This window comes from Nonomuraea rosea (assembly GCF_039539705.1).
Taxonomy (GTDB): Bacteria; Actinomycetota; Actinomycetes; order Streptosporangiales; family Streptosporangiaceae; genus Nonomuraea; species Nonomuraea rosea.
The window spans coordinates 1-57,170 of the sequence record NZ_BAABDQ010000041.1 but is presented as its reverse complement, the minus strand read 5'-3'; the positions used below and the strand labels follow the sequence as shown (position 1 = coordinate 57,170).

At 69.9% G+C, this 57,170-nt stretch carries 49 protein-coding genes and 2 pseudogenes (1 of these 51 running past the window's edge); 30 read left to right on the top strand and 21 right to left on the bottom strand.

All coding sequences use genetic code 11. The features are described from left to right. The 6 genes from ABEA43_RS53585 to ABEA43_RS53560 form a co-directional block, all read left to right on the top strand. Positions 1–1,191, top strand: the 3' portion of a protein-coding gene (locus ABEA43_RS53585; protein WP_345574514.1) for an extracellular catalytic domain type 1 short-chain-length polyhydroxyalkanoate depolymerase. It extends 123 nt beyond the left edge of the window; 1,191 of the gene's 1,314 nt are visible here — the last part of the coding sequence; the start codon falls outside the window, past its left edge; its stop codon occupies positions 1,189–1,191. Between the two features lie 101 nt (positions 1,192–1,292). Then, complete coding sequence (locus ABEA43_RS53580; protein ID WP_345574512.1) at positions 1,293–2,687, top strand: glycoside hydrolase family 43 protein; 1,395 nt, start codon at positions 1,293–1,295, stop codon at positions 2,685–2,687. Between the two features lie 95 nt (positions 2,688–2,782). Continuing rightward, positions 2,783–3,955 (top strand): CE1 family esterase, encoded by a 1,173-nt coding sequence (locus ABEA43_RS53575; RefSeq protein WP_345574510.1) that lies wholly within the window; start codon positions 2,783–2,785, stop codon positions 3,953–3,955. A gap of 104 nt (positions 3,956–4,059) precedes the next feature. Then, positions 4,060–5,637, top strand: coding sequence for a glycoside hydrolase family 27 protein (locus ABEA43_RS53570; protein WP_345574508.1), 1,578 nt, complete (start codon positions 4,060–4,062; stop codon positions 5,635–5,637). A 345-nt stretch (positions 5,638–5,982) separates the two neighbouring features. Further along, positions 5,983–6,879: an alpha/beta hydrolase gene (locus ABEA43_RS53565; RefSeq protein WP_345574506.1), complete on the top strand. Its 897-nt coding sequence runs from the start codon at positions 5,983–5,985 to the stop codon at positions 6,877–6,879. Between the two features lie 147 nt (positions 6,880–7,026). Next, the gene (locus tag ABEA43_RS53560; protein WP_345574504.1) at positions 7,027–8,331 is read left to right on the top strand and encodes an MFS transporter; all 1,305 of its coding nucleotides are present in this window, start codon (positions 7,027–7,029) and stop codon (positions 8,329–8,331) included. Positions 8,332–8,366: 35 nt separating this feature from the next. On the opposite strand, the pseudogene ABEA43_RS53555 reads toward ABEA43_RS53560, so the two are convergent. Both ABEA43_RS53555 and ABEA43_RS53550 read right to left on the bottom strand, forming a co-directional pair. Continuing rightward, positions 8,367–8,538 (bottom strand): annotated as a pseudogene (locus tag ABEA43_RS53555) (transposase); the annotation flags it as partial. 127 nt (positions 8,539–8,665) lie between these two features. Further along, positions 8,666–9,115 carry a hypothetical protein gene (locus ABEA43_RS53550; RefSeq protein ID WP_345574502.1) on the bottom strand — a complete coding sequence of 150 codons (450 nt, stop codon included), beginning with the start codon at positions 9,113–9,115 and terminating at the stop codon, positions 8,666–8,668. Between the two features lie 338 nt (positions 9,116–9,453). Here ABEA43_RS53550 and ABEA43_RS68410 point away from each other — a divergent pair. Beyond that, positions 9,454–9,651: pseudogene (locus tag ABEA43_RS68410) on the top strand (helix-turn-helix domain-containing protein); the annotation flags it as partial. Positions 9,652–9,840: 189 nt separating this feature from the next. Further along, a complete protein-coding gene (locus ABEA43_RS53545) occupies positions 9,841–11,124 on the top strand; it encodes a hypothetical protein (protein ID WP_345574500.1) in 1,284 nt (427 codons plus the stop codon). 270 nt (positions 11,125–11,394) lie between these two features. Here the strand turns inward: ABEA43_RS53545 and ABEA43_RS53540 are convergent, their stop codons facing one another. Continuing rightward, complete coding sequence (locus tag ABEA43_RS53540; protein ID WP_345574498.1) at positions 11,395–12,825, bottom strand: MFS transporter; 1,431 nt, start codon at positions 12,823–12,825, stop codon at positions 11,395–11,397. Between the two features lie 77 nt (positions 12,826–12,902). On the opposite strand from ABEA43_RS53540, the gene ABEA43_RS53535 reads away from it, so the two are divergent. From ABEA43_RS53535 to ABEA43_RS53525, 3 genes are all read left to right on the top strand, one after another. Further along, positions 12,903–13,472: a TetR/AcrR family transcriptional regulator gene (locus ABEA43_RS53535; RefSeq protein WP_345574496.1), complete on the top strand. Its 570-nt coding sequence runs from the start codon at positions 12,903–12,905 to the stop codon at positions 13,470–13,472. A gap of 293 nt (positions 13,473–13,765) precedes the next feature. Beyond that, a complete protein-coding gene (locus ABEA43_RS53530) occupies positions 13,766–14,305 on the top strand; it encodes an ArsR/SmtB family transcription factor (RefSeq protein WP_345574494.1) in 540 nt (179 codons plus the stop codon). Positions 14,306–14,319: 14 nt separating this feature from the next. Then, positions 14,320–15,588 (top strand): MFS transporter, encoded by a 1,269-nt coding sequence (locus ABEA43_RS53525; RefSeq protein WP_345574492.1) that lies wholly within the window; start codon positions 14,320–14,322, stop codon positions 15,586–15,588. 250 nt (positions 15,589–15,838) lie between these two features. Here ABEA43_RS53525 and ABEA43_RS53520 read toward each other — a convergent pair whose 3' ends face one another. The 4 genes from ABEA43_RS53520 to ABEA43_RS53505 all read right to left on the bottom strand — a co-directional run bounded on the left by ABEA43_RS53520 (position 15,839) and on the right by ABEA43_RS53505 (position 19,034). Continuing rightward, a complete protein-coding gene (locus tag ABEA43_RS53520) occupies positions 15,839–16,345 on the bottom strand; it encodes a hypothetical protein (protein WP_345574490.1) in 507 nt (168 codons plus the stop codon). An 82-nt stretch (positions 16,346–16,427) separates the two neighbouring features. Continuing rightward, positions 16,428–17,354: a hypothetical protein gene (locus ABEA43_RS53515; protein WP_345574488.1), complete on the bottom strand. Its 927-nt coding sequence runs from the start codon at positions 17,352–17,354 to the stop codon at positions 16,428–16,430. Positions 17,355–17,676: 322 nt separating this feature from the next. Continuing rightward, positions 17,677–18,171: a PepSY domain-containing protein gene (locus tag ABEA43_RS53510; protein WP_345574486.1), complete on the bottom strand. Its 495-nt coding sequence runs from the start codon at positions 18,169–18,171 to the stop codon at positions 17,677–17,679. Positions 18,172–18,377: 206 nt separating this feature from the next. Continuing rightward, a complete protein-coding gene (locus tag ABEA43_RS53505; RefSeq protein WP_345574484.1) occupies positions 18,378–19,034 on the bottom strand; it encodes a hypothetical protein in 657 nt (218 codons plus the stop codon). A gap of 344 nt (positions 19,035–19,378) precedes the next feature. Between ABEA43_RS53505 and ABEA43_RS53500 the strand changes: the two genes are divergently transcribed. Genes ABEA43_RS53500 through ABEA43_RS53480 form a run of 5 tightly spaced genes read left to right on the top strand, consistent with a single transcriptional unit; the run spans position 19,379 to position 27,915 of the window. Then, the gene (locus ABEA43_RS53500) at positions 19,379–20,881 is read left to right on the top strand and encodes a chymotrypsin family serine protease (protein ID WP_345574482.1); all 1,503 of its coding nucleotides are present in this window, start codon (positions 19,379–19,381) and stop codon (positions 20,879–20,881) included. Then, complete coding sequence (locus ABEA43_RS53495; protein WP_345574480.1) at positions 20,874–21,884, top strand: polyprenyl synthetase family protein; 1,011 nt, start codon at positions 20,874–20,876, stop codon at positions 21,882–21,884. Before ABEA43_RS53500 ends, ABEA43_RS53495 begins: the two co-directional genes overlap by 8 nt. Before the next feature lie 38 nt (positions 21,885–21,922). Then, on the top strand, positions 21,923–22,489 hold the full coding sequence (locus ABEA43_RS53490; protein ID WP_345574478.1) for a hypothetical protein: 567 nt from the start codon (positions 21,923–21,925) through the stop codon (positions 22,487–22,489). A gap of 3 nt (positions 22,490–22,492) precedes the next feature. Continuing rightward, positions 22,493–24,751, top strand: a complete 2,259-nt coding sequence (locus ABEA43_RS53485; RefSeq protein WP_345574476.1) for a geranylgeranyl reductase family protein — start codon at positions 22,493–22,495, stop codon at positions 24,749–24,751. Then, the gene (locus ABEA43_RS53480; protein WP_345574474.1) at positions 24,748–27,915 is read left to right on the top strand and encodes a fibronectin type III domain-containing protein; all 3,168 of its coding nucleotides are present in this window, start codon (positions 24,748–24,750) and stop codon (positions 27,913–27,915) included. Before ABEA43_RS53485 ends, ABEA43_RS53480 begins: the two co-directional genes overlap by 4 nt. A 97-nt stretch (positions 27,916–28,012) precedes the next feature. Here ABEA43_RS53480 and ABEA43_RS53475 read toward each other — a convergent pair whose 3' ends face one another. Continuing rightward, positions 28,013–28,705, bottom strand: coding sequence for a TetR/AcrR family transcriptional regulator (locus ABEA43_RS53475; RefSeq protein ID WP_345574472.1), 693 nt, complete (start codon positions 28,703–28,705; stop codon positions 28,013–28,015). An 87-nt stretch (positions 28,706–28,792) separates the two neighbouring features. Between ABEA43_RS53475 and ABEA43_RS53470 the strand changes: the two genes are divergently transcribed. Genes ABEA43_RS53470 through ABEA43_RS53460 form a run of 3 tightly spaced genes read left to right on the top strand, consistent with a single transcriptional unit; the run spans position 28,793 to position 31,628 of the window. Next, a complete protein-coding gene (locus tag ABEA43_RS53470; protein WP_345574470.1) occupies positions 28,793–30,166 on the top strand; it encodes an MFS transporter in 1,374 nt (457 codons plus the stop codon). Further along, positions 30,163–30,495 (top strand): nuclear transport factor 2 family protein, encoded by a 333-nt coding sequence (locus tag ABEA43_RS53465; RefSeq protein ID WP_345574468.1) that lies wholly within the window; start codon positions 30,163–30,165, stop codon positions 30,493–30,495. The genes ABEA43_RS53470 and ABEA43_RS53465 overlap by 4 nt, the downstream gene beginning before the upstream one ends. Beyond that, complete coding sequence (locus ABEA43_RS53460) at positions 30,492–31,628, top strand: GDSL-type esterase/lipase family protein (protein WP_345574466.1); 1,137 nt, start codon at positions 30,492–30,494, stop codon at positions 31,626–31,628. Before ABEA43_RS53465 ends, ABEA43_RS53460 begins: the two co-directional genes overlap by 4 nt. A gap of 69 nt (positions 31,629–31,697) precedes the next feature. Here ABEA43_RS53460 and ABEA43_RS53455 read toward each other — a convergent pair whose 3' ends face one another. Next, positions 31,698–32,072: a winged helix-turn-helix transcriptional regulator gene (locus ABEA43_RS53455; RefSeq protein ID WP_345574464.1), complete on the bottom strand. Its 375-nt coding sequence runs from the start codon at positions 32,070–32,072 to the stop codon at positions 31,698–31,700. A gap of 138 nt (positions 32,073–32,210) precedes the next feature. Here ABEA43_RS53455 and ABEA43_RS53450 point away from each other — a divergent pair, with 138 nt between their 5' ends. Next, positions 32,211–33,044, top strand: a complete 834-nt coding sequence (locus ABEA43_RS53450; RefSeq protein WP_345574462.1) for an enoyl-CoA hydratase/isomerase family protein — start codon at positions 32,211–32,213, stop codon at positions 33,042–33,044. A gap of 308 nt (positions 33,045–33,352) precedes the next feature. Here ABEA43_RS53450 and ABEA43_RS53445 read toward each other — a convergent pair whose 3' ends face one another. Continuing rightward, complete coding sequence (locus ABEA43_RS53445) at positions 33,353–35,305, bottom strand: hypothetical protein (protein ID WP_345574460.1); 1,953 nt, start codon at positions 35,303–35,305, stop codon at positions 33,353–33,355. A gap of 45 nt (positions 35,306–35,350) precedes the next feature. Further along, a complete protein-coding gene (locus tag ABEA43_RS53440; protein ID WP_345574458.1) occupies positions 35,351–36,802 on the bottom strand; it encodes an MFS transporter in 1,452 nt (483 codons plus the stop codon). Between the two features lie 181 nt (positions 36,803–36,983). On the opposite strand from ABEA43_RS53440, the gene ABEA43_RS53435 reads away from it, so the two are divergent. The 3 genes from ABEA43_RS53435 (at position 36,984) to ABEA43_RS53425 (ending at position 41,940) form a co-directional block, all read left to right on the top strand. After that, on the top strand, positions 36,984–37,625 hold the full coding sequence (locus tag ABEA43_RS53435; RefSeq protein WP_345574456.1) for a TetR/AcrR family transcriptional regulator: 642 nt from the start codon (positions 36,984–36,986) through the stop codon (positions 37,623–37,625). A gap of 177 nt (positions 37,626–37,802) precedes the next feature. Further along, a complete protein-coding gene (locus ABEA43_RS53430; protein ID WP_345574454.1) occupies positions 37,803–38,012 on the top strand; it encodes a hypothetical protein in 210 nt (69 codons plus the stop codon). Between the two features lie 364 nt (positions 38,013–38,376). After that, the gene (locus ABEA43_RS53425; protein WP_345574452.1) at positions 38,377–41,940 is read left to right on the top strand and encodes a protein kinase domain-containing protein; all 3,564 of its coding nucleotides are present in this window, start codon (positions 38,377–38,379) and stop codon (positions 41,938–41,940) included. A 109-nt stretch (positions 41,941–42,049) separates the two neighbouring features. On the opposite strand, the gene ABEA43_RS53420 is transcribed toward ABEA43_RS53425, so the two are convergent. From ABEA43_RS53420 to ABEA43_RS53410, 3 genes are all read right to left on the bottom strand, one after another. Continuing rightward, positions 42,050–43,234 carry a DUF2786 domain-containing protein gene (locus ABEA43_RS53420; RefSeq protein WP_345574450.1) on the bottom strand — a complete coding sequence of 395 codons (1,185 nt, stop codon included), beginning with the start codon at positions 43,232–43,234 and terminating at the stop codon, positions 42,050–42,052. 99 nt (positions 43,235–43,333) lie between these two features. Next, positions 43,334–44,050, bottom strand: a complete 717-nt coding sequence (locus tag ABEA43_RS53415) for a DUF4429 domain-containing protein (RefSeq protein WP_345574448.1) — start codon at positions 44,048–44,050, stop codon at positions 43,334–43,336. Between the two features lie 254 nt (positions 44,051–44,304). Then, positions 44,305–44,538, bottom strand: coding sequence for a hypothetical protein (locus ABEA43_RS53410; RefSeq protein WP_345574446.1), 234 nt, complete (start codon positions 44,536–44,538; stop codon positions 44,305–44,307). Between ABEA43_RS53410 and ABEA43_RS53405 the strand changes: the two genes are divergently transcribed. Next, positions 44,515–44,934, top strand: coding sequence for a DoxX family protein (locus ABEA43_RS53405; protein ID WP_345574445.1), 420 nt, complete (start codon positions 44,515–44,517; stop codon positions 44,932–44,934). The two genes, ABEA43_RS53410 and ABEA43_RS53405, sit on opposite strands and share 24 nt — an antisense overlap. 23 nt (positions 44,935–44,957) lie before the next feature. Here the strand turns inward: ABEA43_RS53405 and ABEA43_RS53400 are convergent, their stop codons facing one another. Then, positions 44,958–45,278, bottom strand: coding sequence for a hypothetical protein (locus ABEA43_RS53400; RefSeq protein WP_345574443.1), 321 nt, complete (start codon positions 45,276–45,278; stop codon positions 44,958–44,960). Between the two features lie 75 nt (positions 45,279–45,353). Next, positions 45,354–46,367: a glycosyltransferase family 4 protein gene (locus tag ABEA43_RS53395; protein WP_345574441.1), complete on the bottom strand. Its 1,014-nt coding sequence runs from the start codon at positions 46,365–46,367 to the stop codon at positions 45,354–45,356. A gap of 431 nt (positions 46,368–46,798) precedes the next feature. Between ABEA43_RS53395 and ABEA43_RS53390 the strand changes: the two genes are divergently transcribed. Both ABEA43_RS53390 and ABEA43_RS53385 read left to right on the top strand, forming a co-directional pair. Next, a complete protein-coding gene (locus ABEA43_RS53390; RefSeq protein ID WP_345574439.1) occupies positions 46,799–47,512 on the top strand; it encodes a GAF and ANTAR domain-containing protein in 714 nt (237 codons plus the stop codon). A 75-nt stretch (positions 47,513–47,587) separates the two neighbouring features. Then, complete coding sequence (locus ABEA43_RS53385) at positions 47,588–48,373, top strand: GAF and ANTAR domain-containing protein (protein WP_345574437.1); 786 nt, start codon at positions 47,588–47,590, stop codon at positions 48,371–48,373. A 446-nt stretch (positions 48,374–48,819) separates the two neighbouring features. Here the strand turns inward: ABEA43_RS53385 and ABEA43_RS53380 are convergent, their stop codons facing one another. From ABEA43_RS53380 to ABEA43_RS53370, 3 genes are all read right to left on the bottom strand, one after another. Continuing rightward, positions 48,820–49,569, bottom strand: coding sequence for an NAD(P)-dependent oxidoreductase (locus ABEA43_RS53380; RefSeq protein WP_345574435.1), 750 nt, complete (start codon positions 49,567–49,569; stop codon positions 48,820–48,822). 97 nt (positions 49,570–49,666) lie between these two features. Next, the gene (locus ABEA43_RS53375; protein ID WP_345574433.1) at positions 49,667–50,386 is read right to left on the bottom strand and encodes a DUF4386 domain-containing protein; all 720 of its coding nucleotides are present in this window, start codon (positions 50,384–50,386) and stop codon (positions 49,667–49,669) included. Between the two features lie 122 nt (positions 50,387–50,508). Next, positions 50,509–51,252 carry a DUF4386 domain-containing protein gene (locus ABEA43_RS53370; RefSeq protein ID WP_345574431.1) on the bottom strand — a complete coding sequence of 248 codons (744 nt, stop codon included), beginning with the start codon at positions 51,250–51,252 and terminating at the stop codon, positions 50,509–50,511. 633 nt (positions 51,253–51,885) lie between these two features. On the opposite strand from ABEA43_RS53370, the gene ABEA43_RS53365 reads away from it, so the two are divergent. From ABEA43_RS53365 to ABEA43_RS53350, 4 genes are all read left to right on the top strand, one after another. Then, the gene (locus ABEA43_RS53365) at positions 51,886–52,443 is read left to right on the top strand and encodes a hypothetical protein (protein WP_345574429.1); all 558 of its coding nucleotides are present in this window, start codon (positions 51,886–51,888) and stop codon (positions 52,441–52,443) included. A gap of 142 nt (positions 52,444–52,585) precedes the next feature. Then, positions 52,586–53,800, top strand: coding sequence for a threonine ammonia-lyase (gene ilvA / locus ABEA43_RS53360; RefSeq protein WP_345574427.1), 1,215 nt, complete (start codon positions 52,586–52,588; stop codon positions 53,798–53,800). A 228-nt stretch (positions 53,801–54,028) separates the two neighbouring features. Continuing rightward, entirely contained in the window at positions 54,029–54,835 is an 807-nt protein-coding gene (locus tag ABEA43_RS53355) for an ANTAR domain-containing protein (RefSeq protein WP_345574425.1), read from the top strand. Continuing rightward, positions 54,832–55,584: a GAF and ANTAR domain-containing protein gene (locus ABEA43_RS53350; RefSeq protein ID WP_345574423.1), complete on the top strand. Its 753-nt coding sequence runs from the start codon at positions 54,832–54,834 to the stop codon at positions 55,582–55,584. Before ABEA43_RS53355 ends, ABEA43_RS53350 begins: the two co-directional genes overlap by 4 nt. Before the next feature lie 120 nt (positions 55,585–55,704). On the opposite strand, the gene ABEA43_RS53345 is transcribed toward ABEA43_RS53350, so the two are convergent. Next, complete coding sequence (locus ABEA43_RS53345) at positions 55,705–56,025, bottom strand: STAS domain-containing protein (RefSeq protein WP_345574421.1); 321 nt, start codon at positions 56,023–56,025, stop codon at positions 55,705–55,707. 579 nt (positions 56,026–56,604) lie between these two features. Next, a complete protein-coding gene (locus ABEA43_RS53340) occupies positions 56,605–56,883 on the bottom strand; it encodes a helix-turn-helix domain-containing protein (RefSeq protein ID WP_345574653.1) in 279 nt (92 codons plus the stop codon). Positions 56,884–57,170 lie beyond the last annotated feature (287 nt).

Here is a 57,170-nt window from a genome sequence, read left to right as displayed (position 1 = left end):
CTGACCGAAGTGACCAGCTTCGGCGCCAACCCCGGCGGCCTGCGGATGTACCTCTACGTCCCCGACAGAGTGGCGTCCCAGCCGGGCGTCCTGGTGGCGATGCACGGCTGCAACGGCTGGGCACCGGGCTTCCACCAGGGGACCGAGTTCGCCTCGCTGGCCGACCGGTACGGCTTCATCGTCATCTACCCGCAGGCGAACAAGAGCGCCAACGGCTTGTCGAACTGCTTCGACGTGTGGTCGAACGAGGCCCTGCGCCACGGGGGCGGCAGCGACCCGGTGTCGATCGTCTCCATGACGAACTACGTGCTGCAACGCTACAACGGTGACCCGCAGCGGGTGTTCGCCACCGGCTTCTCCTCCGGTGCGATGGAGACCAACAACCTGCTCGCCACGTACCCGGACGTGTTCAAGGCCGGCGCGCCGTTCTCGGGGGTTCCTTACGGTTGCCTCGGGCCCGCCGGATGCGGGGACAAGACACCGCAGCAGTGGGGTGACCTGGTCAGGAACGCCTACCCCGGCTACACCGGCCCCCGCCCGCGCGTGACGGCCTGGCACGGCACCGCCGACTCCGTCCTGCCGTACACGATGTTGCAGGAAGAGGTCGACCAGTGGACCAACGCGCACGGACTGAGCCAGACCCCCGCCTCCACTGACAGCCCGCAATCCGGCTGGACCCGGCGGGTCTTCGGCTCCGGGCAGGTCGAGGCGTACACCATCACCGGCGCCGGTCACGACCTGCCGCACACCGGGATGGCCGCGTACGCCATCCGCTTCTTCGGCCTGGACGACGGATCGTCCACTCCACCCCCCGCCGGGCAGATCAAGGGAGCCGGCTCCGGGCGTTGCCTGGACGTGCCCGGCGCCGCCACCGCCGACGGCACCGCGGTGCAGTTGTGGGACTGCAACGGGCGCGCCAACCAGCAGTGGGCCGCCGCCTCGGCCGGCGAGCTGCGGGTGTACGGCAGCAAATGCCTCGACGCGGCCGGCACCGGCAACGGCGCCGGCGTCCAGATCTACGCCTGCCACGGCGGCGCCAACCAGACATGGCGCCTGAACGCGGACGGCACCATCACCGGGGTGCAGTCCGGGCGGTGCCTGGACGCCGTGGGCCAGGGCACCGCCAACGGCACCCGGCTCCAGCTCTACACCTGCCACGGCGGCGCCAACCAACGCTGGACCCGTACCTGACCCCCGCTGCGGCCTCTCGTCCTCGACTTCAGAAGGTGACCATGAACGTCACACCTCCCCTTCGGCCCGGCGTCATTGCGAGGCGCGGTGTGCTTCTGATCATGGCGCTGCTCTGCGCCGTGACGGTGAGCCCGGGTACGGCGAGGGCGGACAATCCGATCGTCCAGACGATCTACACCGCCGACCCCGCCCCGCTGGTGCACAACGGCCGGGTGTACCTCTACACGGGACACGACGAGGACGGCTCGACGTACTTCACCATGAAGGAGTGGCGCGTCTGGTCGTCCGCGGACCTGGTGAACTGGACCGACCACGGCTCGCCGATGAGCGTGGCCACCTTCAGCTGGGCGAGCGCGGACGCCTGGGCGGGCCAGACCGTCTACAGGAACGGCAAGTTCTACTGGTACGTACCGGTGAAGGACCGGGCGAGCGGCCAGATGGCCATCGGCGTCGGGGTCTCGAACAGCCCCACCGGTCCGTTCACCGACGCCATCGGGCGCCCTCTGGTCAGGAACGGCGAGATCGACCCCACGGTCTTCATCGACGACAACGGGCAGGCCTACCTGTACTGGGGCAACCCCAACCTGTGGTACGTGCGGCTCAACGCCGACATGATCTCATACTCGGGCAGCCCCACCCAGATCCCGCTCACCACCGCCGGGTTCGGCACCCGCACCGGCAACACGAGCCGTCCGACCCTGTACGAAGAGGGGCCCTGGGTCTACAAACGCAACGGCCTCTACTACAACGTCTTCGCGGCGAAATGCTGCTCGGAGTTCGTCGGCTATTCGACGGCCCCCGGCCCCACCGGCCCGTGGACCTACCGCGGAACGGTCATGCCCACACAGGGCAGCAGCTTCACCAACCACCCCGGCGTCATCGACTTCAACGGCGGTTCCTACTTCTTCTACCACAACGGCGCCCTGGCGGGCGGTGGCGGCTTCACCCGCTCCGTGGCCGTGGAGAAGTTCACCTACAACGCCGACGGAACCATTCCCGCGATCACCATGACCACGACCGGGGCACCGCAGGTGGGCACGTTGAACCCGTACGTCCGCCAGGAGGCCGAGACGATCGCCTGGGAGTCCGGTGTGGAGACCGAGCCCTCCAGCGAGGGCGGCATGAACGTCGGGTGGATCGAGAACGGGGACCACACCAAGGTCAAGGGCGTCGCCTTCGGCTCCGGCGCGACATCCTTCACCGCGCGGGCAGCCTCCGCGACCAGCGGTGGCCGGATCGAGCTCCACCTGGACGGCGTCAACGGCGCGCTGGTCGGGGCATGCACCGTCCCGGGCACCGGCGGCTGGCAGGCGTGGACGACGGTCACCTGCCCGGTGAACGGCGCGACGGGTACCCATGATCTGTACCTCAAGTACACCGGCGGCACCGGCTTCCTGTTCAACGTGAACTGGTGGCAGTTCAACGGCGGCACCGGCACGACGAGCTACCTCCAGCTCACCGACGGCTTCTCCATCGACGACGCCTCATTCCAGTGATCCCGAATCGGAGTCATGTGATGTCAAGGCACAGCACGATTTTCGGAGCGATCGCGATCGCGGCACTTCTCGTTCTGGCAACCGGCCATGCGGCGATGAGCAGCGACGTCGCCAGGTCCACGGCGTCCGCGAGCGCCCTTGCGACGACCGCCGGATGCGGCAAGACCCCGACACTGAGGAGCGGCACGCAGTCGATCCAGACCAGCGGCCAGAACCGCTCCTTCATCCTCCGGCTCCCCGACAACTACCAGAACAGCACTCCGTACCGGCTGATCTTCGGCTTCCACTGGCGGGGCGGCACCGCCACCGACGTCGACTCCGGCGGAACCAGCGGATATCCCTGGTCCTTCTACGGCCTCAGGCAGCTGTCGAACAACGGCGCGATCTTCATCGCGCCCCAGGGCTTCAACAACGGCTGGGCGAACACCAACGGCGAGGACGTCACCTTCGTCGACGACCTGATCCGGCTCGTCGAGGCGGATCTCTGCGTCGACACCTCGCAACGCTTCGCCACCGGTTTCAGCTACGGCGGCGGCATGAGCTTCTCGCTCGCCTGCTCGCGGGCGACGGTCTTCCGTGCGGTCGCGGTCTTCTCCGGCGCGCAGCTCAGCGGGTGCGGCGGCGGGACTCAGCCCATCGCGTACATGGGGCTGCACGGCATCGGGGACACGGTGCTCAACATCTCGCAGGGACGGTCGCTGCGGGACAGATTCGTCCGCAACAACGGCTGCACCGCGCAGAACCCGCCTGAGCCGGGTCAAGGCAGCCGGAGCCACATCGTCACCACCTATACGGGGTGCCAGGCCGGTTATCCGGTCGTCTGGGCCGCGTTCGACAACGGCCACATGCCCGGTCCGGTGGACGGTACGTACGCCGAGAGCGGCATCACCACCTGGACCAAGGCAGAGGTATGGAAATTCTTCTCCCAGTTCGCAAGCTCCCCGACGCCCAGCCCCACCCCGACGCCGGGAACCGGTGAGTGCACGGCCACGATGCAGACCGTGAACTCCTGGTCCGGCGGCTTCCAGTCCACCGTCACCGTCCGCGCCGGCAGCAGCGCCGTCAACGGCTGGACGGCCGGCTGGACCTGGCCGGGCGGACAGACGATCAGCAGCCTGTGGAGCGGAGTCCGTTCCGGCTCCGGAGCCGGCGTGACCGTCCGCAACGAGACCTACAACGGCGCGATCGCGGCGGGCGGAACCACCACGTTCGGCTTCACCGCCAACGGCACCGCGGCCACACCCACCCTTTCCTGCGGCGCCTCCTGACCGGTCTCCTTGAAGGAGACCCCGTCGGTACGCGCCCGGATCTCTGCGGCCTTCACCTCCACCTTCACTGGGGGCCCAGCGGTCATCGCATGAGGAGGAGTCAGATGCGTCACATCATTCGACGGGCTCTGGCGGTGTTACTGGCCGCCGGTTCCCTGGTCGTGGTCGGCGGTGCGTCGTCGCCGGCCATCGCGCTGGACAACGGGCTCGCCCGTACACCGCAGATGGGGTGGAACGACTGGAACACCTTCTTCTGCAACATCAACGAGAGCCTCATCCGGCAGACCGCGGACGTCATGGTCTCCAGCGGCATGGCGGCGGCGGGCTACAAGTACGTCAACATCGACGACTGCTGGTCCACCAAGAGCCGCAACGCCAGCGGCGATCTGGTGCCGGACCCGCAGAAGTTCCCCAGCGGCATGAAGGCCCTGGCGGACTACATTCATGCCAAAGGGCTGAAGCTCGGCATCTACTCCTCGGCGGGCACCACGACGTGCGCGGGGTACCCGGCCAGCCTGGGCTACGAACAGCGCGACGCCGCCCTGTGGGCGTCCTGGGGGATCGACTACCTGAAGTACGACAACTGCGGCGATCATCAGGGCAGGAACGGGCAGCAGCGCTACACCGCCATGCGTGACGCGCTGGCCGCCACCGGGCGCCCGATCGCGTACAGCCTGTGCAACTGGGGCCAGGAAAGTGTGTGGACGTGGGGGATGCCGGTGGGCAACTCCTGGCGCACCACGGGCGACATCGCGGCGAACTGGAGCTCCATCACGGGCATCCTGGATCAGCAGGTCGGGCTTGAGGCGTACTCGGGGCCGGGCGGCTGGAACGACCCCGACATGCTGGAGGTGGGCGTCGGCTCGCTGACGGCGACCGAGGGGCGGGTGCACTTCAGCCTGTGGTCGCTGCTGAACGCGCCGCTCATCGCGGGCAACGACCTCCGCTCGATGAGCGCGGAGACCCTGTCCATCCTGACGAACACCGAAGTCATCGCGGTCAACCAGGACTGGGGCGGGAGGCAGGGCCACAAGATCAGCGACAACGGGAACCTGGAGGTCTGGCGCAAGCCGATGGCGAACGGCTCGGTCGCGGTCGTCCTGCTCAACCGCGGCACCTCGACCTCGACGCTCTCCACCACCGCCTCGGCCCTGGGGCTGGGCTCGGCGTCCTCCTACTCGGTCCGCGACCTGTGGGCGCACACGACGTCCACCTCGTCCGGGACGATCAGCGCGTCGGTCCCCGGGCACGGGGCGGCGATGTACATCGTGACCGGAGGAGGCATCGTCCCGACTCCCTCGGGGACGATCAAGGGGGCCGGCTCGGGCCGGTGCCTGGACGCCACCGGCGCCTCCCAGGCCAACGGTACGCAAGCGCAGATCTGGGACTGCAACGGCCAGGCCAACCAGCAGTGGACGCCCACCGCGAACGGTGAGCTACGCATTTACGGGACCAAGTGCCTCGACGTCTACGACCGCGGCGGCGCGGACGGCACCAATGTGATCATCTGGGACTGCAACGGGCAGTCCAACCAGCAGTGGCGCTTCAACGCCGACGGCACCATCACCGCCGTCGGCGCCGGCAAGTGCCTGGATGTGCCGAACAACGCCACCGCCAACGGCACCAAGCTCACCATCTGGTCCTGCAACGGCGGCGCCAATCAGCGTTGGGCCCGTACTTGAAAGATCCCTGTCCGTAACGCTCACCGCGATATGAGGATCGGCTCGCACTCCCGCCTGGTGATCACGGGTTTGATGGTTCTCGTCAATCGCGCCGCCGCCGGCCGTCTAGGACATCGATCCTCCCCATCGATCAGAAATAACTGAAAGTTCACTATTGACTGAACTTAGGTTGTAGCGCACAGTACAAGCTCAAGAGCGACCCTGGACCTCTCCCGGACCACCATGATCGCTCGGCCGGTTCGGAAGCCAAGACATGTCGAACGACGATGGGGAGGTCGGCGGGTGCGCGATCGCGATGGCCTGGACCGTCGCCGATCTCACCGCACCCTTCAGGGAGGATTGAACATGACCGCCGACCACAGCCCGCCGCCGCCGGCACGCAGCGAGGGGAGCGCGATCCGAGATGGGCGCCGGCTGTCCTGGACGCGCGCAGGCACCGGGTCCCCGACGGTGCTCTTCGAGGCGGGCATCGGCGCCAGTAGCAGCGGGTGGGAGTTGATTTTCGACCGGGTGGCCGCGTTCGCCACGGTCATCGCCTACGACCGAGTCGGCTACGGCGGCAGCGGTGAAGGCGAAGCCTCGCCCGGAGCGGCCCTGCTCGACCTTGAAGAGGTCCTCGGGAACGCCGGCGCCGGCGATCCGCTGGTGCTCGTCGGGCATAGCTGGGGCGGGGTGCTCAGCCGGCTCTACGCTGCCGCGCACGCCGAGCGGGTCGCCGCCGTCGTGCTCGTCGACGCGACCCACGAGGGCATAACCCTCTTCACCCATCCCGCCATGGCGCTGCTCAACCGGGTCGCGTTCGCCGCGCAGGTCCGCAGGGCGAAACGCGGCCGGCTGCGGCGCTCTCTCGAAGCGGGCAAGGGACGACTCGGTACGATGCTCGCCGGGCTGCCCGCATCCATGCGAAACCGGCTCCTCGACGAGCTGAGCAGCCCCGGCACGTGGGAGCAGGCCGGCAGGGAGATGCGTACCGTCGCGCCCGCGTTGCGGTCACTGTCGCCCGAGATGCCCGCGGTCCCCGTCGTGGCCGTGGTCGGCACGGGTGGCGGCAAGGCCGAGCGCAGGGAACGGGCGATGATCCGCTCCGCGTACGACGCGTGGCTTCCCACGCTGGACGACGGGCGCCTGATCGAGGCCCCGAACAGCGGGCACGCTGTTCCGCAGCAGGATCCAGATCTTTTGGTGGAGATCCTGCGGGGGCTGGTCGAAGAGATGGCCGCCCGCCGCGTCCCGTCCGACTGAATTCTCAGAAAAAAATGAATATTCAGTCTTGACTGAACGTTTATGCTGCCCCATTGTTGCCTGTGCGAGAGGTGGGCTCTGCGGAAGTCGTCCAAACCTCCACCCTCCGGACCTTTCGATCTGCCTTCCCCCCTTCAGGAGAGATACATGGCCGACCCACAGGTCTCCGTGCCGGCCGGTGGTCCCACGGCTCTCACCCGGCGAACCATCATCGCGGTCGCCATCGGCAATTTCGTCGAATGGTTTGATTTCGCCCTCTACGCGATTTTCGCGAAGAGCCTCGCCGTCGTGTTCTTCGCCTCCGACGACCAGATGACCAGCCTTCTGACGACATTCGCTGTCTTCGGGGTCGCCATCGTCGCACGTCCCGCAGGCGCGCTACTGTTCGGGCATCTCGGAGATCGCATCGGGCGGCGTCGGACGCTGTCGGCCGTCATCTTGCTGATGTCGGCATCGACCGCAGCCATCGGGCTGATCCCCAGCCCTGCCGCCATCGGTGTGGCCGCACCGGTTCTGCTGGTGCTCCTCCGCGTGGTTCAGGGCTTCGCAGCGGGTGGAGAGTACGGTGGCGCAGCGTCCTTCATGGTGGAGTCCGCACCGCTGCCGCGGCGCGGACTGTACGCAAGCCTGGCCGTCTCGACCCAGTTCCTCGCCGCAGCGGTCGGGCTGCTGATCGGGACGCTGATCGCGCAGTCGCTCCGGCCGGATCAGCTCGCGTCCTGGGGCTGGCGGCTCCCGTTCCTGCTGGCGCTTCCCCTTGGTGTCATTGGGCTCTACCTGCGCAAGAAGCTGCGGGATCCGGCCCTGTTCAGCACCGCGAGCGGCGGCGGGGACGGTGTGCACTCGGCACCGCTCGCCGTCCTCATGCGCACCCACGGCCGGGCCCTGCTGAAGGTGGTCGGCCTGGTGGTCTACGGCACCAGCGGCGCGTACCTGCTCCTCTATCTGCCGACCTATTCCCAGACCATCCTCGGGGTGGTGCCTACGCAAGCATTCGTCGCCGCGCTGGTGGCGCTGATGACCGGCACCATTGCCGCGCTCATCAGCGCCGCGGCCTCCGACCGGTTCGGCCGCCGGCCGTGCCTGATCGCGGTCTCACTCGCGGCTGCGGTCCTGATTTATCCGGCCTTCCTGCTTCTCCAAGGCGGCGCCGTGTCCTACATGGCGGCTCATCTGCTGATCGGGCTCCTCGTGGGCGCGTACGCCGGTCCGATGTCGGCCGCAATCGCGGAGATGTTCCCCACCGCCCTGCGGTACAGCGGGCTGTCGGTCGGCTACAGCGTCGCCACTTCCGTCTTCGGCGGGATGACCCCCTTGCTGCTGACCACACTGCTCGGTGCCACCGGTGACCGGCTCGCGCCGACATGGTTCTTCATCGGGGCGGCGCTGGTGAGCCTGGTCTCGGCGTTCACCGTGGCCGAAACCGCCGGCAAGCCGCTGCAGGACACTTAGTCCCCGTGTACGAACTGATCGTCAGGTCGATTCGGGTTACGGCACACCACCCGCACGCCGGGATGGGCGCGCAGCCACGCCTGCAAGGTGCCGGCCTGACGGTCGGCGAGCACGTCGATCCGCTCCCGCGGCACCGCGTCGATGATCACCGTGGCGTAGCGGTGCCGTCTGCGGAGAAACGAAGTCGTCCACCCCGATCCCCGCCGGCGTCGGACGGACCGGCAGTGACAGGCGCACGCCCACCGGCTGAGCGTCGGCCGTGTGCGGCTGTGGGTCTCCGTCTGCGAAGGGCCCCACAGCCGCGATCGGGGTTGTCAGCCCCGCCGGAATCTTGTCAGGGGCAAGAGGACGACGACTGGGCCAGGATGTGCGCGTCCGAGAAGTCCTCGACCTTGACCCAGGCCGCCGACTTACCCCGCCGGTCGTACCTGGTGGTGTTGTCAGGCTGGCCGGGCAGGGTGAACTTCACCTTGTAACACCAGCCGGCGTCGATCCGAAGCGTGTCCCAGTCCTCGCTCCACGGAGTGTGCCCGCCTCCCGCCGACAGCCAGTAGGTCTTCTGATTCCCGCAGGTCGGCTCGGTCGTCGTCAGAGTGCCCGTGGTGCCGCTGCTCAGGCACCAGTTGAACACGGCCGTCGCCCCGGTGCCGCTGTCGTTCACGGATGACGAGCAGCCCGTAGAGCCGCAGGACTCGTCCAGCACTTCCGCGCCGGCGGCGCCTCCCATCCACAGCGTGCCGGCGACGGCCAGGCCGGTGGCGGCCGCTATCGGTCCCTTCCGCATGTTCATGACACTCCCTCTCTTCGCCCCGTTTCCGGTCGGGCTCGGGCGAGCCCGTCACTGCCCGGTCGGCGCGGTATCAGAAACGGTCTGTGGCAGGTCTGATCCGTTTTAAGGGTGACTTCCTTTCCGGGGAGGCCACGTGCCGGATCATTATGAGCGCGTAACTCGCGTATCGCTTTTCGCATTGTTCACGTGATGGCGCCTTCCGTGTCCGGGCTCAGCGTGGGCGACCGGCGTCCCCGCCCGCAACGGGTGGTAGGCGATCTGGGACGACTGGTACGCTGAGCCCTGTCTGACGTGCGGGGACGCAACGGACCTGGGACGGAGGCCGTGAGGCGATGTCGACACCCGCCGAAGAGCTGGGTTCGCTCCTGACGATATTGAAAAAACGCAGCGGGCACAGTTACCAGTGGATCGGCTGGAACATTAATGCAAGTAAATCAACCGTTCACCGATACTGCACCGGCCGTTCAATACCGCAGGAATTTGGAACCGTGGAGCGCATCGCGCGATTATGCGGTGCGCGCCCGGCCGAGATCTCGCGGCTTTGCCGGTTGTGGGATGCGGCGATCGTGGCGGGGGCCGGTGGGGAACAGCCGGCCGCCGCGCCCACGGATGGCGGCCCGGCCGAGAGCCCGGCGCAGGGCTCGGTAGAGGGGGCGGTCGAGCAGGTTCCGGCCGGACCGTGGAGGCCCGCGAGGGTCCGGAGGTCTCTCGCCGTCCTGGTGACCGCCTGCCTGACGATGCTGCTGCTGATCATGGTCGTGCCGGGGGAGGGCAGACGGGCCCCGGCACCCGTACGGGAGGCGGGCCCGGAGATCAGCGCCGGCACCTGGACGCTCCCGGCGAAACCCGTGCCGGCCGCCCTGTTCGGGATCACGATCAACAGCTCGACCGGCTCCATGCCGGCGTTCCGCGTCGGTGCGGCCCGCCTGTGGGACAGCGGCACCCGCTGGGCGGGCATCCAGCCCAGCCGCGGCGAATTCGACTGGTCGGTGCTTGACCGGCTGATCGACGGGGCGCGCCGGGCCCGGTTGCCCGTGCTGTTCGTCCTGGGCGGCACTCCGCGCTGGGCCAGCCCGGCCGGCCCGGCCGGCCCGTACCCCGACGGATCGCGTACGTCCCCGCCGGACGACCTCCGCGACTGGGACGCTTACGTGACCGCGCTGGCCAGGCGGTATCGCGGCCGGATCGAAGCCTATGAGCTCTGGGCCCTGGCCAACGACCTCCGGTACTACAGCGGGAGCATGGCCACCATGGCGGAGATGACGCGCCGGGCCGCCCGCGTCATCCGGTCCGCTGATCCGGCGGCGTTGCTGGTGTGCCCCGGCATGGGGCGGCTGTGGGAGGAGGAAGGGCGCGAACTGCTGTGGCGCTTCGCCGCGCTGGGGGGCTACGACGCGTGCGACGTCGCCGGAATCAAACTGCACCAGCGCACGGCGGCCGACCCGCCGGAGTCCATGCTGGAGCTCGCCGCCACCACCGACAAGACGTTCCATCAGGCCGGTATCCAGCCCCGGCTCTGGAGCACCGGCACCACGTACGACATCACCCTGCAGGCGCCCCTGGACGAGAGCCGGGCTCGTGACTATGCGGTCCGCTTCTACCTCACCGGGCTCTACGCGCGCTACCTCAACGTCGAGCGCATGTACTTCTATAACTGGGGTGGCACCACCATCCCCCTCCAGCTCCAGTTGGTGGGGCGGCCGCCGACCCCGGCCGCGCTGGCGGTCGAGCAACTGCAACGCTGGCTCGCCCATGCCCGCGGCTACTCCTGTGGCCAGGGAATGGCCATCGACCTGCCGGCGAACGTCTGGCAATGCCTGTTCACCGTTGTGGAGCCGGACCGGCGCTACGAAGCGGCCATCCTGTGGACGCACGCCGGCACGGCGACCGTCACAGTGAACGCGCGTACCCTGCACAGGCTCGACGGGACGGAGAGCACCGTCGGCCCCCGTGACGGCCTCCGCGTCGGGGAGGAGCCGGTGTTCGTGGAACTCGCCGGGTAGAGGGGCGCGGGACGGTTGAGAGCCCGCCTTCGAACTCCCCGTCGGTGCCCTCCCGGCGCATCGTGGCGATCGGTACGGCATGGTCGACGGGTGCCACGGTGACGGCGAAGGGGCCGGAATCGCCCAGAAGGTAAGGGTCGGCCGAGATCATTGAGCCGGCCGTAGCCCCACCACCCGACTTGACCTCATAACCGGCGGCTTGCTCACCGCTGCGGGTGTTCTTCGGCGCCGAAGGGCTGCGGATGACCCAGCAGGCCTGCGCCGAGCGGCTCAAGACGTGAGCCGGCTGGGAGGAGCTGTCAGCGGCTCGCTGGCTGCCTGACCAGCTGGCTGTTCGGCCCGGATGCCGTTCGGTGTCCGGGCTGCGGTCAGCCACAGGCCGGTGAATACGGCGCAGGCCAGCGTCACGGCACCCGCCGTGAGGAAGGCGCTGTTGAGGCCGGATGCGAAGGAGGCGCCGCCGGTCTCCCGCGTGTGGACGATCGCGCCGAGCACCGCCACGCCGAGCACCGCGCCGATCTGCCGGGTGGTGCTGCTGACGCCCGAGGCCAGGCCGCCCTCCTGCGGGCTGACTGCCTGGATGGCGGCCCCGGTCAGCGGCGACATGGTCAGAGCGAACCCGATGCCGGCGAGCGCCAGCCGCCACCACACGTTTGCGTAGCCGGTATCGGCGTGGACGAAGCCCAGTGCCAGCAGGCCCAGCCCGGCCAGTGCCAGGCCGATGCCGGCGACGACGCGGAAGCCGTACCGGGCCGCGAGCCGGCCCGCGTACGGGCTGACGATCACCATGGCCAGCGAGACGGGCAGGGTCTGCAGCCCGGCGAGCAGGATCGAGGTGCCCTGGACGTAGACGAAGAACTGGGAGAAGAAGAACGACGAGCCCATCAGCGCGAACCCGACCACGACCATCGCCGTGTTGGACACCGTGAACAGCCGCTGCCGGAACAGCCGGAGCGGCAGCATCGGCGTCGGCACCCGAGCCTCGACGACGACGAACGCGGCCAGCAGCGCCAGTCCGGCGGCGAAGCCGGCCAGGATCACCGGCGAGGTCCAGCCGCGGGAGCCGCCCTCGATCAGGCCGTAGGTCACCGCGCCCACGCCCGCGGCGGACAGGACCGTGCCGGGGACGTCGATCGGCGGCGCGTCCGGGTTGCGGGACTCGCCCAGCACGCGCAGCCCGGCCAGCAGCAGGACCGCCCCGATGGGCACGTTGACCAGGAAGATGGCGGGCCAGCCGAAGGACTCCACCAGGATCCCGCCGGCCAGCGGTCCGGCGGCCAGGCCGATGCCGCTGAACCCGGCCCACAACCCGATCGCTTTGACGCGTTCCTTCGGGGCGGGATAGGCGGCGGCGAGCAGCGCCAGTGAGGCGGGGCTCAGTGCCGCGGCCCCGACGCCCTGCAGCACCCGCCCGGCGATCAGCCAGCCGATCGAGGGCGCGAGCGAACACACCACCGACGCGGCCGTGAACACCACCACCCCGGCCAGGAACACCCGCCTGCGGCCGAACCGGTCGGCGAACACGCCGCCCGACAGCAGCAGCATGGCCACCAGCAGCACGTAGGCGTCGACGATCCACTGCAGGCCGGTCAGCCCGGTGTGAAGCCGTTGCTGCATGTCGGGCAGGGCGGCGCCGACGATCGTGTTGTCGAGCAGCACCATGAACTGACCTGCGCAGGTCAGGGTGAGCAACGCTTTCACGCACATCCTCCTAAAGCAGTTAATGACTGCGTTAGGAGAGACTCTAACGCAAGTCTCGACTGCGTTAAGGTGGGGGTATGAATGAGCAGGGGAAGGCTAAGCGGCCCGGCGGGCGCAGCGCCCGAGTGCGCGCGGCAGTGCACCAGGCCGTTACCGACCTGGTCAGCGAGCGCGGCTACGGGAACTTCACCGTCGGCGAGATCGCGGCCCGCGCGGGCGTGGCCGACACAAGCCTCTACCGCCGCTGGGGCAACCTCCAAGCCCTGCTCAGCGATGTGCTGCTGACCCGGCTCAACGCGCAGGCGCCGATGCCTGACACCGGCAGCCTGGCCGGCGACCTGCGGACCTACGCCGCCATCGTGGCCCGCGAGGTCACCGGACCCGACGGCCTGGCGCTGGTGCGGCTGACCATCGCGCTGTCGGGCGAGGGTCAGCAGGGCCTTCAGGCGCGCGACGAGCTCCTGGCCGACCGCACCAGGCAGCTGCAGGCCATGCTCGACCGTGCCCGCGACCGCGGCGTGGACCCGCCCGACGCCCTGGAGGTGCTGGACCATCTCCTGGCGCCGATCTACATGCGCGTCCTGTTCGGCGCGGGCCCGCTCACCCCTGACTACCTCGACGGGCTGGTCGACCGGTTGCTCGCCTGATCGAGTCCGTAGCGCTGTGGCAAGGAACAGAGGCCGCTCGCGACGCAACTGGGCCGTCCTTGTACGCACCAGGTTCGTGGTGAACGCTGCCTGGTGCGACCGCCCGCCCACCTGTTCCCCGGCCTTCTCCAGCTCTCGCGCCTCACGAGACGCGAAACGTCCGCCTCGCCGGCCAATGTCCGAGGGCTTTCACGGGTCGGTCGAGCTGGTGCGCGAACTGCCCTCGAACAGCCGCCATATTGCTGGGCCCAAACCCCTTGCGCAATGGTCAAGAATCGTTGACCATTGCCTGCATGTCTACCGATGATCTCCCCGAGACGTTTCACGTCACCACTGACGAGCAACTACGCGCCGTCTCCAATCTCACGCGTCACCGGATCATGGCCATGCTCCGCTTCGAACCGGCGACGATCACGCAGATCGCCCAGCGGATGGGCCTTGCGAAGGGGAGTTCCAGCTATCACGTGCGGCTGCTGGAGCGGGCCGGCCTGGTGAAGGTGGTGCGGACGCGGAAAGTGAGGGGGGTCATCGAGCGGTACTACGCGATGGCCGCGCGGTCGATCGAGCTGCCGGATCCAGGGCCGGGGCAGCCGGACGTGCTGCTCCGGAATGCGGTGGCGGATCTGGAGGCGTCGCCGGTGGATGGCGAGCGGCACGTACGCATGGCCCATCTGCGACTCACCGATGAGCAGTTCACGGAGCTGGGGGCACGCCTGCAAGCACTGGCGGATGAGTACCGGACGCTGTCTGATCCATCGCTTCCCGACGTGTCGCTGGTCTTCGCGCTGTTCCGGCCGGCTCCGCGCCGGCAGGTCGAGGGGGACGCCAAGTGACCCCAAAGGATGCGGTGAAGCTGCCGGCTGGGTTCGGGAGACTGTGGACCGCGCAGACGGTGTCCTCGCTCGGTGACGGCGTGACGCATGCCGCGCTGCCGCTGCTGGCATTGACGTTGACGCGGGATCCGATGGCGCTGGCCATCGTCACGGCTGCCGGGACGCTGCCCTGGCTGCTGTTCGGCGTGCTCGGCGGTGCGCTGGTGGACCGCTGGGACCGCCGCCGCACGATGTGGGTCACGGACGCCGCGCGTGCGGCGCTGCTCGCCATACCCGCTGCGGCGGCGGCGCTCGACGTGCTGAGCATCCCGCTGCTGGCGGCCCTCGCGTTCCTGCTCGCCCTCGGCGGGCTGTTCTTCGACACGGCCGCCACGGCGTACCTGCCGGATCTGCTCGGCCGCGACCCCGCCCAGCTGGAACGCGCGAACGCTCGCCTGCGCGGCACCCAGACCGCGGCGTCCGGCTTCGCCGGGCCACCTGTGGGCAGTGCGCTGCTCGCGCTCGGACGTTCGGTTCCGCTGCTCGCCGACGCGGTGTCGTTCGCGCTGTCCGCACTGCTCGTCCGGTCGCTGCCCGCCGTGCCGCGCCCGGTCGCAAGCGCCCGCGAGTCGCTGCTCCGGCAGGCGCGGGCCGGGGCCTCCTACGTCTTCAAGGACCGGCTGCTGCTCGGGCTCGCGCTCCGTCCGGCGGTCGGGAACGTCGCCTTCCTCGCCGTGGAGACCGTCCTGGCCCTGTTCGCCCACGAACGTCTCGGCATCGGCGCCTTCGGCTTCGGCCTGCTCCTCACCGCCGAGGCCACCGGCGGCCTGCTCGGCGCGGGCGTCGCCTCCTTCCTCGGCCGGCGCCTGGGCACCGGCACCGCGCTGACCTGTACCGCCACCATCGAGGGCCTCGCCATCCTGGGGCTCGCCTCCGCCCCGAACCCGTACGTGGCCGGGCTCGCGCTCGCCCTCTGCGGGGCGGGCATGGGCGCCACGATGGTGCTCGGCCCCTCCCTCCGGCAGGCCATCGTCCCGGCCCACCTGATGGGCCGCGTCGCCTCCACCTCCCGCATGCTCGCCATGTGCGCCGCCCCCTTCGGCGCCTTCCTCGGCGGCTGGCTGGCCACCACCTACGACCTGCGCACCCCGCTCTACGCCGCCGCCGGCCTCCTGCTCACCATGACGGCCGTCACCGCGACCATGACCAGCAACCGCCGCGTCGAGACCGCCCTGCGCAACGCTCGCTCGCAAGCCGACCAGGACCCCGCCGAAGAGATCCCGGTGCACACCGCATCCAAGTGACGGTCATGGCTTACAGGTCACAACGAGCGCAGTGCCCTCGTCAGGGTGTCTCCGGCGTTGCGGATCCGCGTCATGCCGGTGTCCTGCGCGGGGGCGTCGTGAGCAGCCATTGGATCCGGCCGGCGGTTCACCGCAAGACGTCGGCTGAGACGGGCCGGGGCCTCGCGGCGGGCGGTCCTGGCGCGCGAGACATCACGCCAGGACCGGGTCCGCGCCGGGGCCGGGCCAGTCAGCGATTCGTGGTCCGGACTCAGCCGATCATGCTGGCGTCGGTGCAGGCACTCCGCGCCACCCACCGGTGCGAGGAGATCTGCCTTGCCATGTTCACGCCCAGCGAGCCGTTGGGCTTGACGAAGCTGTAGGGACGCAGGTCGGGCACCCAGTCGCCCACATCCAGGCAGCGGTAACCCTGGGCGGAGGTGTAGGCGGTGTAGTCGTAGACCGCGACGATGTGCAGACCCACGTCAATGCCGTCGTTGAGGATGGACAGGGCCTTGTCCGTGTCGCCGCCGCTGAACCCTCCTCCGCTCTGCCCCCAGTCGGAGTCGTTGCCCTCGTCCCCGCCGAGATAGCCGCCGCAGTCAACGCTGGCGAACGCGTAGAACTTGCCGTCGGCGTGAGCGCCCTTGTACTGGTTGCAGGGCGAGATCCGCGCCTGTGCGGCGCCGCTCTCGGCCCAGGTCGCGCCGGCCGTGGGAACGACGGTCATGAAGGCGGTCAGACCCATGATCGCCGTGGTGATGCGGAGCTTTCCCATCGTGAGTGCTCTCCTTCTGTACGCCCGTGTGAGGCGTGCTTGATCCGCGGCCTGATGCCGCGGACGTCTGATGGCGGGAAGATCAGGCCCCGGATTCGCTGATCTTCCTCGCGCGTTCGAGCGCGCCGCGAACGACGCGTCCGTGGGCGTCGAGCTCGGCGGCGAAGCGTTCGTGGACCTTGGCCCGGTACCGGGCCTGCAGGGCGCGGACGGTGTCGGCCAGGGAGGAGGTGCGCGCGCAGGTGGCCTCGGCGACGGCCAGCTCCACCTCGAGAGCGTGCGCCCGGTCAGGGGCCAGGTCCGCGGTGAGCCCGGGCAGAGCGGCCCGGATCTCCGAGGGGGAGACGTAGGTGTGCCTGTGCCGGCGCATGCACGCCGACCACGCCGTCAGCGCTGTGGAGAAGCGCGGGTCTCCGGTGAGCTCTCGCATGTAGAGAGGCACCAGGTTGGTGGCCGTCTTCTCCAGCCGGAACCACCTCTGACGGTCGCCGTAGAGCCGCTCCTTGCCGTACGCCTGACAGCCGCCGAGCGCGTTGTGGATCGTCCCCCCGTCGGGCAGCGTGGCCGTGAGCACCTTGTTGTCCCCGCCGCCGCCCAGTGCGACGGAGTAGCGGGTGCGGTCGGCGGGCGGCAGGCTGTCGCGGTACGCCTTGTTGAGGTCGTTCCTCTTCGATTCCTCCATCTGCCGCTGGTCGAGCAGGCCGTACCCGTGCTCGCGCGCCCAAGCCGGATCGTCCAGGACGAAACCGGCGCCGCGCCGGTCCTGCGCGGCCGGCGGCTCGGGCACCCAATACCGGAAGCCCTGACGCTTCATGCAGGCCTGGACGAGAAGAAGCTCGGCCCGCTTCAGTAAGGCCTCGTCGGCGTCGGTGAGCGTGGCCGGCCCCGGTCCGGCGTCGTCCGGCGTGACGGCGCACGCCGCGAGGAGGCCGCACGCCAGCGCCGCCCCCACGATCCCCGCGACGCGGCGCTGTGAACGGACCCCTGGCGGGCCGGTGACAGGCGCCATGTTCTCTTCCCCCGTTGCCGATGCGACGTTCAAGTCCGGCGTCATCGCAGGTCAGCGATGGCCGGCTCTCAGCTTCGACGGCTCGGCGGTTGTCCGGCAGCCCCCTTTCGCCACTCCAGACAAACTTCTCGGGGCTCGGGCACTGATGCCGTAGACCCGGTGTCACACTTCCGCCGCGCGGCGGGTCATCGTTCCGCCGGAAACGCGGCGCTCGACCGGCCGGAAACGGTCGAGCAGGTCATCGGCATGGCCGACTGACAGTGCCCTCATCGTCGGCCTTCTGTCATCCGGCGACGGAAGCGTGACGCGTGGAAAACGGCGCTCAGCCGTTCTTGGTCACCGTGCCGGTCTTGGCGTCGACCTTGAGACCTTGCCAGGCGCCGTCCGGAGCGACGACATCGGCATCCCAGACGAGCAGGTTGCCGTTGTACCGGTCCAGGCTCAGGTGCGTGATCTTGCCCTGGGGCACCGAGGAGGACACCTTCTCCACCGCGTCCTTGAAGGTGACCTCGGCGTCCTTGACGATGCCCATGACCCTGGACTTCTCCTCTTCGCCGGTGTCCTTGCTCCTGGGGCTTGAGATCACCTTTCCTGACGTGTCCACTTCCACCAGCCGCTCCGTACCGTCGGATCCGGCCAGTTGGACCTCCCAGAGCCGGCCGCCGTTCTCCGACTGAACCGAGAGGATCGTGGAGCCCTCGACGGCGTTCATGGCCGCGGCGCCCGCCTTCTCGAGGCTCGCCGCATCGCCGGGAGCGCCGCTGGGGTCACCCGGTGCCCCCGACGGTGACGTGAGGCCGGCGACGACGCCCTCCACGGGCGCCGCCTGTGGGTCAGAGCTGCCGCAGGCCGCGGCCACGAACAAGGCCGAGCCGAGGAAAATGGCGTCAACGATGGTCTTTGTCCGTCTTGCACCATTCATACAGATGACGCTGCCCGGGACTCGACAAAGGCACGCCCGAAAGTCGGGCAACAGCGGCCCGCCCCCGGCCATCGTGAGCGGCTAGTTACCGAACTGCCTGGTCACGGGCTGGTGATGACGCCGCGCGGCGCGAGGTCGAACCGGCCCTCGACGATGACGTTGTGCCCCACCTTGAGACCGTCCGCGATGCAGCGGGCGTTGACCGTCGCGATGCGCACGTGGTCGGTGTCCTCGACGAGGATCGCCCCGCTGCTGTTGTCGTAGGTGGCGTCGGCCTGCCCGGTGGCGGTCAGGACGCAGCCGTCGCTGCTCTCCACGCCGACGCTGATCCCGGACACCCGGCCCGCGACCTTGCCGGTGGCCGCGTCGAAGGCCGTGGCGTTGAACTTCAGCGGCAGGACGTCGGCGGTGACGTCCAGGGTGGCGCCGAAGGGCGCTGCGCAGGTGGCGCCCACGGGGGCGAAGGTGATGCCGGTGATGGCGATGACCCCCTCGCCCGGCAGGCCTGTGCCGCGGCGGGCGCTGACCTTGGCCTCGACGGTGTTGCAGGACATGAACCACCCGGCCTGGACGACCTGGGCGGAGATCTGGCCGGTGCCGGTCGCGATGCCGCTCATGGGGACGGTCCAGGTGGGCGCCTGGGCCTTGGCGTCGAATCCGGCCGCGGCCGAGCTCAGCGTCAAGGTCATGAGGGCGCCGGCGGCGACGGCCGCGAAAGCGGTTCTAGGGGGCGTGAAGCGCTGGATCACCTTGGACATGCGGGGCTCCCGGGAGCCGTTCGGATGGAGGCTGGACTGCCCCTGCGAGATGATCATGCAACGGTCGGACGCGTCAATGGTTGCTTGGATAATGGCCGATTCTGGACAGTTTGCTTCACTTGTGCGCACCTTTGCTCACCACGAGTGACATGAAAAGTGCTCACCTTTAATCGGGCCATCGGGGTCTCTCAGTCGGGCGACGTCGTTGTGGTGCCCCGGTAAGGGTGGGACCGAAAAGGATGCGGAGCATCCGAAATATCGATTCGGTCCTTTACTGCCCCCTTGACTAACCGACCGTCACTGCCGAATCTGGGACGCAAGATCACCGCAGCACAGGGAGCCCGATGGCCGGACCCGAGGAGTGGCGAAGGGCGCGGCCCCTGGTCCGCCAGGCACGCGACCAGCTCTGGGAGCGTTACCGCGAGGACCCCAACGTCGTCGGCATCGGCTTCGGCCCTCCGACCCGCGGTGGCGAGGTGCAGGACACGCCCTCATGCATCGTTCACGTCATCCGGAAAACCCCCGAGAACGAGCTGGCGCCCAGCCGCGTCGTCCCGAGGAGCATCGAGGTCGAGGGCGCGAGCGTCGAGACCGACGTGGTCGAGTCCGGATACTTCTACGCCTTCGCCTTCACCGACCGGGAACGCCCGGCGATGGGCGGCATCAGCGTCGGCCATCCCAAAATCACCGCCGGGACCCTCGGCTGCCTTGTCAAGGACCTGCGCGACGGTGACAAGGTGGCCATCCTGTCCAACAACCACGTGCTGGCGGCGGAGAACGACGCGCTGGCCGGAGACCCGATCTACCAGCCCGGCCCGTACGACATGCCGATCTCGCCGGGCAACAGGATCGCCACCCTCACCCGGTGGGAGAACATCGTCTTCAACGGGACGTACAACCGCATCGACGCGGCGATCGCGCGCCTGGACGACAACTGCGTCGTCTACGACGACATCAAGGGCGACATGACCAGGCCCACGGTCGCGCAGCCCGCGGTCGGCCTGCTCTTCGCCGGAAGCACTTCCCACACCATCCTCAACCCGATCAACGACGTGACCACCCGGCTCGGCATCGAGATGATCCACGGCCCGGCCGCCCGATCCGTGCTGACGGCCGACGACGTCCGCCCACCTGGCGCGCCGGTCCACAAGACGGGCCGGACGACCGAGTACACCACAGGGCGCATCACGGCCATCGACGAGATCGTCTCGATCAGGTACGGCGCCGGCGTGGCCGTCTTCGACGGGCAGATCATCACCACGCCCATGTCCCAGGGAGGCGACTCCGGATCGGTTGTGTGCCGAGGCGGCACGGGCGGTACGTTCCTCTCCTTCGTCTGCCCCTTCCTGGCGACCGCGGAGGACCTGACCGGCGTGCCGTTCACCCAGGAATGGATGTCGATCTCGTACGCCCGCGACAAGTTCCTCGCCACCACCCTGGTCGGCCGCTGGCTGATCGAGACCCTCTACCTCAACGAGCGCACCGCCATGGTCCGCTCCTCCGAGGTCAAGCCGCAGGTCCCCGACAGCGACCGGGCCTTCGCCCAGGCCCTGTACTCCCAGCACGGCGGCGACATGAAGCTCGTCCTGATGAACCCCGACCGCGACGACATCAGGGTCAGCGAGCAGTTCCTCCACGACGCCGAGGAATCCCTGGCCAGAGCGCGCAAGTTCATGCTGCCCGACGAGGCCACCGCGGCCGAGAAGACGCTCGCACTGGTGCGGGAGCGCGGCATCGTCGGCATGACCGGCCGGCAGCTGATCAACCTGCTGGACGATCCCAACCTGCTGGCGCAGCTCAAGCAGATCGCCGCCGCCACGGGGTCGGTGCTGGACCCCGATGGCTAGCAGGGGACCTCGCGCGTTAGGGAACATCGAGATCGGCCGCTGGCTCACCCACGAACCGGCCGCCGGCCTGCTGGCCGACCTGGACACCGTGCTGACCGAGGCGGTGCGGTCGGACGACCCGGACCTGGCCCGCGCCGCCGCCCACCTGGTGGGCCGCGGCGGCAAGCGGGTCCGCCCGGCCCTGCTCTTCCTGGCCGCCGCCTGCGGGCCCGGTGCAGCCAGGAAGGACCTGCTGCGTGTGGCCGCCGCCGTCGAGCTGCTGCACGTCGCCTCGCTCTACCACGACGACGTCATGGACCGTGCCGAAACCCGGCGCGGCTCGCCCACGGTCAACGCCCTGCGCGGCGACGCCGAGGCGGTGACCGCAGGGACGTTCGCGTTCGCGCGGGCCATCCGGATGCTCGCGGAGGTGGACGAAGTGGTCACCGCCTGGGCGAGCCAGTCGATGCTCGCCCTGGCGCTGGGTCAGATGCAGGAGGCGGAGAACACCTACAACCTCGACCACCGCCTCGACTCCTACGCCCAGATCGCGGGGCGCAAGACCGCCGCGCTGTTCGAGCTCTCCTGCCGCGCCGGAGCCCACCTCGCGGGCGCGCCGCCGCCGGCCGTGGACGCGCTTGGCCACTACGGCAGAGCGCTCGGCCTGGCCTTCCAGGCCATCGACGATACTCTCGACGTCGTCGCGCCGCGGTCGGCCCTCGGCAAGCAGCCGGGCACCGACCTGCGCGAAGGCGTGTACGGCCTGCCTGTCCTGATCGCCCTGCACCAGAGCGGCCCGGACACCGACCGGCTGCGGGAGCTGCTGCGCCGCGACGATCTGACCGCGGCCGAGCAGGAGGAGGCCTGCGCCGCGATCATCGCCTCGGGCGGGATCAGCGGCGCCTCCGCCATCGCCCAGGACTACGCGCACCAGGCCGTGACCCACCTCGCCGGGCTCCCCGCCGGTGACCCGAAGGACTCGCTGGCGCGCCTGGCCCGCTACGTCGTCATGCGGCCGTACTGAGTCACGAGCCCGTACCCCGTACCTAGGAGCCGTAGTCCATGGAACGACCACCCCAGACCCCCAGCCGACGGCGCTTCCTCAGGACGACCGGCATCGCGCTCGGCGGCGGCGGCACGATGCTGGGCGCGACCGCGGGGGCGGCGGACGCCGCCGCGAGCGGCACGATGAGCCAGGCCCGTCAGGCCGGATTCTCGGCCCTGGCCGAGACGATGGCCGGGCTGCGCACCGCAGGCGACCCCGGCGCGGCCGGCCGCCGGCTCAAGGAGTGGTACCTCGCGGCGGACGCCGCCGGGCGGGCGGAGATCGACACCGCGCTCGACGCGGTGCTCGGCCTGCCCGGCGACTTCTCCGCGCTGGGCGCGCGGGACCGGCTCGCCCTCCTCGCCGAGCAGCTCACCGGCCCGCAGGAGAGCCGGATCACCACCGCCATCGGCATTGCCGTCGCCGGTCTCAGCGATGCTCGCACCGGTCTCGGCAACGTCGCGATGTCCGGCCGCCTGTACGCCAGGACGATCCGCGCGCTGCCCGCCCAGTCCGCCGGCCGTCAGGAGACGGACTCCCCGTCGGGCGCCGGCGTCGCCCCGTGCCCCATCCCGAAGGGCTGAGGCATGGAGTGGGACGCGGTCGTCGTCGGGGCGGGCCCGGCCGGCGCCGCCGCGGCCTACCATCTCGCCCGGCGCGGACGGCGGGTGGTACTGCTCGAACGCTCGTCCTTCCCCCGGGACAAGAGCTGCGGTGATGCCGTCAACAGGGCGGGGGTCGAGCTGCTGCGGGAGATGGACGTACTCGGCGACCTGCCGGGCGCCTTCGGGATCGGCGGGCTCGAGGTCTCCATGGGCCCGGCGGGGGAGCGCAGCACGAGGGCCTTCCGGTACGGGAGGGAGGATCCGGCCGGTGGCCGGTACGGCATCGTCGTCCCCCGCTCGCTGCTCGACCACGTGCTGGCGCGCAGGGCGGTGGCGGCGGGCGCCGTCTTCCGGCCGCGCGTGCGTGTGCGCGGCCTGGTCAGCGAGGACGGCGTGGTGCGCGGGGTCGAGGCCGTGACCCCGGACGGCCACGAGATCATCCGGGGGCGGGTGGTCGTGGCGGCCGACGGCAGCACCTCGAAGCTGGCCCGGCAGTCCGGGCTGGTGGAGAGCGCCAAGGGCCGGCTCGGCTACGCGATGCGCACCTACTTCTCCGGGGTGCCGGCCCTGGAGGACACACTGAGCTTCCACATGCCGCTCGACGACCCCGCCAGCCATTCCCGGCTGCCGGCGTACGGATGGATCATCCCGCTCGGCCCTGACCGCGCCAACGTCGGGGCGGGAGTGGCGGAGAAGCATCCGGGGGTCCGGCTCAGCGATCTGTTCGACCGCTTCGTAGCCGAGCTGCGCGCCACCGTGCCGTGGTTCGCCGACGCCCGTCAGGAGGGCCCGCCGAAGGGCGCGCCCCTGTTCTTCGGCTTCACGCCCGCGCGGTCGTGGAAGCCAGGCCTGGTGCTGGCTGGAGACGCGGCGGGCATGGTCAACCCGGGCACCGGCGAGGGCATCAGCTTCGCCCTGGAGTCCGGGAAGATCGCCGCTGAGGCGATCGACGCGCGGCTCACCGGCGGCCCGGCCGAGGACCTGTCGGCTTACGCGGCGACGCTCACCCGCAGGTTCAGCGGGCACCTGGAGACCGGGCGGCACGCCGTCAACCGGCACCGGCTGGCCTGGCGAGTCCTGGAGGACACCTTCGACTCCGACCGGCCCGTGTTCGCGCTGACCCGGCGGGCCATGCTGGCGCCCGACCACACCGCGGGCTTCGAGACCACCGCCCCTGGCGCGCTCGACGACATCCGCCACTGCATCGACCCGCGGCTGCGGCTGGCCGCTCCGCTGGTGGAGATGGGGGAGATCCTCGCCGACACGGTGCGCAAGGACTGGCCGTTCCTGGACCGGCTGCCCGCCCTGCTGTCGGAGGAGTACCTGATGGCGCCACGCCCGGCGCTGCTCGTCCTGCTGGCCGCCGCGGCGTACGAGCCGGGCCGATCACCGAGTACGCCCGCCGAGACCGGCGTGCCGGCTGACGCACACGAGCCGAGCGTGCCCGGACGCCCGCCGATCGCGCTGGCCGCGGCCACCGACCTGGCGGTACTGGCCGCGATCGCCCAGGCCAGCGTGGACGTCACCCCTTCCGGCGGGGCGCGCGCGACCCGCCAGAACTGGGGCACCATGTTCGCCGTCCTCACCGCCGACCTGTTCCTGGCGCGGGCACTCGAACTGTGCGCTACCCAGGACATCCGGCTCACCGCGCAGCTCGCCCGCGCCATCGAGGAGGCCAGCCACGGTCGTATGGCCGAGCTCGCCGCCGCCCGCGCCGCCCAGCCCGCGGACCCACGCGACTGGCTGGCACTGGCGTCCAGGTCGGGCACGGCGGCGTTGTGCGCCGCCGCCTGCCAGATCGGAGCCGCCGCTGCCGGCGCCCCCGGCACGGCGGGGGAGGCCCTGGGCGCGTACGGCCGCGCCATCGGGGTGGCCGCGCAACTGGCCGACGACCTGCGGCGGCTGTCCGGCGGCTTCGACCGGCTCGGCCGCGACGTCCTGGCCGATCTCGACGACCACGGCGCGGGCCTGGCGAGCATCCCCTTCCGGCTGGCCCTGGCCGAGCTGGGCGGCGAGCCGCGCCTCACCGGCACGTCCAGGCCGGAACGCGCCGCGGAGCTGACCGCCCTGGTCGGGCGGACGACCGCGCTCAAGCAGACGGCCGTCTGGATCCGCGAGCTCTGCCAGGAGGCCCAGCAGGCCCTGCCTGGCTTGCCCGAGGGCCCCGCCCGGTCGTCCCTCCACGCCATCGCCGACCATCTGCTCCGCACCGCCCGGCCTGACCTGGGGGCCCGCTCATGAACCGTCCGCCGCTCCGCTCGTGGCTCTCCGCCGCCCTGTCCTTACTCCTCCTGGCGACCCTTTTGTCCGCGCCCCCGGCGACGGCGGCCGTCGCTGCGGCCGCCGCCGTACCGGGCGCGCCCACGACCGTCACCGGGGTGGCCAGGCATCAGGCGGTCCGGGTGTCGTGGAAGCCGCCCGCCTCCGACGGCGGCTCCCCGATCACGTCCTACACCGTGACCGCCACACCGGGCGGCAAGACCGCCACGACCGCGGGCACCACGACCGCCAGCGTGACCGGCCTCAGCAACGGCACGGCCTACACCTTCAAGGTCACCGCGACCAACGCCATCGGCACCGGCCCCGCCTCGGCGGCGTCGCCGGCCGTAACGCCGGTGCAGGGCAAGCTGCCCGGTGCCCCGATCAAGATCGTCACAGGCCCCGAGTTCGGCTCCGTGCACGTCTCCTGGCAGCCGCCCGCCAACGACGGTGGCGCGGACATCACCGAGTACACGGTCATCACGTCGCCCGGCGGCGAGACGGCCAAGGCGTTCTGGGGCGCGACCGACGTCACCGTCAAGGGACTGACCGAAGGACAGCTCTACACCTTCACCGTCACGGCCACCAACGCCATCGGCGCCGGTCCTCCGTCGGCCCCGTCGCCGGTGACCGCCCCCGCGGCGCCCGCCCCGCCCGGCCCGCCGCTCATCACCGACCTGCTGCCGCGCGACCAAGCGGTCCGCGTCTCCTGGAGCCCGCCCGACCCGGGCACGAGCGAGATCCTTTCGTACCAGGTCACCGCCAGCCCGGGCGGGAAGAGCGTCACCGCGCAGCCCGGCGCATACGAGGCCGTGGTGACCGGGCTGACGAACGGCTCGCAATACGCCTTCACCGTGACCGCGATGAACGCCGCAGGAAGCACCGCCTCGCGCCCCTCGCCGCTGATCGCGCCCGAGCCCGCGTCCGTCCCGCTCCTGCCGGCCGCGCTGCTCGTCGTCCCCCTGAACGGGCGGATCGACGCCCAGTGGGTCGCGCCCCAGGACGGCGGCTCGCCCATCACCGGTTACACGGTAACGCTCGAACCCGGCGGGCGAACCCTCGCCGTCGCCGCCGGCACCACGGTGGCCTCGATCACCGGCCTGACCAACGGCACCACCTACACCCTGCGGGTCGTCGCCAAGAACGCGGCGGGGACGAGCGAGGCCGCCCAGCAGGCGGGTGTCGTCCCGCAGGCGGCCCGCGTCCCCGGCGCTCCCGCGGAGGCCCAGGCGGTCGCTTCCGGCAGCGGGGCCGTGGTGCTGACCTGGACGGCCCCCTCCGACGTGGGCACGGCCCCGATCACCGGCTACACCGTCACGGCCGCACCCGGCGGCAAGACGGCGACGTCCACCGGCACCACCGCCACGATGAGCGGCCTCGACCCCGCCCTGATCTACAGCTTCACCGTGAAGGCGGCCAACACCCACGGGAGCGGGGCGCCGAGCGTCCGCACCGCCGCCATCGCGCCCAAGGTGACGGTCCAGAGCACCCCCGTCGTGCTCTCGGACGGGGCCGTCGAGTCCCTGCGAATCTCGGCCGCGGACGGCACCCTGTCGTTCGAGCAGCCTCCGGCGCAGGTCACCGGCCTGACCGCGAACGCGATCGTGGTCGTGCTGCCGACCGGCAAGGTCCCTGACGGGATGTTCAGGAAGGTCGTCTCGACAGGCACCCAGAACGGCCTGTTCAGAGTCGCCACCAAGCCCGCGTCGGCCGGCGAGGCGCTGGCCGACGGCGCGATCGCCGTCACCGCCGGCATGGACTCGGGCGACCTGGCCAAGCTCCAGCGGAGCACGCCGGGAGTCAGGCTGCGCGGGCCCACGATCAAGGGCAAGTCCCTGGCCGAGGGCGCGCCGGAGGCCAAGGTGTCGGTCAAGGACGTCTCGGCCGGCATCAGGAACGGCAGCCTCGTGGTCGAGATCGCCATCGGCACCGATCCGCGTACGAACCCGCAGGGCAAGGGCGGCCGGTTCGAGGCCACGTTCGTTCTTACGCCGCACCTGGACATCAAGATCTGGTCGACGCAGGGCAAGGTGTACTTCGACACCTACTTGAGCCTCGCCTACGGCGCCGACACGCGGGTCCGGCTCGGCAACGGCGCCGACGCCGACTACTTCAAGCGCCTGCCCGCGATCAGCCTCGGCCGCAAGGTCATCTGGGTGGGGCCGGTCCCCGTGGTCATCAACCCCACCTTCAACCTCACCACCACCCTGCAGAGCCACGTGAGCGGTGAGGTGTCGGCCGGCCTGAAGTACGCCAGGCAGGTGGGCGCCCACATCATGCGGGACGACGCCGGCGTGCACGCCGAAGCCATCGACAGGTCGCCCGCCAGTAACGGCGGATCGATCGTCATCACCGGGAACGCGAGCGCCAAGGTCGCGCTGCTGGCCGAGTTCACCCTGATCTTCTACGAGGGCGGCGGACCCGGCATCGGTGTCGGCCCCACCGCTGAATGGAAGGCGGACTCGACCAAGAACCCCTGGTGGGAGGAGTGGCTGGGGGTGCGGGTGGATGCGTACCTGCGGGCCAGCACGTGGCTCGGCGGTGGCGAGGTCCGCTTCGACCGGCTCATCGACCAGTCCTGGAAGACGCGCGACTCCGGCGGGCCGTTCGCCGGCATCGCCGTGGACCCGCCCCGCGCCGACGCCGAGGCCGGAAAGCCGGTCTACTTCAAGGTGACGTTCTTCGGCCTGCCCACCGCCCCGGTCACCTGGAAGGTCACCGCCGGGCCCGGCACCATCGACGCGGCGGGCAAGTACGTCGCCGACCGTCCCGGCGTCGCGGAGATCACCGCCACCACATCCGGCCGGACGGTCTCCGCGCTCGTCTTCGCGCAGTGCTGGCTGGAGGCCTCTCCACCGGCCCTCGGCATGCTGGGGCCGCCGCTCAACGTCGCGGCCACGGCCGGGGCGACGTCCGCGACCGTCACGTGGAGCCCGCCCAAGCTACTCGGCGGCCTGCCCGTCCGCCGGTATGCCGTGATCACCTCGCCGCACAGCCGCACCACGTACGTGCCGGCGAACCAGACGCGCGCCGTCGTTCAGGGGTTGCGGGCCGGGCAGGCGTACAACGCCATCGTGTACGCGATCACCGACGTCGCGCTGAGCCCGCCGTCGTCGCCCAGCGGCGCCGTCACACCGACGAACTGATCCGAGGGCCTGCACGCACCCTTCATGCCTTGTGCGAGCGTGCCGCAGCACGGTGAACGTCCACAGGTCCCAGCACCGCGAACCGCGGCTTCATGCGCTACAGCCCGAGTGAGGTGATCAGGTCGCGCATCTCGTCGCGGTAGACGGTCGCCGGGTCGTGGACCAGCCCGCGCAGGTGCCCGTAGATCTCCAGCGCCATCAAGCCGTGCATGCGCCCCCACACGCGCATGGTCAGGGCCAGCCCGGCAGGCGGCAGGTCGGGGAACTCCTTTCGGCTGTGCGCGACCAAGCCGGCGTCGAAGTCGGCCCAGTCATAGTCCTGGCTCGCGCTCCCGGCGACCGGCCACGCGGCGGCCACGAGGCCGGTGATGCCGGTGCAGGCGCGCACTTCGGCGGCGATGCCGGGGCTGTCTTCCGGCGCCTGGTAGCCGGGCACCGGGTCGCCGTAGATGAGCCGGAAACCCTCGGGGTTGGCAAGAGCCCATTCTCGTACGGCCTGCGCCCAGGCCATGATCCGCTCGCCGGCATCGGACTCGGGCACCGCGTCGCGCGCTGACTCGGCGGCCTCGACGAGCGAGGTGTAGACGTCGCCGATCAGTGTCGTGACCAGGTCGTCGCGAGTGGCGAAGTAGCTGTAGATGGCGCCCGCCGTCATGCCCATCTCGCGCGCGATGGCGCGCAGCGAGATCGCGTCGGGGCCGCCCTCGGCCATGAGCTTGAGCGCGATCGCCTTGATTTCGGCGCTGGTCTGGGCACGCAGCCGTTCGCGTCGGCTCATGGTCGCTTCCATGCTCGCACTCTACAGGGTTTGACTATTGAACGCCGTGCTCTAGGGTGAACGCCGTGTAGTAACTCGACGGCATGTAGGAAGGTATTGATGGAATCGCCTCGACTGCGCCTTGGGCTGCTGGCGTTGACGCAGCTCATCGTGGCTCTCGACTACAACATCGTGTACGTGGCGCTACCCGACATCGGGGACGCGCTCGGTTTCAGCCCGTCGTCGGTCCAGTGGGTGGTCAGCGCGTACGCGATCGGCCTGGGCGGGCTCCTGCTTCTCGGCGGGCGAGCGGTCGACCGGATCGGACCGCGCCGGATGTTCATGGCAGGACTGGCGCTGTACGGCGTCGCCTCGCTGGCCGGCGGATTCGCGACCGGGTCGGAGACGCTGGTGGCCGCCCGCGCGGTCCAGGGAGTCGGCGGTGCGCTGCTGACTCCTGCCACCCTCACGCTCATCTACCGGGGATTCGCCGAGGGACCGGCCCGCAACCGGGCCCTGGGCGCCTGGGGCATGGCGGGCAGCGCGGGACTGGCCGCCGGATCCCTGCTGGGCGGCGTGCTGACCAACTATCTCGGCTGGGAATGGGTGTTCTACGTCAACGTGCCATTGGCGCTGTTCTGCGCCCTGGCCGCACCCCGTTTGCTGCCCGCCGATCCCGGCCGCACCCCGGGCTCCTTCGACGTGCCCGGCGCGCTGCTGGCCACCGGGGGCGCCGCGCTGCTGGTGTTCGGGCTGGCCGGCGGTCCCGATTCCGGATGGGACTCGCCCCGCGTCTACGGCTCGCTGGTCGCAGGCGCCCTCTTGCTGGCGGTGTTCCTGGTGGTGGAGTCACGCACCCGCGACCCGCTGATCCCGCTACGGCTGGCGCGTGGCCGCTCCCTGGCCACCACCATGATCGTGATCGCCGTCTTCCAGGGCACCCTCGGCGGCGGCTACTACGTCCTCACCTCCTACCTGCAGCCCGTCCTCGGCTACAGCTCCCTGGAGGCGGGCCTGAGCTTCCTGCCGCTCACCCTGGTCTGCATGTTCGCCGCCGTGAAGGTCACCCCGGTGGCGCTCGGCCGCTGGGGGATCCGCACCACACTCTCGGTCTCGACGATCGGTACCGGCGTCGGCATCGCCCTCGTGGTCATGGGCACCACGCCTGCGGGCGGCTTCTGGACCCTGCTGCCCGGCAGCGTCGTCTGGGGGCTGTTCGGCGGCGTCGCCTTCGTCACCCTGTTCGCCTCCGCGGGATCCGGCATCGCGCCACACGAGCAGGGCGTCGCCTCCGGGATCGCCAGCACCGCCAAGGAGATCGGCGGCGCCATGGGCCTGGCCGCCATCGTGGCCATCGCCACCGCCTCGCCCGACCTCCTCGGCGGCCTGCACGTCGCCGGATGGGCGGCCGCGGCGCTCACCGTCGCCGGCGGCCTGATCGCCCTCGCCCTCGAACCCTCCCGATCCCGCACTCTCGAAGGAGCAACCGCATGAGCACCAATGACCTGATCCTCACGTACCTCGACATCTGGAACGAGCGTGACAGCGCCGCCCGTGAGGCGCTCATGACGTCCGTACTCACCGATGACTCGCTCTACTCCGACCCCGACTACGCGGGCCTGCGCGGGCACGCGGAGCTGTCGAAGGCGATCGGCAAGGCCCAGCAGAGCTTCGGCGACCTGCGCTTCACCCTCGGCACCGTGATCGGCACCCACCACGACCGCGCCCTGTTCACCTGGCGGCTCGGCACGGTCGCCACCGGTTATGACGTGGTGGAGTTCACCGGCGACCGCATCAGCGGCATCATCGGGTTCTTCGCATGAGCGGCTGGGGAGCGGCCTGGACGACCGCACCGCAACCGCCGGGCGCCGGCTTCGGGCCCAACTGGTCGCAGGAGGGCTTCGCCCGCCACACGATCCGCCAGACGGTGCGGCTCGGCATCGGCGGCGACACCCTGAGAGTCAGGCTGTCCAACCGGTACGGCACGGCGCCACTCCGCATCGCCGGCCTGACCGTCGCGACCGGCGCAGGCGGCGCCGAGGTCAAGCCCGGCACCCTGCGTGAGGTGACGGTGGCCGGTGACCCGGCCTTCCTCATCCCCGCGGGGGCCGACCTGGCCACCGACGGTGTGCCGTTCCGCACCGAGGCGCTGGACGCGGTGACCATCACGATCTATCTGGCCGAGCCGTCAGGACCGGCGACCTACCACACGCAGGCGCTGGCCACCACGTATCGGGCGGCGGGCGACCACCTTGCCGACCATGGTGGTGTCGCCTTCGCCGAGACCTCACAGTCCTGGTACTACCTGGGTGGCGTCGACGTCGACGCGACCGCGGGCGACGGCGTCGTGGTGTTCGGCGACTCGCTCACCGACGGGACGGGCAGCGCCCCCGACACCGACCACCGCTTCCCCGACCTGCTGGGACGGCGGCTGGTGGGGCGTGCCGTACTGAATCAGGGCATTGGCGGCAACCGGGTGACGGTCGACTCGGCCTGGCTGGGTGAGCGGGCCACCGCCCGATTCCAGCGCGATGTGCTGGACCTGCCAGGAGTGAGCACAGTCCTCATCCTGGCCGGGATCAACGACATCTCCATCAGCGAGGTGGCGGAGAGCTCGCCGTTCCCGCAGTTCGCGCCCTACACCGAGGTCTCGGCGCAGCAGGTCGTCGCCGGGCATCGGGACCTGATCAGGCAGGCGCGCGGCGCCGGGCTGCGCGTGGTCGGCGCCACGCTGCTGCCCATGCGTGGCTCGGCGTTCTCCACCATGCGCAGCGAAGCAGAACGGGCCGAATTCAACGCCTGGATCCTGGGGTCTGGGGAGTACGACGCCGTCATCGACCTGGCCGGGGCGATGGGCGAGGTGCTGGATCCCGTTCACGACTCCGGCGATCACCTGCACCTGAGTGACGCGGGTTACCGGGCGATGGCCGCCGCCGTCGACCTGTCGCTCCTTTGAGGCCGGCCGCGCTACCCGCTGCTCTCAGGAGCCTTCGGGTAGCGCGCCGAACTCAGCCAGGCGGAGTTCTCAGCTCTGGATGCGCCGGTCGTACACGCTTTGATGCCTTTGGATCTCGTCTGCGTTGGCGACCGTCCAGTCGTACAACCGGCCGAACGGCTCCCGCAGCGATTCGCCGAGCGGCGTGAGTGCGTACTCGACCCCGACCGGCGAGGTGGGGAGCACGCGGCGTTCGACCATGCCGTTGCGTTCCAGGCGGCGCAGGGTCTGGGTGAGCACGCGCTGGGTGACTCCCTCGAGCCGGCGCTTGATCTGGTTGAACCGCCTCGGCTCGGCCAGCACCGCCATCGTCATCATCGACCACTTGTCCGCGATCTGGTCGAGGATCGGACGGGTCGGGCACTCGGCGCGGAAGACCCACTCCGGCTCGATGGTCTCGGTCACGCTAGGTATCCTCCGCGATGCTTGAGATGCCCAAAGTGCGTTATTGACGCCCTATGGTGGCCACCCAATCATAGGTATACATCAGATACCTAGCGGCGCGGCGGCCCCTATCGCCGCCTCCGGAGCGGAGTTCCCGGCGTGAATCAGCCTGCCTTCCCAACCCTGCGCGTGACGCGCGATCGCGGTGTCGTCAAGGTTGTCATCGACAACCCGCCCGTGAACGTTCTCAGCCTGGCGATGATGGCCGATCTGATGACGCTGCTGATCACGTTGCGGGAGGACGAGACGGCCCAGGTCGTCGTGTTCGAGAGCGCCGACCCGGAGTTCTTCATCGCCCACGTCGACATGACGCTCGTGGACGACGAGGACGCCGCCGCCGATCCGACCGCCGGGGCGCCGGCTGGGCTCAACGTCTTCCAGGCGCTCGGCGAGGCCCTGCGCACCCAGCCCCAGGTGACGATCGTCAAGCTGGCCGGGATGGCTCGTGGTGGAGGGGCCGAGTTCGTTGCGGCGGCCGACATGAGTTTCGCGGCGATCGGCCGGGCCGGGCTCGGCCAGATGGAGGTGCTGGGCGGCATCGTGCCCGGTGGCGGCGGCACGCAGTACCTGCTGAACCGGGCCGGCCGCAACCGTGCTCTGGAGATCGTCCTCGGCGCGGAGCTGTTCGACGCGCAGACGGCCGAACGCTACGGCTGGGTCAATCGCGCGCTGCCGGCCGACGAGATCGACGCGTTCGTCGACCGGTTCGCCCGTAACATCGCGGACCTGCCGGACGGCGCGATCGCGGCCGTCAAGAGTGCCCTGCCGCCGCAGGACATGGCCACCGGGATGCTGCGCGAGCACGAGGCATGGGCGAGTCAGTTCGCCCGGCCCGCCGCGGAGAAACGGCTGCGTGGCGCGCTCGCGGCCGGCGCCCAGACCCGCGACGGCGAGCGGCGCCTGGAGCAGCTGCTGCGCTCGGTCGCGCTTTGAGCAACCTCAGCCGCCTGGCGGCCTGGTCGGGGCCGTGGTCCAGGACGGCGACACCGGCGCGACCACCAGGCGCGCCGGCTCGTGGGAGGCGACGGCGGGCGCGGCACGGTGCGCGAGCCGACGGAGGGTGAGGGCAGAGCCGGCGATTACGGCGCCTGATCAGCGTGCCGCCCGGTCCACGATCACCGTCCGGTCATGCGGATGGTCAGGCGGGCCAGCGGGGAGACGCACTCCCGGAGCCGCCGCTGCTCGTCGGAGCTGAGCGCTACGGCCGCCTGAGATCGACGGCTTCATGAACCGAGATCCCTTCAGGCGACGACGACGCGGGCGCGGGCGAGGTTGTACAGGCGGCCGAACGGCGTGTGCGGGTCGCCGTCGCGGTGCGAGGCCACGCGCACGGTCACGAAATGGGTGCCGGGCTCGTGGAAGGTGTGGCGGCGTTCCAGTGTGACCCGCTGCGCGGGATCCGGCCTGTCCACGACGGCGAAGGAACCGGAACCGTCGAGATCCCACTCGGCCGAGACGACCGTGCCGGCTCCGGGAGGCGTCTCCAGTACGGCTCGCAGCAGCACCTCCCGCCCCGCGCGGGTCTCGCCGTCGGCGGTGAGCGCAGCCACCGGCTGGACGCCGTGCCGCTCCCGCGCGGCGGCGGGCACGTGCACCTGCCCCTCAACCACGGTGTACGTGGTGCCGGGTGCGGGTGCGCGGCCGGTCTCGGCCCACGCGCTCACCTCCCGCAGCGCCTGGTGCAGCACGCCCAGGTAGCTGACGGTGTGCGCCGGGTCCTCCTGGGCCTCGTCGTCGCCGTGCAGGGCGTTGTCGACGTACCAGAGCCGGAAACGCTCGTCGGTCGCGTCCCCGAGGTGCTCACGGACCTTCGAGTGGTACCAGTCGGCCTGCCAGGGGAACGCCTCCCTGTCCAGGAGGCAGGCCACCACGATCATCTTGCCGGTGAAGCGGCCGGTGGGGATGTGCCCGGCGGCGCCCGCGGTGAAGATCGGCCCGGCCAGGAACGGCCGCTGGGGATACAGAGGCGTCCCGTCGGGGCCGCGGAACTGGTCCCAGACCGGGAAGTCCGGGCCGGGCACCTGGTGGCGGTGGTAGGTCTGCGCGGCGAGGAAGTTGCTGTTGTCGATCTCGACGTCGTCGCCGGGGCGGATGCGGCCGCTCACGTCGGGGGAGTCGAGGACCGCCACGTCGCCGCGGATCTCCTTGAGACACAAGCGCAGGCCACCGGCAGTGAGGTCGGCGTCGGCGACGTCGGCGTCCGGCGGGGTGGACAGCCGCAGGGCGATCACGGTGTCGTCGCCGCTCGCCGGTCCCTTGAAGGACTCATCGACGCCGCCCTGCGGCCCCGCGGGGCTGAGGCCCAGCTCGGCTGCCAGCGGGTCGCGGCTGGTGATGACCGCGGCGACCTGACAACGGTGACGGACCCGGGCGCGATGAATGGAGGAGGCGGGGTCGGCGCCGAGGTGGCCCTCGGCGGTCCAGAACTCCTCGAAGTAGCCGGGGTCGAGGACGACCAGGCCGGGGTAGACCGCGCTGAACGCGTGCGAGCCCATCGTGCGATGGCCGAACCAGGAGCGTGGCGGGAAGCCCATGCGGGTGACCTCCCGCAGGGCCGCCTGCTCCTCGCCGGTCAGGCCGTCGTACATGTCCAGGCCGGAGCCGGGCTCGACGGCGTCGGCGATCCGGTCGAGCTTGTCGCGCAGGACGCGCTGGGCGTGCATGCGGACGCTGAACACGTTGGGGATGGCCAGCGGGCTGCCGATGACGTAGGGGACGAAGCCATCCCATACGTCCTCCGTGTTCTCGGCGCCGCCGATGGTGCGGTAGCCGCCGCCGCTGCCGCCGTAGGCGTACCCGTAAGGCCGGTGCTCGCCGTAGACCTGCTGGGCCACCACCCGCGAGTACTGCGCCGCGGCGGCGTTGGCACGGTAGGCGGCGATGCTCGGATCGGCGTCCGACCCGGGCCCGCCGGACGCGCCGCCGCCGTTGGTCTCCAGGAAGTAGGCCCCGCTGTCGAAGGCGAAACCGATCTTGTCCTCCTGGCCGGTCAGGCCGGGCGCCAGATGCTCGCTCTGCGGGACCGGGGTGATGTGCTGGAAGAATCGTCCCTCGTAGCGATCGGCGGGCGGGAAGTAGATCGAGAAACGTGTCTCGGTGCCCTCGAAGCCACCGTGCACGTACCGGTGCCGCACGGGGGCGTCCCGCCACTCGTCGACGTCCACGTAGGGCTTGCCGAATTCCACTGTGTTCACCTTTTCGAGTTCACCTTTTCGATGGAAGGACGCGCGCCGGCGGTGTCAGCGCACGCGTTTGACGGGGACGATGGCGACCGCGGCGAGGAGGATGAGGACGAACGCGAGCGCCCAGATCCCGCCGTAGCCGCCGGTGAGCACGACCACCTGGCCGGCCAGGATCGGCCCCAGGGCCTGCCCGAGGTTCGTGGCGAGGCTCGCCACGCCGAGGTCACGTCCGGCCGCGTCCTTGTCCAGGACGTCGATGAACAACGCCTGGTCCACGGCCAGGTACATGCCGTTCGCGATGCCTCCCAGCACCGTCTGGACGAACAGCGCGGTCAGCGTCGGGGACAACAGCGGGATGAGCATGGAGCCGGCCATCAGCAGCGAGGCCCCGACCACGAACGGTTTGCGCCGGCCGACCTTGTCCGAGATCCGGCCGGAGACGGCCAGGGCCACGAGCGTGCCGGGAAGCCCGGCGAGCGTGAGGAGCGGCACGAGGCCGGTCGCCTCGGCGGCGCTCAGCGCCGGGCGGATGTAGCTCTGCAGCATGAAGAAGGAGAACGTGACGGAGCTCTGGTAGCCGAAGGCGAGCACGACGCGGGCCAGCCACACCCAGCGGAAGTCGTGCTCGCGCAGGGGCGCCAGGAAGCCGCGCAGGAAGTCGCTCCACCGGTGCGGGGCGATCCGCAGCTCGGTCGAGGGCCGGTCCGGGAGCCGCAGGACGAAGCCGACCAGCCCCGCGACCGTGAGGACCGCGACGACGAGGTAGAGGTCGAGCCCGAGCCGGGCGAACAACGCGCCGCAGAGCACCGCGCCGAGGATGCCGCCCAGGAAGGTGCCCAGGCCTCCGACGGCGGAGGCGGTGCCGACCATGCGCTGGGGCACCCGGTCGGCGACGGTGGTGTTCAGTGGCCCTTGGGCGGCGCTCAGGCCGACCTGGCAGATCGTCCACAGCAGGGCGAGCACCGCGATCGACGGCGCGAACCGCACCCCGGCCAGGAAGACGGCTCCGACGATCACGCCGAGGAGGATCCAGGGCGTGCGGCGGCCGTGCCTGGAACGGGTGCGGTCGGACAGGATGCCGATGACGGGTACGGCCAGCATCGTGCCTGCGAGCCCCAGCGAGGTCACCAAGGACAGTGCCTGGGCCCGTCCGGCGTCGAACCGGCCGAGAAGTCCCAGGAGCCGCTGCTCCTCGGCGGTGGCCGTCGCCCCGCCGGCCACCGCGTCCTTCAACCGGCTCAGCTCGGCGAGGTCCACACCCGCGTCCGGCCCCGTGAACCAGCGTGCGAACTCCAGGGCCTGCACGTGGTTGGGCAGCAGGATGCCCATGATCGAGCCGAACGTCAGGAGGAGGGAGAAGGAGGCGACGCCGTACCACGTCAGGTAGCGCCGCAGCGGCCGCCCGCCCAGGTAGGTCTCGGACATTCCAGGTCGAGCCGGTTCGGCGACGTCCGGCTGGCCGGCCGCCGGTGCCGCGCCAGGATCATCGCCGATCGGTGTGTGCATCATCGTGGAGCTCCTGATGCTGAAGAGGGTGTACGCGCGCGGCGCCACCCAAGGTGCGGCTCGCGAAACATGAGTGGAACAGAGATTAGACTGGGATGACCCGAACGTAAATAGGGATTTCGTTCCTCCGATGAGATCTAATCCTCATATTCACTCGACTTATGCGTGATCGTAGAGTTGCCTCATGACCACCGCCGCGCCCAAGAGCCGCGGGCCGTACGCCAAGTCGGCCAAGCGCCGTCAGGCCATCGCTCGTGCCGTGCTGGACATCGTCCGCGAAAAGGGGCATGGCCACCTCACCACCGCCGAGGTGGCCGGCCGCGCGGGGACGGCCGAGGCGACGGTGCTGTACCACTTTCCGAGCAAGGATCACCTGCTCGTCGCGGCCCTTCAATGCGCCGACGACGAGGCGGGCGAGCGGTTCCGCATCGGTGAGTGGGTGCTCGACCTCGACGAGCTGCGAGCGGCGGCACGCGACGTCCCGCGCCACGAGAACACCATGCGGCTGTACGTCACCCTGGCGGGGCACGCGGCCACGCCGGGTCATCCCGCGCAGGAGTTCTTCGCCGAGCACTACCGCAAGTCGGTGGCGGGCTTGTCCCAGGTCATCGAGCAGCGGCAGGCGGCCGGGCTGGCGCACCCCGGCCTGGACCCGGCGGAGGTGGCCCGGCAGGCCATCGCGGTCTGGGACGGGCTGCAGACGCAGTGGCTGTCGGATCCAGTGTTCGACCTGGGTGAGGCGATCGTGGCCGCCTTCCGCCGCCTGACCGGCCAGAACTGGATGGAGGCCCGCCAGACTCTCCTGGACCCGGAAACCGGGCTCTGACCGGCCTGCGCATCACGGCCGGGCTGATCCCTGCCGCGGGGTGGTTGCGGGAACCGGGCGTACGGCCGCCGAAAGGTCACGCCGCACGCTACGGCTGGTCTGGGAAGGACCATTGAGGGTGGCAAGACCCGGCGGACGGTGAGACTGTAGGGGCAACGTGACCTGCTGGAGGAGATCGTGGCGCACTCGGAACTGAACACGGACATGATCCTCGCCGCCATCCGGGACCATGGAGCCGCCGCCTATGACGTCCTGGTCAAGAAGTTCCCGTCAGACGCGGTGATCGCAGAGTTCACAGACGCAGCCAGGTCGGGTTTCACCACCTTCGGCGTAGCAGTGCATCTGGCGGAGCTGACGGACAAGGGAAACAAGCGGCTCGCAGGATAGCCTGCCGCGCTCTGCACAACTTCCACGTTCACGACGTGCGGTTCCAGGTACTGACGGTCGATGGCGAGGAGCCGGAGCCATCCCTGCGCGGCTGGAAGGACACCGTGCTGCTGGCCCAGGGGAAGCACGGTCGACCACTCCTGAATGACCAGGCCCCCCGCGTCTGCTTCCGCGTCGGCCGCGCAGGCTCAGGACAAGCAGTGCGGTGCCTGACCACGACGCCGTCGCGGGGCCGGCGGCCGGCGTTCATGGCGGCCCGCCGCCGCCTGACCATGCCGCGCCTATGGCGGGCTGGCGGCGTTCCGGACCGGGCGACGCCGACATTCTCCAGAACTTTCGCCACAAGAAGCGCATCCAAGCTCCCGTGAACGTGTTGTTGGATGGGGACCCTCAGCGTCTCGGTGACTACTGGCTGGCAGGACGGCTCGGCGCGGGCGGGCAGGGCGTCGTCTACGAGGCCTACGGTCAGGACGGCAGGCGGGTGGCCATCAAGGTCCTGCACGGTGATCAGACCGCCCAGCTCGCCAGGGAGGTGAGCGCCGCGCAGCGGGTGGCCGCCTTCTGCACCGCACCGGTCATCGAGGCCGTTCTGGAGGGGCCCAGGCCGTACATCGTCAGCGAGTACGTCCAGGGCCCGAGCCTGCGCCGGGCCGTCGCGGAGGGCCGCCGGTTCACCGGCGGCGACCTGCACCGGCTGGCCACCGCCGTGGCCACCGCGCTGACCGCCATCCACGACGCCGGCGTCATCCACCGTGACCTCAAGCCGGACAATGTGCTGCTCGGCCCGGACGGGCCCCGCGTGATCGACTTCGGCATCGCGCGGACCGCGGAGATGTCGCTGACCGCGACAGGCATGGTCGCCGGCACCCCCACCTACATGGCGCCGGAGGTGTTCACCGGGCAGCGGGCGGAGATGTCCGCCGACGTGTTCGCCTGGGGTGGCATCATGCTCTACGCCGCGACCGGCGCGGACCCGTTCGAGGCCGAGAACCTGGGCGCGGTCATGCACCGGGTGCTGTCGGTCAACCCTGACCTGAGCGTGCTGCCCGGCTCGATGCGGCCGCTGGTGGCCGCCGCGCTGGACAAGGATCCGCAGTTCCGTCCCACCGCCCGCCAGTTGCTGCTCGCCCTGATCAGCGGGCAGGACGCGGGGCTGGACACCTCGCACCTGCTCGCCCAGGGCGACCGGCAGGCCGCGGGCATCTCGTTCGAGGCCGCCGATCCGGCGCTCGGCACGCTGGCCGAGGAGGCGTACGCGCTGCTCGGCGCCGACGAGCGCGACCTCGCGCCCGAGGTCTTCCTGCGCCTGGTCACGGTGGGGGAGCGCGGGACCCTGTCGGTACGGCACGCCGCGCTGTCGGAGCTGATGGAGGGCCGGCCGGTGCCGGAGACCTCGGCGGTGGCGAGGATCCTGGAGGTCTTCGGCTACCTGCTGGGCCGCGACACCGAGGAGATCTGGCTGGCCAGGCCGGCGCTGCCGCACGCCTGGCCCCGGTTCCGCCGCTGGATCGAGGCCAACCGGGACGGGCTCGCCGTACACCGGGAGATCCTCGCCGCCGCCAGGCGGTGGGACCGGGCCGGACGCAGGGACGGGGACCTGTTCCAGGGCCACAGCCTGGAGAACGCCCTGCAGTGGGCGGCCACCGCGCGCCGGAACATCACCCTGTCGCCGACCGAGCGGGATTTCCTCGAGGCGGCCGCGTACCTGACCAGGCGCAAGACCAGGCGGAACCGGCTGTTCACGCTCAGCCTCGGCGGGCTGCTGGTGATCTCGCTGGTCGCCGCGGGGCTGGCCGTGCAGCAGAGCATCGTGGCCGACGAGCGGGCCGAGGCGATCGCCGCCCAGCGCGACAAGGCGGAGGGCGAGCGGCTCGCCCAGGTGGCGGGCACGCTGCGGCAGAGCGACCCACGGGCGGCACTGCAGCTCAGCGTCGCGGCGTGGCGGCTGGCCAAGTCGCCGCAGGCCAGGGCGGCGCTCATGGCTTCGGTGGCGCAGCGCGAGGTGGGCACGTTCAAGGATCCGGACGCGGCGGGCGATACGGTCCGCGCGCTGAGCCGAGACGGAAAGACCCTGGTCAGCGTGAGCGGCGACGCGATCAGGCTCTGGGACGTGACCACCGGCAAGCGCGCGGGCGGGGTCGCGAAACTCGGGCTGGGGGACGAGCGGCTGGTGTCGGCGGCCTTGTCGCCCGGCGGCCGGGACGTTCTGGTGACCACGGCCAAGCGGCTGATCGTGTGGCGGCCGGCCACCGGCAAGGTGGTGGACAGCTGGCGGACGCCACCGGAGGGGGAGGTCTACGCGCAGTACGGCACGGTGGACCGCTACATCATGGCCGGCTACGACGACGACTACGGTCGCGCGCACGACTTCGTGTGGGACCTGGAGCGCGGCACCCGTACGGCGACCGGCCAGTACGACGGCGCGATGACGGCCGCGGGCGACGCGATCTACGTGCGGGCCGGCGGCGCGAAGGGCCGGGTGGAGCGGCGGAGCCTGCCGGACCTCACGCTGGAGATGAGCCAGCCGGCCGCGTCCGCGTGCGAGTGCCGCGGGCCGCGGGCCCTCACGCCCGACGGCGCGAACCTGATCGAGGAGACGAAGGACGACCTGGTCATCGGGCCGGTCAAGGATCGTCCCGCGCGGGACCTCACCCTGCAGACCGGGATCAAGGCGTGGAACGAGGGCGAGGTGACCGTCAGCCCCGACGGCCGGTTGTTCGCCTCGGCCACGCCGACCCAGATCCAGGTGTGGCGGGGCTTCGACGAGCACCTCACCACGCTGTACCTGCCCACCGGCGGCGACAACGGCTCCGGGCGGGTGCAGGTCGGCTTCGACGGCATGACCATGCGCTACATCGGCGACGACCGCGTCTTCACGGTGAACCTGAACGACCTGCCCATGCGGCCGGGGCCGGTCACCGCGTGGTTGCCCTCCTCGCTGAGCCCGGGAGCACGGCACCTGCTGGGCGTCGACGGCGAGAACGGCGCCGTCTACCTGGGCGATCAGCAGAGCCGCCGCCTGTCGCCCGTGCTCAGGACGAGCGACGACATCATCTACTACACCGCCTTCAGCCCGGACGGCCGCCTGGCGGTGGTGTCCACCGCCCAGAAGATCACGATTCTGGACGTCGCGACCCGGCGCAAGCTCACCGAGCTGCGGCCCGTCGTCGCCGGCAAGTCGCAGATCACCGGCTTCGTCCAGTTCAGCCCCGACGGCACCAGACTGGTCGCCGAGCATTCGGACGACAGGGGCGACGAGCACAGCGTCGTGTCCGTATGGGACTGGAAGCAGGGTCGGCAACTGTGGTCGGCCCGCTTCTACAGCTCCACCAAGGGCTCGAAGTTCTCCCCGGACGGCAGACTGCTCGCGGTGACCGAGCGGATGCCGGCCGACGGGGAGGGCTACGAGCAGCGCCTGTACGACGCGGCGTCGGGCAAGAAGATCGGCGGGCACTTCGGCGCGAACGGCGCGAACACCACGATCATCGACTTCGTGTTCACCCGCGACGGCAAGTCGATGGCGCTGGTGGACGGACGCGGCCGGATCACCGTCTTCGACGTCGCCACCCGGCGTCAGGTCAGCCAGATCAGCCAGGGCGGCAAGCTCGCCGGCCAGGCCACGCTGTCGCCGCGCGAGGACGTGGTCGCGATCACCACGACGTCCAAGAGGGTCGAGCTGTTCGATCTGAAGGCGGGGGTGAGCCTCGGTCTCCTGGCGGACGGGGACGCGGGCGGGCTGGACAGGTACACCTTCTCCGCTGACGGGTCGAGTGTGCTGACGCTCGACCACACGGGGGCGCTGCACGACCATCCGGTCGAACCGGGGAAGATGGCCGCCGCGGTCTGCGCCAAGGCCGGGCAGCCGCTGTCCGCCGCCGAGTGGGGGCGTTATGTGGCCGGTGTTCCCTACCGGAAGGTCTGTTCCTGACGCTGCCGCGCCGGCCACATGTGCCACGTCCCGCGGGTGCAGCCGGCGAGGCAGCGCCGCGAGGTTGGATGGCTACCGCTAGGGAAGAGAGGCCCGCGGCATACAGGCGCTATCGGTCTCGCGCTCCGAGGCTGGCCTGATCGGCGGCGGTACGGCCGGCCGCCCAGCCCTCCCGGTCCCAGGACGTGCGGAGCGCGTGCGAGACCAGGTTCGGGAACATGCGCTCGACCGCCTGCTCCACCTCCTGTTCGCGGGCCGCCAGCACCGGCACCAGGTCGGTGCCCCGGCTGGCGCTCTCCTGCGCGACCGCACCCGCCGTGGCCTCGGCGAGCCGCTCCCCGATCCTGGAGGCGAACGCCGACAGGAACGACTGGCGGAACGTCTTGTTCCTCGACCGGCCGGTGCCGTGCTTCTTGGTGCCCGAGTTCACCAGCGCGGTCTGCGCCTGCACCAGCAGCGAGGTGAACAGCACCTCCACCCACGACAGGTCCGCCGAGAATCCCAGCACGGTGGCGAACCCCAGCTCCTTCGACCAGATCACCCGGCACCTGTTGGCCTCGGCGATGAGGTCGAGCAGGACGGCCTTGGGGTGCTCGTACGGCGCGTCGATGCCGACCCGGATGCCCGCCGGAGCATCACCTCCGCCTGGCTGCTCGTCCAGCATCGCCGCGTCGATGCTGTATTTCGCCATCAAGCTCTGCGCCGCCGACGTGAACGTCTCCGCCTCCGCCTCGTACGGCGTCGACTCCGCCTTGGCGAGCAGCGCCCGCACCCGCGTGAACGTCTTCTCGCTGACCGCGTGCGGGCGTGCCTGGACCGTACGGCGAGCGGCCCCGGGCCGCGGGCTCAACGACTCCAGCCGCGGCAGCCCGGTCAGCGACCCCAGCAGCTCCAGCACACCGGCGACGGTCCTCAGCCGGCTGGCACCGTCGCGTGCCTGCCGCGCCGCCAGGTAGCCGCCCTTCCACCACACCGCGGCCTCCAGGCCGGCGAGCTGGTCGCGCCAGCGCTCATCCACCGTGGCCGGCGCGTAGGCCCGCATCTCCCACGCGATGAGGTCGGCCGCCGCCCGCCCATGCCAGTCGGTCAGCCGCCTGGTCGCGATCCTGACCACGTCGGCGGGCTGCCAGCCGTTCCGCCACAACGCCGAGATCGCCCGGGTCACGACCTCCACCAGCACGCGATCGGCGTCGTCCCGGTCGGCCAGGAAGGCGGCGGCGGAGTCGAAGGCTGCCTCATCCTCGCGGGCAAGGGCCTCCATCGCCGCGCCGATCAGCTCGTTAGCCTTACTCACCCGTGCCGTCCACGTTGTAGAAAGTCCGCCAGAACCCTACCGCGACGGAGCCTCGTCCCCTGCCCAGAGGTTGTCGTCATGGCGGGCGGGGTCGGTCAGTCACATACGGGACGGCAGTTCAGCCTTGGGACCCTGTGCGGCGGCCAGCACGGCGGCGGCGAAGGGCAGGGAGTGATGCGTGGCTCCCCAGCCGATGCCGAACACCACGGAGGCGGGATCGTTGTTGGGATTGGAGAGGGCCTGGTGCCCACGGATGCGCAGCCGGAACGACCCGCGAGCGTCCTCCAGCGCATGCCAGTCGACGCCCTCGATCTCGCTGATCGGGTAACGCTGGTCACCTGCCGCGTACTTGGCCGGGGAAGCGCTGGACGAGAACCAGGTGAAGGTGACCGCCTGCCCGTCGAAGGCGGCCTCACCGTCCCATGCCTGGAAACTACGCGGCACCGAGGGACCGGCGATCAGGAACCGCTCGGCCGGACCGCGCTCGGACAGGGCCGCGCGCATCTCCTCGGCATACTGGCCGGCCAGCGTCTCCGAGGCGGCGGGCAGCACCAGCCGGTACGGATCGAGCGACTCCTGGAGCTGCCCCGTCGCCGCGGACATGACCGGATCAGCTCCCTCCCGGGGAACCACCCGCAACACCACCCTGCCGCGTGCACCAGGCTCCAGCATGACATCGGCCAGCGCGTCGTACGGCACGAACCGCTCACCGAGCTCCATGCTCAGTTTCGACGCCTTACCCGGCTCAGGCGTAATGCGCAGCCCTCCGTCCTCGAACTCCCACGCGCAACCTCGCCCCTTCAGTACGTCACCCATGCAGGCAAGGATAGGTGCCCGAGCGCTGGCGGCTGCGCAGACGGGCGGCCACCGCGACGAGCCGGGCGGGCCTGCGTACGTCGCCGGCCGGTCGGCGGCCGAGATACTCGGAGACGGATGCTGCCCATCCGCCGAGCCCGCGCCCTCATCCCTTCCGCCCAACCGGACGAAGGGCTCTGCGCTGATAGTGATTCGAGCTCTTGGCACCTGCACCCGCCCTGGTCAATCACATCCACAGGCTGAAAATTTCATGGTCAAGAAAGTTTATGGATCGGGCATCCGGCCATGTAGACACGTCCAAAGCGCTTATCGACCGATCTTTCGCGGTGGTCCGTGTTTGACATCGGGCCGCCGAAATCCCGATGCTCATGGGAGCGCTCCCATGCCTTTGGCCAGTGCACCGCGAAGGACAGCCGAGGCATCACGGCAAACAGCAGGTTCGCCTCGATAGAAAGGACGTCTTCGTGGATACGCTGCTCAAACAGCAAGGGCTGTTCCTGGCCTTCTACCGTTTCGTGCTGGGACTATTGTTCGCCTGTCACGGCGTGGCGACCCTTTTCAACGTACTGGGCGGCCCTCAGGGTCCAGCACCGAGCTTCGGGCAATGGCCCGGATGGTGGGCCGCGGTCATCCAGCTGGTCGCCGGCACCCTCGTCGTGCTGGGTGTGGCCACCCGCGCCGCCGCTGTCATCTGCTCAGGCACCATGGCCTACGCCTACTTCGTCGTTCACCAGTCCCAAGCGCTGTTCCCGATCGAGAACGGCGGCGAGAAGGCTGCCCTTTTCTGCTGGGGCTTCCTGCTCATCGCCGTCTTCGGCCCTGGCCGCTGGGCCCTGTCCACGCGGCTGGCATCCCCACGGACCCTCGCACACGAGGAAGCCTGACAGCGACCTGTCAGGCCTCGCCTCTAGCTGCCCTCCTCGCGGGCGGGCTCTCGGAGGAGCTTCTCCAGTTTCGAGTAATCGACGGATTTCATGATCTTTCCGCCTTCCGCGGTGACCCGGACGATGCCGCCGAAGGCGTCGCCCTTGGTGAGATGGGCGGCCAGGGCGGAGTTGAAGGTCGCGAGCCCGCACTGGGAGGGCGGGCGGGCGCTGAGAAAGCCGTAGGTGAGGGCCAACCGCCATGCCTTTCGGACACTCGGCCGCACCGGAATGGAGGCCGATGCGGCTCGTTCGGTGAAGACGGCTATCCCGACTGCCTGTGCGGTGGAACCCGGGGTCTTCACGGGGGCCCGCCCTCATTAGGGGCCCGGCTGTCGCGACCCTCAGCCGATGGCGTGGTCTGCGTCCACCTGGCATTATCAGTCGCTAACTTGTTCCAATATTTCGCGGTAGATGCGTAAGTAACTTGCCACCATCCGATCTGCGCTGAACCTGCGTTCGGCGTGGGCGCGGCAGGCCGCGCGATCGACCGTCGAGATGCGCGTCAGCGCGTTGACCGCCTCGTCGAGGGAGTCCACCAGGAAGCCCGTCAGTCCCTGGTCCACGACTTCGGCCATGGATCCGCGCCGGTAGGCGACGACCGGTGTGCCGCAGGCCATTGCCTCGATCACCGACAGGCCGAAGGGCTCGTCGAACGCGATGGGATGCAGCAGGGCGGCGCTGCCGCCGAGGATCTCACCCCGGCGCCCGGGTCCCACCGACCCGAGGAACCTGACCTGCTCCCCGTCGACCTTCGGAGCGACCTCTTCCTCGAAGTACCGCTCGTCCTGGACGATCCCGCAGATGGTCAGCGGCATGCCGGCCCGCCGAGCGATCTCGATGGCCGTGTGCGTTCCCTTGTCGGGATGAACGCGGCCGAACGCGACCAGCCGTCCGCCGCCCACCGGGTCGAAGGGAAACGCGTCGAGATCGATGCCGTGGTGCACCGTGGCGACGTAGTCCAGTTCCGGCGCACGGTCCGCGTCCGAGATGGACACGTAGGCGGACCGGGCATGAGTGTAGGCAGGCAGGATTCCCATTCCGGAGAAGCCGTGAACCGTGGTGAGCAACGGGGCCCGGCAATGATCGGCGAAGGCCAGTGGCAGCCAGTCGAGATGGTTGTGAACGAGATCGAACTCACCGGAACGGCTCAACGCGTGCGCGACATGCATCGCCTCCCACACCCGCCCGTCGAGCGATGGATCGTCGGCGTACCCGCGCGGGCACACTCCGTCCAGCGATCCGGAAGTGATGGAGTCCAGTGTGGCGAACAGCGTCACATCGATACCGGCGGCGGTGAGTCCTTCGGCGAGCAGGCTCGTGACCTGCTCCCAGGGGCCGTAATGGTGGGGTGGCGTACGCCAGGCGACCGGTCCCAGTAACGCTATCCTCACGAAATGGAGCTTGCGGTCATACGTCCAGGAACATGACCGTCTTCTAGCATCGGTGCCATCACTCCTTTGGGTCGTGTTCTGCCGGAAGGCTCCGCGAGGATGGTGGCCAGACGGCTATGACCGGCAGACCATAGCCGATGAATCCCCATGCTCGTTCGTTCCGAGCCAACGCCACGGCGAGCTGGACGGAAACAGCCGATTCAGCAAGGAGCCATCACCACAACTGATGACCGGGGAATATGACCGCCGCTGGACGTCGCGAGAGGTGTGACAGCTATTGAGCCGCCGGGGGAGTCGTGTGGCGTTGTCGACGATGGCGGCCAGAAATGAGACTCCGCGGAGCCGAGCTCGGTCGTCTTGTTTTTGCGCCGGGTGGTGAGCGTACGGTGAAGGTTACGTGTCCTTCGGATGCGGGGCGGGCGGTCAGGCGGGTGGACGATGAAGCGCTGCGCGTCTGGGAGCTGATCGGCGGCGCTGCGGGGCGGGGTGCGCCGGTCGGGGTGCAGGACGTGTGCACGGCGTGCGTGGACGCACTGCGGCTGAGCGGGGGCGGGTTGTCGGTGATCAGCGATGCTTCCGGGCTACGGCTGATGCCGTTGCACGTGGTCGGCACGCTGGGTCGTGACCTGCTGGAGGCGGAGCTGACCAGCGGGGACGGGCCGTGCGTGGACACGGTCAACGGCCGCGTGGCGGTGCTGGTCAGCGATCTGTGCGGGCGTGCGCAGCAGGAGCGCTGGCCGTTGTTCACCGCGCTGTCGCAGGCGGCCCGGGTACGGGCGGTGTTCGCCTTCCCGCTGCTGGCCGGTCCGGTCAGCGTGGGGGTACTGGTGTTGTGCCATGATCGTCCGCGGTGGTTGAGCGAGGCCGAGCAGGCGCAGGCGCGGCATTTCGCCGACGCGGCCTTGTTGTTGCTGCTGAACATGGTCATGGTCGACGGTGACGGCGAGGCGATACCGGTCGGGGCGCTGGCGTTGGGGCCGGAGATCCACCAGGCCAGCGGGATCGTGGCGGTGCAGATCGGCTGTTCGGTGGAGGAGGCGTTGCTGCGGCTGCGCGCGTGGGCGCTGGCCGCCGATGAACCACTGTCGGAGGTGGCGCGGCGAGTGGTGGGGCATACGCTGCGCTTCTCCGGCCATGAGACCTGACCGGGCCGGCCAGTTCTCCCGGGCCGGCTGGTTCTCCTCTGCCTGGGCGGGGCGGGCGGGCGTAGGCTGCCGAAGGTGGAGACTTTCCCGCCCCGCGGCCCGGAACGACAGGTGGCCGAGGCGTTCATCGGGCTGGCTGACACGCTGGTGACCGGGTTCGACATCATTGACTTCATGCACGGTCTGGCCGAGCAGTGTGTGGACCTGCTCGATGTGGACGCCGTCGGCCTGCTGGTCACCGACCAGCGCGGCCGTCTGCAGCTGATGGCCGCCTCCAGCGAGCAGACCCGGCTGCTGGAGCTGTTCCAGCTGCAGAACGACCAAGGCCCCTGCCTGGTCTGCTTCCGCTCGGGCCGGCCGGTGCACTGCGCCGACCTGACCGGCTCACAGGCCGGCGCCTGGCCGCGGTTCGCCGAGCAGGCCCGGATGGCGGGGTTCCGCGCGGTCAGCGCGCTGCCGATGCGCCTGCGCGACCAGATCATCGGTGCGATGAACCTGTTCCGGCTGCAGCCGGGCGAGCTGGATGCGGGCACCGCCGGGCTGGCTCAGGCGATGGCCGATATCGCCACCATCGGCCTGCTGCAAGAACGGGCCATCCGTGAGAGCCAGGTGCTGTCGGAGCAACTGCATCGCGCCCTGTCCAGCCGGGTGGTCATCGAACAGGCCAAGGGCATGCTCAGCGAACGGCACGCCCTACCCATCGACCAGGCATTCACCCTGCTACGCCGCCACGCCCGCAACCACCACCAGAACCTCACCGACCTGGCCCGATCAGTGGTGACGCGCACCACCGACCTGCCGGCAGGGGACTCCGCCCATGAGTCGCCGGCACCTGCCGAGCAGTTTCCGCCCGGATCCTGACACCCGTCGGACCCCGGTGCGGGTGTCGGGACGGCAACCGGAAGGCGATCCACAACAGGGTGCCCTCCGCACCCGTGGTGCCGGAGACCTCATCCACACCGGCGGATGACTCGGACCCGCCGGAATCAACGAGCAGGCCGGAGTCCCCGGCGACGGCTGGAGCTCGGTGGGCCCGCAGGCGGGCAACAACGGCTACGTCAAGCAGTCGGCCCACGCGATCGACGCCGCCGACTTCCAGGCCAACGGTCTGTAGGAGTTCGTCTGCGTGCTACGCATGGGCGACGGCAGCGTATCCACCGCACGCAGCAACGAATTCTCAATCAGCTGATCCAGCAGGCGGCGGCGGGCTCTCCGGAGCCCGCCGCTCGTACTCCGCAGCTCGCGGCCGACCAGGGCGGCCCGCTCCGCATCCTCGCCGGCCTGGGTAGGTGCGCGGCCTGCGGGGATCACGGTGCCGGGGCGGCGGAGGCGCAGGCAAGTGCCGAGGGGGTCTGGCCGCCGACTATCGCCGGTGCCCTATGAACGAGTTCGTCGTTGTTGAGGGCCTCGACCATGAACAAGGCGAAGTCGATGCGGCGGGTGAGGTTGCTCTTGAGGATGGGGTCGCCGACGTGCCGGCTCCATACGGGCAGACCCTGGCTGTCGCCTTCCTCCAGGTCACTGCCGCGAACGACGGTCCATCGTGTGTCGCTGGCGAACACCCGCCGGCAGGCTTCCACCTGGTCGTCGAGGTCGGCGAAGCGAGCCAGCCGCGCGAGCGGGCCGGCGACCTTGACCAGTGTCTTGATCTTCCACGAGTACACGTCCAGGCCGTCGAGCGTGATGTGCCAGCCGCAGGAGAACAGCAGGCGTGCGCCAGGTTGTGCCTTGTCGAGCACCGCCTGGGCCGTTTTCGACGCGTAGCCGTGGACCCCGCGCGGGACCAGCACGGTCAGCACTCCATCGCAGCCGTCGACTGCCCGCTCGATGACGCGGCGATCGTCGGTCGCTCCCGGGAAGAGGGTGATGCGTCCCTTGAACGCGTCGAGTTTGGGCACGCTCGCCTCTCGGCACACGCCGGCTACCTCGTAACCCCGATCCAGCGCGTGCCGCACCATGTACTGCCCGAGCTTCCCAGAGGCCCCGACGATGCAGACCTTTTTCCGGGCAGGGCGACCGGCGCCTTGGTTGTGTCCTGTTTCCATGTCTTCCCTCACATCTTCTCGAAATCAGCTGCGGTCAGTAGTCGGGGTTGGCGTTGCGAGACGGTAAGCCTCTAGCAAGAAGTGACCGAAAAGTGCGCAACGATGTGGGCTACGTGCTGGTTGGCCACGCCGCGCTGACCCGCGCCGGCTGAGACGCCTGACGGCCGCTGATGAGCAGCCAGAAGATCAGCACCACTTCACCGGCGAAGGTGAACACAGCGATGTCGAGCGCGTAGCCCGCGACCAGCATCAGGCCGAGCCCGTCGGCGAGGTACCCGAGCCCGGCGATCATCAGCAGGATGCCGATCACGCGCGGCATGAAGCCGGAGCGATACGCCAGATAGCCGATCAGCAGCAGGTGGAAGGAGAAGAAGACGAGGCCGATATGCCAGATGGTGGTGAACGCTCCCGCGGCGCGCAGGACCTGTTCGGGCTCGTCGAGCAGATCGAGCGCGATCACGAGTTGGGCGGCTGCCACCAGCAGGACGGCCGCGTACGTGATTCTGAACCACGCGGCCATCGCCGAAAGGCTTCGATGCACGGGCTCGAAGAGGGTGCGCAGCGCGCCGGCCACGACGACATCGAGGACGGCCACCAGGACGAAAGCGGCGACGCCCCAGCGGAACAGCGGCTCGGAGCCGGTGATGTCGCCGGCCGTCTGGGCAGCGTCCCCCGGCGTGACGAGAGCGTCGATGGCCACGAAGTTGGCGAAGACCGCCAGGACGGTCATCAGCAGCAGGGCGATTCCCGCGGTCAGGCTGGCCGTACGCGTCGACCAGTCGGTGTGGCTCACGCCCGGTGCGGGCGCGGGGTGAAAGACGGTCTTCACAGCTCTCTCCCTGCTAGTCAGGATCTTGGAGCGCGACCTCGGGCGAGGCGATCGAGGTCGCGGCTATCCGGACGGCCCTTCCCCGCGCCTGTTGGGGTGTCTTCCCTGCGGTGGTCTGCGGGTCAGCGCGCGCCTGGCGCGACCGCTGCGGCGGTGAGAGGGGAGGGCTTGAACCCTCTGACGACCAGCCAGAGGCCGAGCGATCCCTCCCACAGGAATATCGGAACGGCCGACATGGCCGACGGCACGGAGACCTGGGCGTAGAGGCCGAACAGCACAGCGGTCGCGGAAAGGAAGAGCAGAGGCGCTCCGATGAGGCCCAGCACGGGAATGACGCGCGGCACGAGCCGGGACCGGTACAACAGGTAGCCCAGCAACCAGGCGTTCACGGCCGGGATGAAGCCGGGCCCGAGAAGAAACGTCCAGTTGTGGATCGCGACGAGCGCGGTGCCGATGGTGACGAGCGAGTCCCCATCGGCTCCGGCAGTTGCGGCCTGCCGCAGGGTGACGACGGTCAAGAGGCTGATGATGCCGACGACGATGATGGCGGCCTCCAGGACGCGAGCGGCGACGAAACCGAGCGCGGCGGCCTCGTTCTGCCGCTTGACCACAGGAAACAGGACGACTGCGGTGCCGATGCAGGCAAGGACGCAGATGACTTCCAGGAACCCGCCCCACAGCACGCCGGTGTCCGGCCCGGGGCCGACGATGTAGTTCGGGTCGTTCAGCACCGGGCCGTAGAGGGCGAGCGCGGGGATCGAGGTGACAATGGTGATCAAGTAGAGCACTCCCGCGATGAGTGCGGTCCTCCTCATCGAGTCCATCGGCCCTCGTTCGATCGCCGGAATGTGCACGTCGGTCGCCATGTCAATGTCCTTTCGTGGCCGTGGCCGTGGCCGTGGCCGTGGCCGTGGCCGTGGCCGTGGCCGTGCCGGCCGGTGCACCGGGGATCGGGCGTGTGCTTGTGGCGAGTTCAGTGCCCCTCCGGGGATGGCGACGGTGATCAGGCGATTTCGCTCACCGCGTGGTCGTCCCACGGCCGCCGTTCGGTGCGGATCCTGCGGGCACCGCTGGTCGAAACGCCTGCCCTTTGACCCAACGCTCGCCCGTACCGGAGGTAAACAGGCGATATGCGAACAATTCATCGACAAAACCGATAACTGCCGAACACCCGATGGCGGGAGCTGGGGGATCAGGGACCCTGGTCGCCAGGCTCGGATCCGGACGGAAACGCCGCCGGCCACGACCTGATCGTCGACCGAGCCTTGCTGCGGTCTGTACGAACACGGCGACCAGATCGCCGCGGGGGATCCGACCGCCCACCATCTGCACACCGACGGCCGCACTCCCGCCGGGTCAGCCCGTTCAAAGGCGGATAGGCGATCAGCGTGCCGACGATCCGCTCGCGCCCGGTCACCGCCCGCACAGTGCGGCGACACGCTCTGGCGGTATGGCCCGCCGCCATGCGCGTGGCTGGAGGGCGGCGTAGCGTGTCCGTTGTGACCCATCAAGACGCGCCGACCGACCCGCCGCACGACGCGGTGGTTCCGGTGACCGCGCTTGTCGACGCATGTCGGCACTTCGCCACCCACGTACGGCTGCTGGCCGACCAACTCGGTGCGGCGGAGCTGAGCGACGACGACGTCGAGCTGGTCCACAATGCCGTCCATCAGGTTTTCACCGCGGCGGGGCTGGCAGCCGCGCTCGCCACCGGACTGCAACGGCACACCGGTGAGCAGGACTGCCCGCACTACAACGTGCTCACCGACGCCGAGTGGGCTCCGCTGGCCGAGGGCGGCCGGCACGAGCGCAAGGCCGTCTACGGGTGCGAGCTGCAGCCCGGCCATGCGGGCGCCCACGCGGCACACGTCCAGTTGCTGCCCGGACCCGACCGGTTCATCTGGATCCGCTGGGACATCCGCGCCCGCGATCTCGTCACGCTGCCGCCGTGCCCGGCCGAGCGCGCTGACCCCGATCCCGACCCGCGCTCCCCCTACGGAGAAGAGCCGGCGCCGTGCCTGTTGTTCGAGGGGCACATCGGACCGCACCGCTACTGACCTGCGGCGTGCTCTTCCCTTGCTGCTCATGGCATCGAGGCGCGGGCAGAGGAGCCACTGACTCGCACTGAATGACGACACCGTGAGGAGCCCTGGCCGATCACCACGCACACCGGGCGACCTTGGTGGGAGACTCTCTGGAATGAGCTCCCCGCAGGTGACCTATGACGCTGTCGTCGCCGCGCGAGAACTTCTCGCCGATGTGGTAGTCCACACGCCCGTGCTGGCCTCGCGGGTGCTTTCCGAAGCGGTCGGCGGACCGGTGCACCTCAAGTGCGAAAATGTGCAACGGGCCGGGTCGTTCAAGGTACGCGGGGCCTATGTCAGGATCGCCCGGCTCAGCGACGAGGAACGGGCCAGCGGTGTGGTGGCGGCCAGCGCCGGCAACCACGCCCAAGGGGTGGCGCTGAGTGCACGACTCCTCGGGACCAAGGCGACGGTCTTCATGCCCGAGGGGGCGGCATTGCCGAAGGTGGAGGCGACCTTGGGCTATGGCGCGGATGTCATCTTCGCCGGCCGTACCGTAGATGAGGCCCTCGCCCGGGCGAAGGAGCATGCGGAGCAGACCGGGGCGGTGATCATCCATCCGTTCGACCATGCGGACGTGGTCGCCGGGCAGGGCACGATCGGGCTGGAGATTCTCGAACAGCTCCCGGACACTGCGACGATCGTTGTTCCCATCGGCGGGGGAGGCTTGGCGGCCGGGCTCGCCCTTGCGGTCAAATCCTTGCGGCCTGGCGTCAGAATCGTCGGCGTGCAGGCCGACCGGGCGGCGGCCTACCCCGCCTCGCTGGCGGCAGGACATCCGGTGCTGGTCGAGCCGTTCTCGACGATGGCCGACGGCATCGCGGTCGGACGTCCGGGCGAGCTGCCCTTCGAGTTGATCCACTATCTCGTCGACAAGGTGGTCACAGTGACCGAGGAGGAGATCTCCAAGGCACTCGTCCTGTGCCTTGAACGCGCCAAACAGGTCGTCGAACCGGCCGGAGCCGTCGGAGTGGCCGCGCTCCTGGCCCATCCACAGGCCTTTGAACCGCCGGTGGTCGCGGTGCTGTCCGGCGGCAACATCGATCCCGTGCTGCTGGCGCGCGTGCTCCGTCACGGCCTGGCCGCCGCGGGGCGCTACCTGGCCGTCCGGGTGCTGCTCCCAGACAGCCCCGGAGCGCTGGCGAAGTTGCTCGCCGATCTCGGTGCCCTCCGGGTGAACGTGCTGGACATCGTGCACGAACGGTTCGGATCAAGCCTGCGCGTAGACGAGGTAGAGGTTTTGCTCCAGCTGGAAACGAGGGGCCCTGAGCACTGCGACGAAGCGCTGAGCACACTGCGCAGAGACGGCCACCGGCTCATGCTCGGCTGAGCACCGACCCGTCCGGAGCCAACTCCCCCGGCCGTGGGACAGCGAATGCTGGAGCGCCGTCCCACCTGGTGCCGGGGTGGTGGCGACCGGGCGCTCGAAAGGGCCGATAGTCCGGCGAACGCGGGCCGGTGGGCCTAGTCTGCGGGTGCTGGTCTGCTTGGCTGGGAGGCGCGGGGGCCGAAGGGTGGAGGCGAGTCGTGATGGATCGCTCATCGAAGGCAGACGAGCGTGGCGGGTGAGGCCCGGATGGCGCGGGTGTGGTCGCGGATCGGTGACTGCGCCCGGGCTGAGGGCCGGCCGGTGTCGGCCGCGCACGCCTGTATCGCGTGCGCGGAGGACGTGGGCGCGGCTGGAGCGGGTCTGTCGATGGGCCGTGGCGGCAAGCTCCGTGAGCCGGTCTTCGCCACCGACGCGCGCAGCGGCGAGCTGGGCGAGCTGCAGTTCACCCTGGGTGAAGGACCGTGCATGGACGCCATGACCGGGAACGCAACGGTGCTGGCCGCCGACCTGACATCGGCCGGCAGTGAGCGGCGGTGGCCGATATTCGCCCCGGCCGCCGTCGCCTTGGGGGTGCATGGGGTGTTCTCGATTCCCGTCGGCGCGGGTGCGGTCCGGTTCGGCGCGCTGGATCTGTACCGCGAGCAGCCCGGCCCGCTGTCGCATGCACAGCTGCTGGACGTCTTGGCGCACGCCGATGCGCTGCTGGTGTTGATGCTCGATCATCGCGGTGGTATCAGTCCCGGCTTGGACAGGTTTCTTGATGAGGAGTTCACGGAGCGGCGTGCGGGTGTCCATCAGGCGGCCGGCATGGTGAGCGTCCAGTTGGGCGTCAAGGTGACCGACGCGCTGGCCCGGCTGCGGGCCTACGCCTACGCTCAGGAAAGACGGCTGGTGGAGGTGTCGGCCGCGATCGTGGCCCGGCGGTTGCGGTTCGATCCCGGCAACGGGGAGGTCATCGAGGACGTCGACGGCGCTCAGCCCGGAGTTGCTCGCCCGCCCGAGACCGACATGACAGGAAAGGAGGGAGCGGAATGAACATCTCGCAGAACCAGCTCGCCCGGCAGACGTTCGTGGACCTGGCCGACACGCTGGTCACCGACTACGACGTCATCGACTTCCTCGACTTGCTCGCTCACCGCATCGTCGAGCTGCTCGCAGTGACCGCGTGCGGAGTCCTGGTCGCTGACCACCACGGCACCTTGAACCTGCTGGCCGCCTCCAGCGAACAGACCCGGCTGCTGGAGCTGTTCCAGTTGCAGAACGCCCAGGGGCCCTGCCTGGACAGCTGCCGATCCGGGGACAGCGTGCACTGCGAGGACCTCAGCCAGGCCGAGGGCAGGTGGCCGCTGTTCGCCTCTGCCGCCGTGGCCACCGGCTACCGGGCGGTGCACGCGCTGCCGATGCGGTTGCGTGAGGAGATCGTGGGCGCGGTGAATCTGTTCAGCGCCGAACCCGGGCCCCTGAGTTCCGAAGACATCGAGCTCGGCCAGGCCCTGGCCGACGTTGCCACCATCGGCATCCTGCACGAGCGCGTCGTGCGACGAGGGGAGGAGATCACCGACCAGCTGCATGGCGCGCTGAACAGCCGGATCCTCATCGAACAGGCCAAGGGCGCCCTGGCTCAGCAGCTCGGCATCTCGGTCGACCAGGCCTTCACGGTCCTGCGCGGCCATGCCCGGCGCACCAACAGCAAGCTCACCGAGGTCGCGCACGCGGTCGTCGAGAACGAACTTCAGATCACCGAGCCGGCACCGGCCCGAACCCCACCCGGCGCCACGGCGTGACTCGGGCCCTTCACCCACCGCACGGAACCGTTGAAGCCGTCCAGGGAGTGGTGGGCCTGGCGCTCCGGACCGCCTTCCCTTCTGCCCGGCCCCGTACCCTCCGAGCGCCGGCGGACGTGCTCAGGGCCCGGCACATCTGAAGTGCCCCTCCAAATGGGTGATCTTCAAGAGCCGAAGCAGGTTGGGCGTGACTCCGGCAAGGTACAGCGCCGTGTGCTGGCTGTGGGCAAGGCGCTGAAGCGCGATCATGACTCCCAACCCGTCAGCACCGATGAATGACACGCCACTGACGTCGAGGACGAGCCGCGACCAACGACCGTTGGCAAGAGCGTGCGCGACGTGCGCACGCAGATGGCCGGTCGTGGCGATGTCGAGCTCCCCCGCTACGGTCACCGTCACCGTGCCGTCACACCGCACGGTCGACAGTCGCAGTGCGTCCATGATCCGAATCCCTGCCCTCGCCGCGTCATGACACTCTGCCGACTGCAGGGAGGTCGAAGCCTCGTTTCAAGGACTTCGACCACGCTTAGCCGACCGAGACCGACGTGCCGCTGGGTCTGGGCGCCACGGAGGAATCGCGAAATGCGATAAACACCGAAATACTTCGCATCTGCACCTTCAGTGAAGGTGCAGACTCGCTCCGTAGCCTAACGTCGAGCCGGGCTCGCTGAAGGAACGACGCAAAAACCGCTGGAATCTCCCGCGCCAACCAAGGCCCGGCCTGATCGCCGACACCGGTGCAGCAACCCCGCTTTCTTCACGACGGCAGGGTGAGCCATCTTCTGCGACACGATCACGACCGCATTCCGCCGACGTGCCGACCCCGGCCATGAGCGCCGTCCGCAGTTGGGCCGGCCGGATGGCATCACCCCGGTCAGCGGCATCGCCGCCGGCGAAGCCGTCTCCCCGTAGGCTCGTGAGCCCGGGGCGCGCCGCCGCCGATGAGTGGATGTGGTGTGGCCTGGTCAGGGCGGGCCCGGGAGCTCGTCGACCAGGCCGCCGGGTAACGAAGCCGCCGTGTCAGTTTCCGGCCGTGCGTTCGCGTCCGTGCTCGCGTTCGTAGGCGGCGTTGATGCGCAGCGCCTCGGCGAGCTGGTCTTCCAGGATGATGATGCGGCAGGCGGATTCCACGGGAGTGCCCTGGTCGACCAGTTCCCGGGCTCTGGCTGCCAGGCGCAGCTGGTAGCGGGAGTAGCGGCGGTGACCGCCGCCCGAGCGTTTCGGCTCGATCAGGTGGGCGGCGCCCAAAGCCCGCAGGAACGTGGCGGTGACGCCGAGCATCTCGGCGGCCGTGCCCATGCTGTAGGCGGGGTAGTCCTCATCGTCGAACCGATCTTCGGCCGTGCGTTCGGCCTCATCCGTGATCCTGCCGTGGGCGAGCGTGTCACCCTCGGCAGCCGAGCGACGTTGATCCATATGTTCCTTTCCCGGTAACGCGCACAGGGGGCCCCGGCGCCTGTGCGCCGGGGCCCCGAAGAGTTCAACACCATCTACCGGCCATCGGCCGGCTTACCGTTGTGCGCAACCGCCGTGTCGGACGGCGGTGGTGCGCGGATCGCGGATGCGTGACCGTAGACCACCTTCCT

Excerpts from the sequence above, each read along its gene's own strand:
- ABEA43_RS53535 (WP_345574496.1), top strand. The coding sequence starts at position 12,903 with ATGAATGAGCAGGGGAAGGCTAAGCGGCCCGGCGGGCGCAGCGCCCGA.
- ABEA43_RS53520 (WP_345574490.1), bottom strand. The coding sequence starts at position 16,345 with ATGGGAAAGCTCCGCATCACCACGGCGATCATGGGTCTGACCGCCTTC.
- ABEA43_RS53570 (WP_345574508.1), top strand. The coding sequence starts at position 4,060 with ATGCGTCACATCATTCGACGGGCTCTGGCGGTGTTACTGGCCGCCGGT.
- ABEA43_RS53550 (WP_345574502.1), bottom strand. The coding sequence starts at position 9,115 with ATGCGGAAGGGACCGATAGCGGCCGCCACCGGCCTGGCCGTCGCCGGC.
- ABEA43_RS53560 (WP_345574504.1), top strand. The coding sequence starts at position 7,027 with ATGGCCGACCCACAGGTCTCCGTGCCGGCCGGTGGTCCCACGGCTCTC.
- ABEA43_RS53505 (WP_345574484.1), bottom strand. The coding sequence starts at position 19,034 with ATGTCCAAGGTGATCCAGCGCTTCACGCCCCCTAGAACCGCTTTCGCG.
- ABEA43_RS53485 (WP_345574476.1), top strand. The coding sequence starts at position 22,493 with ATGGAGTGGGACGCGGTCGTCGTCGGGGCGGGCCCGGCCGGCGCCGCC.
- ABEA43_RS53480 (WP_345574474.1), top strand. The coding sequence starts at position 24,748 with ATGAACCGTCCGCCGCTCCGCTCGTGGCTCTCCGCCGCCCTGTCCTTA.
- ABEA43_RS53580 (WP_345574512.1), top strand. The coding sequence starts at position 1,293 with ATGGCGCTGCTCTGCGCCGTGACGGTGAGCCCGGGTACGGCGAGGGCG.
- ABEA43_RS53350 (WP_345574423.1), top strand. The coding sequence starts at position 54,832 with ATGAACATCTCGCAGAACCAGCTCGCCCGGCAGACGTTCGTGGACCTG.
- ABEA43_RS53470 (WP_345574470.1), top strand. The coding sequence starts at position 28,793 with ATGGAATCGCCTCGACTGCGCCTTGGGCTGCTGGCGTTGACGCAGCTC.
- ABEA43_RS53575 (WP_345574510.1), top strand. The coding sequence starts at position 2,783 with ATGAGCAGCGACGTCGCCAGGTCCACGGCGTCCGCGAGCGCCCTTGCG.
- ABEA43_RS53495 (WP_345574480.1), top strand. The coding sequence starts at position 20,874 with ATGGCTAGCAGGGGACCTCGCGCGTTAGGGAACATCGAGATCGGCCGC.
- ABEA43_RS53475 (WP_345574472.1), bottom strand. The coding sequence starts at position 28,705 with ATGGAAGCGACCATGAGCCGACGCGAACGGCTGCGTGCCCAGACCAGC.
- ABEA43_RS53340 (WP_345574653.1), bottom strand. The coding sequence starts at position 56,883 with ATGGGCACGGCCGCCGAGATGCTCGGCGTCACCGCCACGTTCCTGCGG.
- ABEA43_RS53500 (WP_345574482.1), top strand. The coding sequence starts at position 19,379 with ATGGCCGGACCCGAGGAGTGGCGAAGGGCGCGGCCCCTGGTCCGCCAG.
- ABEA43_RS53435 (WP_345574456.1), top strand. The coding sequence starts at position 36,984 with ATGACCACCGCCGCGCCCAAGAGCCGCGGGCCGTACGCCAAGTCGGCC.
- ABEA43_RS53565 (WP_345574506.1), top strand. The coding sequence starts at position 5,983 with ATGACCGCCGACCACAGCCCGCCGCCGCCGGCACGCAGCGAGGGGAGC.
- ABEA43_RS53515 (WP_345574488.1), bottom strand. The coding sequence starts at position 17,354 with ATGGCGCCTGTCACCGGCCCGCCAGGGGTCCGTTCACAGCGCCGCGTC.
- ilvA (WP_345574427.1), top strand. The coding sequence starts at position 52,586 with ATGAGCTCCCCGCAGGTGACCTATGACGCTGTCGTCGCCGCGCGAGAA.
- ABEA43_RS53490 (WP_345574478.1), top strand. The coding sequence starts at position 21,923 with ATGGAACGACCACCCCAGACCCCCAGCCGACGGCGCTTCCTCAGGACG.
- ABEA43_RS53370 (WP_345574431.1), bottom strand. The coding sequence starts at position 51,252 with ATGGCGACCGACGTGCACATTCCGGCGATCGAACGAGGGCCGATGGAC.
- ABEA43_RS53415 (WP_345574448.1), bottom strand. The coding sequence starts at position 44,050 with ATGGGTGACGTACTGAAGGGGCGAGGTTGCGCGTGGGAGTTCGAGGAC.
- ABEA43_RS53460 (WP_345574466.1), top strand. The coding sequence starts at position 30,492 with ATGAGCGGCTGGGGAGCGGCCTGGACGACCGCACCGCAACCGCCGGGC.
- ABEA43_RS53440 (WP_345574458.1), bottom strand. The coding sequence starts at position 36,802 with ATGATGCACACACCGATCGGCGATGATCCTGGCGCGGCACCGGCGGCC.
- ABEA43_RS53465 (WP_345574468.1), top strand. The coding sequence starts at position 30,163 with ATGAGCACCAATGACCTGATCCTCACGTACCTCGACATCTGGAACGAG.
- ABEA43_RS53530 (WP_345574494.1), top strand. The coding sequence starts at position 13,766 with ATGTCTACCGATGATCTCCCCGAGACGTTTCACGTCACCACTGACGAG.
- ABEA43_RS53345 (WP_345574421.1), bottom strand. The coding sequence starts at position 56,025 with ATGGACGCACTGCGACTGTCGACCGTGCGGTGTGACGGCACGGTGACG.